General features: G+C 71.0%; 46 protein-coding genes and 2 pseudogenes (2 of these 48 running past the window's edge). 24 read left to right on the top strand and 24 right to left on the bottom strand.

Annotation, left to right across the window (positions count from 1 at the left end; all coding sequences use genetic code 11):
* The 3 genes in view from HHX37_RS25505 to HHX37_RS25495 are tightly spaced (at most 10 nt apart) and all read left to right on the top strand, a layout consistent with a single transcriptional unit that may run on beyond the window.
* A protein-coding gene (locus HHX37_RS25505) for a VWA domain-containing protein (protein WP_396776734.1) crosses the window boundary here: on the top strand, positions 1-189 show its 3' portion. 1,146 nt of this gene lie to the left of the window's left edge; only the last 189 of its 1,335 coding nucleotides appear in the window; its start codon lies off the left edge, out of view; its stop codon occupies positions 187-189.
* 10 nt (positions 190-199) lie between these two features.
* Positions 200-1,315 carry an ATP-binding protein gene (locus tag HHX37_RS25500; RefSeq protein WP_111697253.1) on the top strand — a complete coding sequence of 372 codons (1,116 nt, stop codon included), beginning with the start codon at positions 200-202 and terminating at the stop codon, positions 1,313-1,315.
* Positions 1,312-4,125 (top strand): DUF5682 family protein, encoded by a 2,814-nt coding sequence (locus HHX37_RS25495; protein ID WP_182887031.1) that lies wholly within the window; start codon positions 1,312-1,314, stop codon positions 4,123-4,125. The genes HHX37_RS25500 and HHX37_RS25495 overlap by 4 nt, the downstream gene beginning before the upstream one ends.
* Positions 4,126-4,240: 115 nt before the next feature.
* On the opposite strand, the gene HHX37_RS25490 is transcribed toward HHX37_RS25495, so the two are convergent.
* A complete protein-coding gene (locus tag HHX37_RS25490; protein ID WP_182887030.1) occupies positions 4,241-4,894 on the bottom strand; it encodes a hypothetical protein in 654 nt (217 codons plus the stop codon).
* A gap of 231 nt (positions 4,895-5,125) precedes the next feature.
* Between HHX37_RS25490 and HHX37_RS37130 the strand changes: the two genes are divergently transcribed.
* Positions 5,126-5,458: a BRCT domain-containing protein gene (locus HHX37_RS37130; RefSeq protein ID WP_182887029.1), complete on the top strand. Its 333-nt coding sequence runs from the start codon at positions 5,126-5,128 to the stop codon at positions 5,456-5,458.
* A 110-nt stretch (positions 5,459-5,568) separates the two neighbouring features.
* Here the strand turns inward: HHX37_RS37130 and HHX37_RS25480 are convergent, their stop codons facing one another.
* Positions 5,569-6,138 carry a TetR/AcrR family transcriptional regulator gene (locus HHX37_RS25480; protein ID WP_182887028.1) on the bottom strand — a complete coding sequence of 190 codons (570 nt, stop codon included), beginning with the start codon at positions 6,136-6,138 and terminating at the stop codon, positions 5,569-5,571.
* Positions 6,139-6,228: 90 nt separating this feature from the next.
* Here HHX37_RS25480 and HHX37_RS25475 point away from each other — a divergent pair, with 90 nt between their 5' ends.
* Positions 6,229-7,242 carry a ketopantoate reductase family protein gene (locus HHX37_RS25475; protein ID WP_182887027.1) on the top strand — a complete coding sequence of 338 codons (1,014 nt, stop codon included), beginning with the start codon at positions 6,229-6,231 and terminating at the stop codon, positions 7,240-7,242.
* On the opposite strand, the gene HHX37_RS25470 is transcribed toward HHX37_RS25475, so the two are convergent.
* Positions 7,193-8,356 (bottom strand): hypothetical protein, encoded by a 1,164-nt coding sequence (locus tag HHX37_RS25470; RefSeq protein WP_182887026.1) that lies wholly within the window; start codon positions 8,354-8,356, stop codon positions 7,193-7,195. The two genes, HHX37_RS25475 and HHX37_RS25470, sit on opposite strands and share 50 nt — an antisense overlap.
* A gap of 297 nt (positions 8,357-8,653) precedes the next feature.
* Here HHX37_RS25470 and HHX37_RS25465 point away from each other — a divergent pair, with 297 nt between their 5' ends.
* Together HHX37_RS25465 and HHX37_RS25460 are read left to right on the top strand one after the other, a co-directional pair.
* Positions 8,654-9,487, top strand: coding sequence for a hypothetical protein (locus HHX37_RS25465; RefSeq protein WP_310740525.1), 834 nt, complete (start codon positions 8,654-8,656; stop codon positions 9,485-9,487).
* Positions 9,484-9,861, top strand: a complete 378-nt coding sequence (locus HHX37_RS25460; RefSeq protein ID WP_111697243.1) for a GntR family transcriptional regulator — start codon at positions 9,484-9,486, stop codon at positions 9,859-9,861. Before HHX37_RS25465 ends, HHX37_RS25460 begins: the two co-directional genes overlap by 4 nt.
* Positions 9,862-10,107: 246 nt before the next feature.
* Here HHX37_RS25460 and eda read toward each other — a convergent pair whose 3' ends face one another.
* From eda to edd, 3 genes are read right to left on the bottom strand one after another with little or no spacing between them, the layout of a single operon-like run.
* The gene (gene eda / locus HHX37_RS25455) at positions 10,108-10,725 is read right to left on the bottom strand and encodes a bifunctional 4-hydroxy-2-oxoglutarate aldolase/2-dehydro-3-deoxy-phosphogluconate aldolase (protein ID WP_111697242.1); all 618 of its coding nucleotides are present in this window, start codon (positions 10,723-10,725) and stop codon (positions 10,108-10,110) included.
* Complete coding sequence (locus HHX37_RS25450; RefSeq protein WP_182887025.1) at positions 10,725-11,780, bottom strand: glucokinase; 1,056 nt, start codon at positions 11,778-11,780, stop codon at positions 10,725-10,727. Before HHX37_RS25450 ends, eda begins: the two co-directional genes overlap by 1 nt.
* A complete protein-coding gene (gene edd / locus HHX37_RS25445) occupies positions 11,777-13,618 on the bottom strand; it encodes a phosphogluconate dehydratase (RefSeq protein ID WP_310740524.1) in 1,842 nt (613 codons plus the stop codon). Before edd ends, HHX37_RS25450 begins: the two co-directional genes overlap by 4 nt.
* A gap of 244 nt (positions 13,619-13,862) precedes the next feature.
* On the opposite strand from edd, the gene HHX37_RS25440 reads away from it, so the two are divergent.
* The 4 genes from HHX37_RS25440 (at position 13,863) to HHX37_RS25425 (ending at position 18,530) form a co-directional block, all read left to right on the top strand.
* Positions 13,863-15,014 (top strand): ROK family transcriptional regulator, encoded by a 1,152-nt coding sequence (locus HHX37_RS25440; protein WP_182887024.1) that lies wholly within the window; start codon positions 13,863-13,865, stop codon positions 15,012-15,014.
* 328 nt (positions 15,015-15,342) lie between these two features.
* Positions 15,343-16,758, top strand: a complete 1,416-nt coding sequence (locus HHX37_RS25435; protein WP_220503115.1) for a PQQ-dependent sugar dehydrogenase — start codon at positions 15,343-15,345, stop codon at positions 16,756-16,758.
* Between the two features lie 341 nt (positions 16,759-17,099).
* Positions 17,100-17,888, top strand: a complete 789-nt coding sequence (locus HHX37_RS25430) for an ion transporter (protein WP_182880496.1) — start codon at positions 17,100-17,102, stop codon at positions 17,886-17,888.
* A gap of 45 nt (positions 17,889-17,933) precedes the next feature.
* Positions 17,934-18,530, top strand: a complete 597-nt coding sequence (locus HHX37_RS25425; RefSeq protein WP_182887023.1) for an HD domain-containing protein — start codon at positions 17,934-17,936, stop codon at positions 18,528-18,530.
* Positions 18,531-18,559: 29 nt separating this feature from the next.
* On the opposite strand, the gene HHX37_RS25420 is transcribed toward HHX37_RS25425, so the two are convergent.
* On the bottom strand, positions 18,560-19,525 hold the full coding sequence (locus HHX37_RS25420; RefSeq protein ID WP_182887067.1) for a zinc-binding dehydrogenase: 966 nt from the start codon (positions 19,523-19,525) through the stop codon (positions 18,560-18,562).
* Between the two features lie 126 nt (positions 19,526-19,651).
* Between HHX37_RS25420 and HHX37_RS25415 the strand changes: the two genes are divergently transcribed.
* A complete protein-coding gene (locus HHX37_RS25415) occupies positions 19,652-20,248 on the top strand; it encodes a helix-turn-helix domain-containing protein (RefSeq protein ID WP_310740523.1) in 597 nt (198 codons plus the stop codon).
* Between the two features lie 50 nt (positions 20,249-20,298).
* On the opposite strand, the gene HHX37_RS25410 is transcribed toward HHX37_RS25415, so the two are convergent.
* The 5 genes from HHX37_RS25410 to HHX37_RS37120 form a co-directional block, all read right to left on the bottom strand.
* Positions 20,299-20,865 carry an AAA family ATPase gene (locus tag HHX37_RS25410; protein WP_182887022.1) on the bottom strand — a complete coding sequence of 189 codons (567 nt, stop codon included), beginning with the start codon at positions 20,863-20,865 and terminating at the stop codon, positions 20,299-20,301.
* Complete coding sequence (locus tag HHX37_RS25405) at positions 20,862-21,134, bottom strand: hypothetical protein (protein WP_307801173.1); 273 nt, start codon at positions 21,132-21,134, stop codon at positions 20,862-20,864. Before HHX37_RS25405 ends, HHX37_RS25410 begins: the two co-directional genes overlap by 4 nt.
* Positions 21,135-21,190: 56 nt before the next feature.
* Complete coding sequence (locus HHX37_RS25400; RefSeq protein ID WP_182880492.1) at positions 21,191-22,552, bottom strand: S8 family peptidase; 1,362 nt, start codon at positions 22,550-22,552, stop codon at positions 21,191-21,193.
* A gap of 100 nt (positions 22,553-22,652) precedes the next feature.
* Complete coding sequence (locus tag HHX37_RS37920; RefSeq protein WP_310740521.1) at positions 22,653-24,284, bottom strand: LCP family protein; 1,632 nt, start codon at positions 24,282-24,284, stop codon at positions 22,653-22,655.
* A 473-nt stretch (positions 24,285-24,757) separates the two neighbouring features.
* Positions 24,758-25,705, bottom strand: coding sequence for a neutral zinc metallopeptidase (locus HHX37_RS37120; RefSeq protein ID WP_310740520.1), 948 nt, complete (start codon positions 25,703-25,705; stop codon positions 24,758-24,760).
* Between the two features lie 1,240 nt (positions 25,706-26,945).
* Between HHX37_RS37120 and HHX37_RS25385 the strand changes: the two genes are divergently transcribed.
* A complete protein-coding gene (locus HHX37_RS25385) occupies positions 26,946-27,815 on the top strand; it encodes a LysR family transcriptional regulator (protein ID WP_111697233.1) in 870 nt (289 codons plus the stop codon).
* Positions 27,816-27,935: 120 nt separating this feature from the next.
* Positions 27,936-28,817 (top strand): dihydropteroate synthase, encoded by an 882-nt coding sequence (folP, locus tag HHX37_RS25380; RefSeq protein ID WP_111697265.1) that lies wholly within the window; start codon positions 27,936-27,938, stop codon positions 28,815-28,817.
* A gap of 48 nt (positions 28,818-28,865) precedes the next feature.
* Here the strand turns inward: folP and HHX37_RS25375 are convergent, their stop codons facing one another.
* The 3 genes from HHX37_RS25375 to HHX37_RS25365 are packed head-to-tail and all read right to left on the bottom strand — an operon-like array spanning position 28,866 to position 32,556.
* Complete coding sequence (locus HHX37_RS25375; protein ID WP_182887019.1) at positions 28,866-30,335, bottom strand: pyridoxal phosphate-dependent decarboxylase family protein; 1,470 nt, start codon at positions 30,333-30,335, stop codon at positions 28,866-28,868.
* 20 nt (positions 30,336-30,355) lie between these two features.
* Positions 30,356-31,879 (bottom strand): ATP-binding protein, encoded by a 1,524-nt coding sequence (locus HHX37_RS25370; protein WP_182887018.1) that lies wholly within the window; start codon positions 31,877-31,879, stop codon positions 30,356-30,358.
* Positions 31,880-31,881: 2 nt separating this feature from the next.
* Positions 31,882-32,556: a response regulator transcription factor gene (locus tag HHX37_RS25365; protein ID WP_111697230.1), complete on the bottom strand. Its 675-nt coding sequence runs from the start codon at positions 32,554-32,556 to the stop codon at positions 31,882-31,884.
* A 156-nt stretch (positions 32,557-32,712) separates the two neighbouring features.
* On the opposite strand from HHX37_RS25365, the gene HHX37_RS25360 reads away from it, so the two are divergent.
* The 3 genes from HHX37_RS25360 to HHX37_RS25350 are packed head-to-tail and all read left to right on the top strand — an operon-like array spanning position 32,713 to position 35,886.
* Entirely contained in the window at positions 32,713-33,834 is a 1,122-nt protein-coding gene (locus HHX37_RS25360) for a DUF2092 domain-containing protein (RefSeq protein ID WP_310740519.1), read from the top strand.
* On the top strand, positions 33,831-34,835 hold the full coding sequence (locus HHX37_RS25355; RefSeq protein WP_182887016.1) for an ABC transporter ATP-binding protein: 1,005 nt from the start codon (positions 33,831-33,833) through the stop codon (positions 34,833-34,835). Before HHX37_RS25360 ends, HHX37_RS25355 begins: the two co-directional genes overlap by 4 nt.
* Positions 34,822-35,886, top strand: a complete 1,065-nt coding sequence (locus tag HHX37_RS25350) for an ABC transporter permease subunit (RefSeq protein ID WP_259406724.1) — start codon at positions 34,822-34,824, stop codon at positions 35,884-35,886. The genes HHX37_RS25355 and HHX37_RS25350 overlap by 14 nt, the downstream gene beginning before the upstream one ends.
* Here the strand turns inward: HHX37_RS25350 and HHX37_RS25345 are convergent.
* Positions 35,876-36,841, bottom strand: coding sequence for a helix-turn-helix domain-containing protein (locus HHX37_RS25345; RefSeq protein ID WP_182887015.1), 966 nt, complete (start codon positions 36,839-36,841; stop codon positions 35,876-35,878). The genes HHX37_RS25350 and HHX37_RS25345 overlap by 11 nt on opposite strands.
* 109 nt (positions 36,842-36,950) lie before the next feature.
* Between HHX37_RS25345 and HHX37_RS25340 the strand changes: the two genes are divergently transcribed.
* Together HHX37_RS25340 and HHX37_RS25335 are read left to right on the top strand one after the other, a co-directional pair.
* Complete coding sequence (locus HHX37_RS25340) at positions 36,951-37,979, top strand: saccharopine dehydrogenase family protein (RefSeq protein WP_182887014.1); 1,029 nt, start codon at positions 36,951-36,953, stop codon at positions 37,977-37,979.
* Between the two features lie 103 nt (positions 37,980-38,082).
* Positions 38,083-38,553 carry a hypothetical protein gene (locus tag HHX37_RS25335; protein WP_111701258.1) on the top strand — a complete coding sequence of 157 codons (471 nt, stop codon included), beginning with the start codon at positions 38,083-38,085 and terminating at the stop codon, positions 38,551-38,553.
* On the opposite strand, the gene HHX37_RS25330 is transcribed toward HHX37_RS25335, so the two are convergent.
* From HHX37_RS25330 to HHX37_RS25320, 3 genes are read right to left on the bottom strand one after another with little or no spacing between them, the layout of a single operon-like run.
* Entirely contained in the window at positions 38,483-39,283 is an 801-nt protein-coding gene (locus HHX37_RS25330) for an ABC transporter ATP-binding protein (protein WP_182875187.1), read from the bottom strand. The two genes, HHX37_RS25335 and HHX37_RS25330, sit on opposite strands and share 71 nt — an antisense overlap.
* 21 nt (positions 39,284-39,304) lie before the next feature.
* The gene (locus HHX37_RS25325) at positions 39,305-40,093 is read right to left on the bottom strand and encodes an ABC transporter permease (RefSeq protein WP_111701221.1); all 789 of its coding nucleotides are present in this window, start codon (positions 40,091-40,093) and stop codon (positions 39,305-39,307) included.
* Between the two features lie 6 nt (positions 40,094-40,099).
* Positions 40,100-40,906 (bottom strand): ABC transporter permease, encoded by an 807-nt coding sequence (locus tag HHX37_RS25320; RefSeq protein ID WP_310740518.1) that lies wholly within the window; start codon positions 40,904-40,906, stop codon positions 40,100-40,102.
* A gap of 211 nt (positions 40,907-41,117) precedes the next feature.
* On the opposite strand from HHX37_RS25320, the gene HHX37_RS25315 reads away from it, so the two are divergent.
* The gene (locus tag HHX37_RS25315; RefSeq protein ID WP_182887013.1) at positions 41,118-42,098 is read left to right on the top strand and encodes an alpha/beta hydrolase; all 981 of its coding nucleotides are present in this window, start codon (positions 41,118-41,120) and stop codon (positions 42,096-42,098) included.
* Positions 42,099-43,422: 1,324 nt separating this feature from the next.
* On the opposite strand, the gene HHX37_RS25310 is transcribed toward HHX37_RS25315, so the two are convergent.
* From HHX37_RS25310 to HHX37_RS25295, 4 genes are read right to left on the bottom strand one after another with little or no spacing between them, the layout of a single operon-like run.
* The gene (locus HHX37_RS25310) at positions 43,423-44,658 is read right to left on the bottom strand and encodes a DUF3322 and DUF2220 domain-containing protein (protein WP_182887012.1); all 1,236 of its coding nucleotides are present in this window, start codon (positions 44,656-44,658) and stop codon (positions 43,423-43,425) included.
* Complete coding sequence (locus tag HHX37_RS25305) at positions 44,655-47,993, bottom strand: ATP-binding protein (protein ID WP_259406770.1); 3,339 nt, start codon at positions 47,991-47,993, stop codon at positions 44,655-44,657. The genes HHX37_RS25310 and HHX37_RS25305 overlap by 4 nt, the downstream gene beginning before the upstream one ends.
* A gap of 2 nt (positions 47,994-47,995) precedes the next feature.
* Positions 47,996-48,667 carry a DUF4194 domain-containing protein gene (locus tag HHX37_RS25300; RefSeq protein WP_182887010.1) on the bottom strand — a complete coding sequence of 224 codons (672 nt, stop codon included), beginning with the start codon at positions 48,665-48,667 and terminating at the stop codon, positions 47,996-47,998.
* Entirely contained in the window at positions 48,660-50,180 is a 1,521-nt protein-coding gene (locus tag HHX37_RS25295; protein WP_182887009.1) for a DUF3375 domain-containing protein, read from the bottom strand. The genes HHX37_RS25300 and HHX37_RS25295 overlap by 8 nt, the downstream gene beginning before the upstream one ends.
* Before the next feature lie 232 nt (positions 50,181-50,412).
* Between HHX37_RS25295 and HHX37_RS25290 the strand changes: the two genes are divergently transcribed.
* The 3 genes and pseudogenes from HHX37_RS25290 (at position 50,413) to HHX37_RS25285 (ending at position 55,360) form a co-directional block, all read left to right on the top strand.
* Positions 50,413-51,774: an IS110 family transposase gene (locus HHX37_RS25290; RefSeq protein WP_220503114.1), complete on the top strand. Its 1,362-nt coding sequence runs from the start codon at positions 50,413-50,415 to the stop codon at positions 51,772-51,774.
* A gap of 264 nt (positions 51,775-52,038) precedes the next feature.
* A pseudogene (locus HHX37_RS37115) lies at positions 52,039-52,519 on the top strand (IS5/IS1182 family transposase); the annotation flags it as partial.
* A 747-nt stretch (positions 52,520-53,266) separates the two neighbouring features.
* The gene (locus HHX37_RS25285; protein WP_310740529.1) at positions 53,267-55,360 is read left to right on the top strand and encodes a tetratricopeptide repeat protein; all 2,094 of its coding nucleotides are present in this window, start codon (positions 53,267-53,269) and stop codon (positions 55,358-55,360) included.
* A gap of 330 nt (positions 55,361-55,690) precedes the next feature.
* On the opposite strand, the pseudogene HHX37_RS37110 reads toward HHX37_RS25285, so the two are convergent.
* Positions 55,691-56,312: pseudogene (locus HHX37_RS37110) on the bottom strand (transposase); the annotation flags it as partial.
* A gap of 693 nt (positions 56,313-57,005) precedes the next feature.
* Here HHX37_RS37110 and HHX37_RS25270 point away from each other — a divergent pair.
* Positions 57,006-57,671, top strand: partial view of a serine/threonine-protein kinase gene (locus tag HHX37_RS25270; RefSeq protein ID WP_182887006.1) — the 5' end (the start) only. Its footprint extends 921 nt past the window's final position; only the first 666 of its 1,587 coding nucleotides appear in the window; its start codon is at positions 57,006-57,008; its stop codon lies off the right edge, out of view.

The following is a 57,671-nucleotide window of genomic DNA, read 5'->3' as shown; positions in this document are numbered from 1 at the left end:
GGCGTCTACGCCGGAATGGAGGCGCTGCACCGATCCGGCGTACGGCTCATTCCGGTGGGCTCGGTGAGCAGTGGCGGCCAGCAGAGCGTGAACCCGTGGTTCCGGCAGAAGCTCAAGGACCTTGGCACGCCCGTCATCTCCGGCCACATCCGCAAACTCGTGCTCGAACTGAAGAACTTCCTCGCCTAAGGAGACTTTGATGACCAATGAGATGCTCCGTGCGCCTGCCGAGGTGAAGTACGCCGAGGAGCTCGACTGGCTGGAGTCGATCGACGACGGCCCCAAGCCGTTCTCCTGGCGGCTCAGCCCGCGGATGGTCCGGCTGTTCGTGCTCGGCTCCGAGCGTTCCGACGGCCTGGACAGGGAGATTCCGCAGAAGTGGTTCGGCGACCGCAGCTTCGTCGAGCGCAGCATCGTCACACTCGCCTCCGACCGCGGCCTGCTGCTGATCGGTGACCCCGGGACTGGCAAGAGCTGGCTGGCCGAGCTGCTCGCCGCCGCGATCTGCCGCAACTCCACCCTGGTCGTGCAGGGTACGGCGGGCACTACCGAGGACCACATCAAGTATTCGTGGAACGTCTCGATGGTGATCGCCAAGGGCCAGTCGCGGGAGTCGATGATCCCCTCGCCGATCATGACGGCGATGGAACAGGGCGTGATCGGCCGGTTCGAGGAGCTGACCCGCTCAACCAGCGACGTGCAGGACGCGCTGATCTCGATCCTGTCCGAGAAGTACGTCTCCATCCCCGAGCTGGACACCGACAACACCGTGTTCGCCAGGCCCGGGTTCTCGATCATCGCCACGGCCAACAGCCGGGACCGCGGGGTGAACGACCTTTCCTCGGCGCTGAAGCGGCGGTTCAACTTCGTCCGCATCCCGGTGGTGACCAGCAAGACCAGCGAGGCGGAGATCGTCCGCTTCCGTACGACGGAGCTGCTGCGCCGCCACCGGATCGAGCTGGACGTCCCGCCCACGCTGCTGGACATCCTGCTGCAGAGCTTCGCCGACCTGCGCGCAGCCGCCGCGTCGGCCACCAGTGAGGACGAGAAGCTGGAGTCGGCTCTGTCCACCGCCGAGCAGATCGGCGTGCTGGAGGACGCCATTCTGCACAGTCACTTCTTCGGTGACCGCACGCTGCGTGCCGAGACTCTGGGCGGCTCCCTGGTGGGCTCGCTGGCCCGGCGGGCACCGGAGGACCTGGCGATCCTCAACAAGTATTGGCACGGTGTGGTCGAACCACGCAGCAAGAAGGACGGCGGCGAGTGGACGAGCTTCCTCGAGGGCGGCCGTCAGACCATCTCCACGCTGTCATGAGTACGTTCGACGCCCTGCGCGGGCAACTCCTCGCCGCCGCCGAGACGTTCTCCGGCGGCGCGGGCGCCCTGTCGGGCATCCTGACCGGCATGGTCGACGACGTCGACCGGATGCTGCGGGAGGACCTCGAGATTTTCCCGGTGTGTCACCACTCGCCGGCCTCCGCGCTGGCGATGGCTCTGCGGCTGCGGGACAAGCGGCCCAAGGTCGTCTACCTGGAGCTGTGCGAGGACCTGCGCCCTCTGCTGGAGGAACTGCGCAACTGCCGGCTGCCCGTGGCGCTACAGGCGTTCGCCACTCAGCTCGACGGCTTCCCGGCCGGCTCTGGACCGCTCAGCGTCGTGGCGCCGGTCACCGAGGCGTCCGCCGAATACCAGGCGATCGCGTACGCGCTCGACACTCCGGACGTGGAGCTGGTGCTGGTCGATCGCTCGGTGGACCACGTATTCCAGTGGGAGCCCGGCGCCTCGGACGGCCAGGCCAAGTCCGGGAACGACGCCGGGAGCGAACCGGAGGACCTCGACGAGCACGGTGAAGAAGCGGCGCTGCACGGGGACTCCGTCGGCGTCGAGATCGGCGACCTGCGCCCCCGCTTCGCCGAGTTGGAGGCCCACCTGCTGCATCACGGCAAGGTCCGGCACTGGTCGGAATGGTGGGACCAGTACGTCGAGCAGCCGCTGACCGGTGCGGACTACGACACCTACCGGCAGGCTATGGCGTTGATCGGCAGCCTGTTCCGGCGGCTGCGCCCCGCGCAGGACGACCGGCTGGCGATCGACGAGGAACGCGAGCGCTACATGTGGACGCGGATCCGCGAGCATCTCGCCATCTCCGGAGCCGACCCGGCCGACTGCCTGTACGTATGCGGAGCCTTCCACGCCGTCAGCGAAATCACCGAGTTCGGTCTGACGTCCGACGCGGCCCCCTACACGATCACGCCGCGCACCGGCACCCGCTGGCTGTACGGGCTCATCCCCTCCAGCCACTCGGCGATCGAGGCCCAGTTCGGCCTGGCCCAGGGATCGGTGTCGATCGCCGCCGCCACCTGGGCCAAGGCGATCCGGCGGGCCGGTGCCACGCCGTACCGGCTGAAGGGGCAGCAGGACAGGCGCGCCCGCGCCAAGGCGGTCAAGGCCGCGCCGCCCGCCGTCGCCGGGCCGGCCCGCGACCGGCTCGCCGGGTTCCTGGCCACCCCGCCCGTGCTGGACGACCTGGACGAGGACGAGCTGCGTGGGTGGTGCGTCGACATCGTGCGGCTGGCCCGACGCAACGGCTACCTGGCCAGCACGGCCGACGCCATCGCCGTGTTCGAGACGTCGATCTTGCTCGCCGGTCTGCGTGGCCGGGCCAGGCCCGCGCCGTACGACTTCGCGGACGCGGCGGTGACCTGCATCGAGAAGGACGCCGTGCCGGGCCGCCGGGACGTCCGCCGCCTATGCGAGATCCTGCTGGGCGGTGACCGGATCGGCGTGGTCGGCTACGAGGCGCTGCCTCCGCTCGCCCGCGACGTGTACGACCGGCTGGAGCCGCTAGGGCTGGACCTGAGCCGGCGCACCCAGCAGCGGGTGCTGCTCGACCTGAAGGCGGACCCGGAGCTGGAGCCGTGCTCGGACGTGCTGTGGAAGCTGCGCTACCTGCTGCCCGACGACGCGGTACGGCCGATCATGGGGGCCAGGCGGCTCGGCGAGCGGCCGATTCAGGAAAGCTGGGATCTGGCGATCGGCCGGCACCAGCGGTCAATCATCGAGCTGGGCTACGAGGGCGTCACTGTCGAGCAGGTGCTGGAGCAGCGGCTACGCCGCAGGGTCTGGGAGCCCCGTGCCACCGCCGGAGACGCACTCGCGGCCGTGGAGGACGCCATCCTCTACCTCGGCAGCCGCCGGTTCGCCGACGAGCTCGGCAACCGCGCGGTCGAGTTGCTGGCCGCAGAGCGCACGGTCGACGACGCGCCCGAGGTGCTGCGCCGGATCCGGCGGCTGCTGGCCCACTTCCGGGCCACGCAACCGGAACTGCCGACTTGGTGCGAGGCGTTCGTCACGGCCGGATACGCGCACTACTGCACGCTGCTGCCCACCGCCTTCGCGGACGACGACACCGGCCTGCGGCAGGTCGGTGCCATGCTCGGCTTCCTGTTCACGCTGGAGAGCCTCGCGCTGGCGCTGGGCTGCGACCGGGCCCAGCTCGAACTCGCCGTACGGCAGTCACACCCGGAGGCCCCCGCCAAAGTGGCCCTGCTCTGGGCGGCCAAGACTCAGCTGGGCCTGCTGCCGCGGGACGAGTTGCGCGCCAGGTGTGATGAACTGCTGGCCAACCCGCTCGTCGTTCCCGCCTTCCCGCTCTACCTGAGCGGGTTCGTCCAGGCGCTCGAACCGGTCCCGGCCCTCGCGCCGTTCGTGGTGGAGGCGCTGTCCAAGGCGTTCGCGCGGCTACCCGACTCCGTTCTGCTGCCGTGGCTGCCGACGCTGATCACGACGCTGCGCAGGCACGCGCAGGAGCTGGTGCCGGTGCTCGTCCGGGAGGCGGGCCGCACCTTCCCCGGTAACCTCGCCGAGCTGGACGGGTGGACGCCGCCGTGGGAACGGCCGGCCGTACCGGCCGGGCGGGCCCGCCCGGCCGCCGTACTGAGCGGGCCGGTCGCCGCGCTGCTGGCCCGGCACCCGCAGGCGTGCGACGCCGTGGCGGCCCTGCTCGCTTGCCCAGCCGAATGGCCCGACGTCGACGGCCCGGAGCTGGGAGGCGCCGAGGTGCGGGAGCTGCTCGCCCGTCACCCCGCCACGACCGACGCGATCGCCGCCCTGCTTTGCGACTGAGTCCCCCTGTGCCAAGCCGCCGCCTGGCGGTAGCGACCTGCGGCGGACCACCCGCACGTCACCCGCATCCTCCCGACGCCTATCGAGGTCTGGTTCCCGACAACCCGGACAGGCGTCAGTGCGCGCCGTCCGGGATCAGCGACGGCCTGGCCTCGACGAACCGGAGCGGGGCCGAGCCGTACCGCCGCCGCAGCTGCGCCGAGGCGCGGGCCACGGAAGTGGTGCCGACCTCCACGGCGGTGCCGTCGTGACGCGCGGTCACCGACGTGATGGGCACCCCGCGCCGGCCCCAGTAGGCGATGTCGCGGCGCACCCGCGCGGCCAGGGCGTCCAGCTCCCGCGCCGCATGGGGCGCGTAGCGCGTCTTGATCGGCGCTTTCGGGAAACGGGCGCGCAGCGCCGCGTCGAGGGCGGGCGACGGGCGCCGGTAGACGATCAGGCCGCCTCCCGTGGGCGCCAGGGCGACCCCGGCGTACTGACGGGGGAAGTCGCGCCGCAGGGCCGCGTCGATGCGGTCGGCCAGCCTCGCGAGCGCCACCTGACCGGGGTGCGGCGCACCGGAGGCGGACGGGACGTCACCCGCGGCGGCGGGGCCCGTCGACGCGCAGGCCACCGCCGTGACAGCACCGAGGGCCAGGGCCCCGAGCAGGGCGACTGCGATCCTGCGGGCTGCCTTCGCGCCGCGCCGCGCGGCCCGCGGCGCTTCACCGGCCCGGGAAAGCGCCGCGGCTTCGTCCGGCAGGCGGCCTCGCCGCTCATACAGGTCCATGTCCCCGCGCTCCTCCCCGGGCGGGCCGTCCTGCCCGCCTGTCGTCGTCAGCGTACGAGTGCGCCGGCCCCGCCCCGCGCGAGCCCCGTGCCGGGCCCGGAGGTGCGTACGGTCAGCCGACTTTGATCGCGATGCCCGGGAACGCGGTGGTCGCGTTGGCCCACGGCGCGTAGTAGAACCGCCAGGAGCCTGAGCGACCTCATCGACAAGCTCGTCCGGGCCGGGGTGAACATGGCCGAGCCCGATGCGGCGGCGCCCGCCGGTGACCAGGTCGGCACGACCACCCCGGCGTCGGGTGAGGACGAGCCGGGTGCTCTGCCGCTGACCGGGATGACGGTCGTGGTCACAGGCGCGATGAGCGGGCAGCTGGCGGCACTGTCCCGCAACCAGATGAACGAGCTCATCGAGCGGGCCGGAGGCCGGGCGTCCTCCAGCGTCTCGGCGAAGACCTCGCTGGTCGTCGCAGGAGACAACGCGGGGTCCAAGCGGGCGAAGGCCGAGTCCCTCGGTGTGCGGATCGCTTCCCCCGAGGAGTTCGCCGAGATGGTCGCGCACCTGTTGTAGGCGACCCTGCTCGTACGCCGGCGCCCCAGGGCGCGAGCGTCGCATGCCGGCGCCGCCGTACCACTGACCGGGCCCTTCGCTCGCGGCATGCGACCTCGTGTCGCACCTTGTCACAGCGGGCGGCGGAGCCCGTCCAGCACGAGGGTGATGACATCGTCGGCCTCGGCCCGCCAAGCGGGGCGGTCATGGGCCGCACCGATGCCGTGCAGCGCCATCATCACGGCACCGGCATCCACGTCGTCGCGAACGGCGCCGTCCCGCACGGCGGCGGCCACCAGGTCGGTGACAGCCTGCTCCAGCGCCAGGCTGCCCTCGGCGAGGGCACCTGAGCGATCGGCCATGAGCGTGGCCAGCGTCCGGGCCAGGCCCTTGTGGGCACCTATGTGGTCGACCATGCCGCGCAGGAAGGTCGCCAGAGCCTCCGCCGCGGGCAGCGTGTCCTGTAGTCGGCGGGCGCGGTCGCACAGCGCGGCGACTTCCCCGTGGTAGACCGCCTCGGCCAGCGCCTCCCGGGTGGGGAAGTGGCGGTACAACGTGCCGGTGCCCACCCCGGCCAGGTGTGCGAAGTCGTCGAAGCGCAGGTCGAAGAACTCGCCGGCGTCGAAGATCTCGCGTGCCTTGGCGATCAGGGCATCGCGGTTGCGTTGGGCGTCGGCCCGCAGTGGCTTGCCGGCGGTCATGAGCTACCTCGCGTTGACAAGTGGAGATGGTCTCCATATTTTGCAAAGTGGAGATTGCCTCCGAATCGATCGTACCCCACGAGGTGCAGCTTGAAGATCCTGATGTTCGGCCGAGGCGTGATCGCCACCGTCTATGGCTGGGCCCTGCAACAGGCGGGACATGACGTCGAGTTCTACGTCCGGCCGGGCCGCGCGGCGACGTACGGAGACGCGGTGGACCTCGACCTGATCGATATGCGGCGCCGGGTGTGGGGGCGGCGCGTCGTCGAGAGGTGGCCGGTGCGCTGCCGCGAGGCGCTGGAGCCGGACCACGACTTCGACCTGATCGTGCTCAGCGTGCCGCACCACCGCCTCCCGGAGGCGACGGCCTTCCTGTCCCCGCGTGTCGGCCAGGCCACGGTGCTGGTCTTCGGCAACCTCTGGACCGAGCCGCCGGCCGCGATCGGCGCTCTCCCCGTCGACCGGATCGCCTGGGGCTTTCCGCAGGCCGGTGGCGGTTTCGGCGCGGACGGCGTGCTCCGTGGGGCGCTGCTGCCGTCGGTCGTCTTCGGCACTCTCGGCCGGCCCCCGACCGACCGTGAGCGGGCCGTGCGCCAGGCGTTTCGCGAGGCCGGGCTCCGGCTCAAGGAGCGGCCTGACTTCCGCGGCTGGCTGTGGGTCCATTTCGCGTCGGACGCCGGCTTGTTCTCGCAGGGCCTGCGGCTGGGTTCCCTGTCAAAGCTGGCCGGGGCGACGGGCGACCTGCGCGAGGCGCTGCTGGCCGGCCGCGAGCTTCTGCCGCTCCTCGAGGCGCGAGGCGTCGACCTGCGCCGTCACCGGGGCGGTGTGCTGCTGTTCCGTGCGCCCACCTGGCTGACGGCCCCCGCGCTCGCCTGGCTGACCGCTCATGTCGCGCTCTTGCGCGTGAGTTTCGCGGCGCACTCCGATCCCGAGGCCGAGGAGCCGCGTGAGGTCTGCCGGGACACCCTGGCCGAAGCACGACGGCTGGGCATCTCGGTGCCGCGCCTGGAAGCGGCGGAACCGAACTTCGCCCGTGAGGGGACGAGCCGAGGCTCTAGCCGTCGTAGCGGAAGACGACGTGGCCCTGGGGAGGTCGCCGGTTGAAACCCGCGGCCAGCGCCGAACCGGTACCCGGGACGGCGACGAGGTCCGACCACTCGAAGCCGCTCGACACGGGAGTCACGGTCTGGCGGGTCAGCTTCCGGCCGGTGTGGCGCAAGGAGTCGACGGCCAAAGTGGTGTAGGCATAGGGATCCTGCCCGTCAGGCGTCGCGGTGATCGACTGCCGGTACGAGGCCGCGAGCACACCGCCCCGACCGTCGGGGGCGAGGTCTCGGATGACGTCGCCGGGCAGGCGGATCTGGTGCCATTTCGCGCCGTCTCGGCTACCAGTGTGCCAGTGGAGCAGGACGGCTCCGGGCTGGGACCAGTCACCCTGCTGGAACCCCGCGGCGACCCAGACGTCCTTCGCTCCCGAGGTGACCAGCGCGTCGAGCCGGAGCTTCACGGGCCCGTACGCCGGGGTGGGGGCGGCGGGCACGGCTGTTACGGGCAGTCGCACTGTGCTCCAGGCCAGGCCGTTCCAGCGCATTACGGACGAGGGCCCGAAGCCCCAGATGTCGCCCGGCGACCGGACGCTGATGCCCTTCAGAGTGGCGGGGAAGGGCAGGCTCGTCCAGCGGCCGCTGTGGAAGCGCTTGAAGAACCCCTTCCCTGTGCGGTCGTCACGGCCCAGGATCCACGTGTGCGTCGCGTCGAGGACCTCCAGGTCGGTGATCGAAGTGCGGCCCGAGCCCATGAGCCGCCATCGGCTGCCGTCCCAGCGCGACAGCACCGACCGGGTGGCGGCTGAGACGTCGCCTGTCCCCGGGGCGACGGCCGTGCCGGCGGCCCACACGTTGACCGGGGATGAGGCCTCGACCAGCGTGACCTCTCGGAGCGGGAACCCCGTGGGCCCCGCGGGGTTCGCGGCCGTCGCCCACCTGCGCCCGTTCCAGTGCTTGATCAGGGGAGCCGTGAAGTAGGAGCCGTTCCTCGGGTCCAGCGTCCCGGTCCTGCGCGCGCCCACGGCCCACGCGTCGGCGGGGCCGGTGGCGGCGAGGTCGTCGACGATCGAGCCGGCCCCGCCGCGCAGGCTCACCTGCCACCCCGGCGCCGGATCGGCGGCGGCCGAAGAGACCGGAGCGAGGCCGACGCCGGCCGCCAGCACGAGGGCCAAGAGGATGCGATAACCGTCCACACCAAGGAGACGGCGATCACGGGCCCCCGGTTGCGCCTCCGAAGGTGAACAGTAGGCGTCGAGCGCCCTCGGATACGAGCCAGGCCCCCCTCGACAGGAGACGCACCGGCCGGTGCCCTCGTGAGTGAACACGGTGAGCACGCGCGTAGGCGGCGTGGAACGCTCGCCGCACGGGACCTCAAGCCGGCGACGTCCCGGCGAGGGTCACGGGGCGTTGACTTTGTCTCAAGGCATGTCTCATGATATTGCTACAAACCTTGCGACAAAGGAGGAGTCGTGGCCCATGAACCGTTATCGGACACCAGCCCGTCGGCGCCTGCGACCGACCTGCGATTGGCGGACGCATGGCTGGCCCGGCACGGCCTGTCCGGTGCCCGCCCGACCCCGCTGCTGGCCAGCCGGCTGGCGGTCCGGAGCCGCGCCCGCCTCGCAGCTCACCTCATCCTGGCCGTGCTGATCATCGCGAGCGCGCTCGCCGCGGCCTACGACCGGCTCGCCAGTTCCGCCTTCGGCGGCTTCCAGCCGTATCGACCGCTGCCGCTGCTGGTCCTGACCGCGCTGGTGGCCGTGCTGCTGCTCGCACAGTCGCTGCTCGACTGGTGGGTGCGACGCGTCGATCAGCGGGCGGGCGCGACGCTGTCCCGCAGGGCCGCCCATCCGATCCAGCCCAGCTGGCGGGCCGTGCTCGGCCTGCCGTACGCCGTCTTCGCGGTCGCCACGTTCGCCGGTGCGATGGCGCTGGCCTGGAGCGCCCTGGCCGTTCCCGACCCCACCGTGCGGCAGCTGGCCGTCGTCCTGCTGATCGGCCTGCTCGGCGTGACAGCCATCACCGCCGTGCAACTGCGCCACCTGCTGCGGCGCCCGGTCGTGGCGGAGGACGAGGAGTCGCTGACCGCCGACGTCATCATGCGCGTCGAGGACGCCCGCGATCTCACCACGCCGAGCGTGCAGTGGTCGCTGCCCATGGTGCTGCTGTTCGGCACCGCGCCCGGCTGGTGGAGCGCCGCTGCGGTCGCCAACGTGATCGTGGGCATGGTCGTGTGCGTCGCGCTCCGTGTCAGGACGCCGTCGAGCGCGACGGTGGCCCGGCGGGTGACGAGCGTCCGATGATCGTCATCGATGCGGCCTCGCCGGTGCCGCCGTTCGAGCAGCTGCGGGCCCAGCTCGCCCGGCAGATTCAGGATCGCACGCTTGCCGTGGGCACCCGCCTTCCGACCATCCGCCAGCTCGCGGCCAACCTTGGCCTGGCCGTGAACACGGTCGGCCGGGCGTACCGGGAGCTGGAGGAGGCAGGACTGATCGAAACGCGCGGGCGGGCGGGTTCGTTCGTGTCGGCCGCCGGCGAGGACGGCCTGGAGCGGGCCCGCCGGGCCGCCGCCGACTACGCGGCCGTGATCGCCAGCGTGGGCATCGACACGGGCGAGGCGATCCGCATCGTGCAGGCGGCGCTGACCTCTGGGACGGTGACACCGGCCTCGTCATGACCGCGACCCGGCCTTGAACGGAGAGGGCCCGCACGCCGCGGGTGAGCGGCGCACGGGCCCGGAGTCCATGAACGTGTGGCCGGGTCACGGTCCACGAGCATGGCCACCGGCGTCACCGAGGGAGGGTGGCTCGGCCGGCGAGCTTGTGCGGTCGGGCGCGGGGAGGCCCCGGGCCCCGCGGGCCCGCTCGGGGTCCCGGTGCGGCCCGGAGGGCCGGTCGGGGGATTCCGCGCGGGCGAAAGGGGGTCAGGGACGCAGCGCCGCGGCCTCGGCGGCGAGCTTCTCGATCCTCGCGAAGTCGCCTGCGGACACCAGGCTACGCGGTGTCAGCCAGCTTCCGCCCACGCACCCCACGTTGGACAGGGCCAGATAGGACAGCGCGCTCGCGGGGGTGATCCCGCCGGTGGGGCAGAACCGGACGTCGGGCAGCGGGCCGCTCAGCGCCTTGAGGTAGGAGACGCCGCCCGCCGGCTCCGCCGGGAAGAACTTCAGCTCACGCACGCCGCGCTCGGCCAGCGTCATCGCCTCGGTGGCCGTGGCCACGCCCGGCAGGAACGGCACGCCCGAGGCGAGCATGGCCGCGAGCAGCCCGGGGGTGGTGCCGGGGGAGACGAGGAACCGGGAACCCGCCGCGACCGCGGACTCCACGTCCTCCGGCGACCGTACGGTGCCCGCACCGATCACGGCCTCCGGCACCTCGGCGGCGATCCGCCGGATCGCGTCGAGGGCGGCCGGGGTGCGCAGCGTCACCTCGATCACCGGCAGGCCGCCCGCCACCAGCGCCCGGGCGAGGGGGACGGCGCTCTCCGCGTCGTCGAGGACGACCACCGGGACGACCGGCGCGAGGTCGAGAAGGTTGCTCATCACAGCTCCACTTCGGGGAATCGTTGGGCGAGCCAGGCGGCCGCACCCGTCAGCGCCGGCTGCTCGGCGACGATCAGCGAGGTCGGGATCGCGGCGGCGTAGTCCTTCAGCGCCGGAGCGGTCGTCTCGAACCGGGCCCGGAACGCGCTGCCCGGGATGCGTGCGGCCAGCCGGGGCAGCACGCCGCCGCCCAGGTAGACCCCGCCCCGCGCGCCGAACGTCAGGGCCACGCCGCCGGCGAACCCGCCGAGCAGCGCGAGGAAGACCTCCACGGTCTCGACGCACAGCGGGTCGTCCGACGAGGTGATCTGCGCCGCCGTCAACCCGGGCGCCGCGGCCCCGGCCGCCGTCGCCCGGGCTCCCGTCGTCAGGGTGCCCGCCGTCCGGGGCGTCTCCCGGGCCGTCTCCTGGGGAGCCGTCCGCGCGTCCGGCGCGACGCCGCGTACGAGCGCGAGGCCGCGGTGCAGGCGCGGCAGCCCGGTGCCCGACAGCAGGTGCTCGGCGTCCACGTACGGCAGGCCGTCGGCGCGCAGCGCCCGCACGATCTCCATCTCCAGGTCCGTCACTACCGGGACCGCGACGTGCCCGCCCTCGCCGCCCACGGGCAGCCAGCCCTCCCGTACGGGGACCAGCCCCGCCACCCCGAGACCGGTGCCCGGGCCCAGCACGGCCTTCGTCAGGCCGGGCGACGGCGGGGGGCCGCCGAGCGACACGAGATCATCGCCCGCGAGGTGGGGCAGCGAGATCGCGAGGGCCTCGAAGTCGTTGAGGAGCACCGTACGCGGGATGCCCAGGTCGTTCACGGAACCCGACCATCCCGCGTTCGTCAGCCGGTACCGGTCCCTGTCGACCGGCCCGGCGATCGCCAGGCACGCGGCCCCCGGCCGAACTCCGCCCGCATGGTCTGCGAGATAGGCGGCTACGGCATCGGCAAGGCCGAGATGCTGGGAAACGTCGAGTACGGTTACCGCCTCCGGCTGCCCTCCGCGCCGGGTCACCAAACCGAACCGGGCGTTGGTGCCGCCCACGTCGGCGACCAGCCAGGGCAGGCTCACGCGGTGCCCCCGAAGACACTCGCGCCGCGCTCGGCGGGGCCGACCGTACGGCGGAAGGAGGCGAACAGGTCGCGGCCGGTGCCGGTCCACTGCTCGTCGGTCAGGGGCGCGCCCTCGGGCGTGCGTCCGGTGAGGTCGGCGAGCACGGTGAGCGTCCCGGCGGCGGAGTCGAGGCGGATCACGTCGCCGTCGCGCAGCAGCGCGATCGGCCCGCCGTCGGCGGCCTCGGGGGAGAGGTGGATCGCCGCGGGGACCTTCCCCGAGGCGCCGGACATGCGGCCGTCGGTCACGATCGCGACCTTCTGGCCGCGGTCGAGCAGCACGGCCAGCGGCGGCGTGAGCTTGTGCAGCTCCGGCATGCCGTTGGCGCGGGGACCCTGGTAGCGGACGACCGCGACGAAGTCCCGCCCGTTCAGCTCGCCCCGGTCGAACGCGGCGAGCAGGTCGAGCTGGTCGTCGAACACCAGGGCCGGGGCCTCGATGACCAGGTGCTCGGGCTTGACGGCGGAGACCTTGCTCACCGCGCGGCCCAGGTTGCCCGACAGCATGTGGATGCCCCCGTCGGGGGAGAACGGCTCGGCGACCGGCCGCAGGACGTCGGGGTCGGTGCTGGGCTCGGTCCGCTCCTCCCACACCAGCACGCCCTCCTTCAGGGTGGGAGCCGTGCGGTAGTGGCCGAGGCCGCGCCCGGCCACGGTCAGCACGTCGGCGTGGAGGAGCCCGGCGTCCAGCAGGTCGCCGATGAACACCGCCATGCCGCCCGCGGCGTGGAAGTGGTTCACGTCCGCCTGGCCGTTGGGGTACATCCGGGTGATCAGCGGCACGACCTTGGACAGGGCGGCCATGTCATCCCAGGTCAGAGTGATCCCGGCGGCGGCCGCCATCGTGACCAGGTGCATCGTGTGGTTGGTGGAGCCGCCCGAGGCGAGCAGCGCGACGACCGCGTTGACGATCGCCTTCTCGTCCACGACCTCGCCGAGCGGGGTGTACTCCGCGCCGTGCGGGGTGATCTCCACGGCCCGCCGCGCCGCCGCCCGGGTCAGCGCCTGCCGCAGCTCGGTGTGCGGGTTGACGAACGTCGCGCCCGGCAGGTGGAGCCCCATGACCTCCATCAGGAGCTGGTTGGAGTTGGCGGTGCCGTAGAAGGTGCAGGTGCCGGGGGAGTGGTAGGAGGCGGCCTCGGCGTCGAGCATCTCGCCACGGCCGATCTTGCCCTCGGCGAAGGCCTGCCGGGCCCGGGCCTTGACCTTGTTGGGCAGGCCGGAGGTCATCGGCCCGGCGGGCACGAACACCGCGGGCAGATGGCCGAAGCGTAACGCGCCGACGAGCAGACCCGGGACGATCTTGTCGCAGACCCCGAGCAGCAGGGCCGCGTCGAACATGTCGTGCGACAGCGCGATCGCGGTCGCCATGGCGATCAGGTCGCGGCTGTAGAGGGACAGCTCCATGCCGGCGCGGCCCTGGGTCACGCCGTCGCACATCGCGGGCACGCCACCCGCCACCTGCGCCACGCCGCCCGCCTCGCGGACCGCCCGCTTGAGCTCCGGCGGGTACGTCTCGTACGGCTGGTGCGCCGACAGCATGTCGTTGTACGACGTCACGATGGCCACGCCGGGCTTGGCCGCGCCCCGCAGGTCGAGCTTGTCCTCGGCCGGGGCGGCGGCGAAGCCGTGGGCCAGGTTGGCGCAGGCGAGCCGCCCCCGGGCCGGCCCCCGCTCGCGCAGTTCGGCCCCGGCGCGACGCACCCGCTCCAGGTAGGCCCGGCGGGTGTCGCGGCTGCGCGTGACGACGCGGTCGGTGACCTCGGAAACCACGGGGGAAACCACGGGGTCAGTCACGGAAGGTCCTCCTCGTGCCGGGCGCGGCCGCTGCGGCGGGTCCTGCTTCCGCCGGAGCCCCCTGGCGCCGGCGAGGTCGATCTCGTGCCCGGCCCGACGCCACGTCCGCTGACCGGGCGAAGGCGTCGATCCGGCACAGGAGGGACAGTATCGGGTAGTTATGCCAGTTATCAAGCCTAGTTTTGTAACTCGAAATGAATAAGTCATTGAACTTCGGTGAGCGCGTGTGCTTCACTTCTGCTTGATGTCACGTTTAGCCACTCCTGGTGAAGTCCTCCAGCTCATCCGCAGCGGGGAGGCGGTGACGCGCGCCGACATCGGCCGCGTGACCGGCCTGTCCCGGCCGGCCGTCGCGCACCGCGTCTCCGACCTGCTCCAGCGCGGGCTGATCGTGGAGGACGCCGAGGGGCCGTCCACCGGCGGCCGCCCGCCCATGCGGCTGCGGTTCCACGCCGGTGGGGGAGTCGTCCCGGTGGCCTCGCTCGGCGCCCGCCGCACCCAGATCGCGATCTGCGACCTCGCGGGGGAGGTGCAGCACCGCACCGACATCGACATCGACGTCGAGGAGGGCCCCGGCGTCGTGCTTCCCCTGCTCATGGACACCTGGGAGAAGCTGCTGGACGGCCGCGGCGACGTGGCCGGCATCGGCCTCGGCGTCCCGGCCACCGTGGAGTTCGCGGCGGGACGGGTCGAAAGCGCCCGCGTCATGGCGAGCTGGACCGGCGTGGTGATCCCGCCCGTCATCGCCGAGCGGTTCGGCGTGCCCGTGCTCGTCGACAACGACGTGAACGTCATCGCGATGGGCGAGCACCGGAGCGTCTACGCCGCCGAGCTCGACGACCTGTTGTTCGTCAAGGTCTCCACCCGGATCGGCGCGGGAGTGATCTCCGGCGGCGGCATCCTGCGCGGCGCGCTCGGCGCGGCCGGAGAGATCGGGCACATCCCGGTGCGGGACGGCGGCGGCGTGCTGTGCCGCTGCGGCAACCTCGACTGTGTCGACTCGGTGGCCAGCGGCACCGCGATCCTGCGCGACCTGCGCGCCAAGGGCCGCGACGTCGCGTCCCTCGCCGACGTGACCGCCCTGGTGCGGGCCGGCGACGCCGAGACCATGGCCGTCGTACGGCAGGCGGGCCGCTGGCTGGGCGAGGTCATCTCCGGTGCGGTCAACCTGCTCAACCCCGCCGTCGTGGTCCTCGGCGGCGACGTCGCCGAGATGTTCCAGCCGCTGGTGTCGGGCGTACGCGAGATCGTCTACCGGCGTTCCACCCAGCTCGCCACCCGCAGCCTGCGCATCGAGCGCGGCCGCCTCGGGCCGGGCGCCGGGATCACCGGCTGCGCCCTCATGGTCCTCGACCACGTGCTGTCCGCCCAGGCCGTCGACGCCGCCGCCCGCTGACTCCGCCACCCGCTGAGCCCCGGCGCGCGCCGATCTCGGACGCTTCCGCCGGCATGCCGGGCCCGGCTCCTCCGAACGGCCGGTACGACTCCGCCAGGTGGCCCGTCCGGCTGACCCAGCAGGCGAGACCGGCCGGGCCGGGCGGTCACCATGACGCACCCATGGACGGAGTCCGCGCACCCCCCTGATCCACCACGGTGGGAGTCGTCGTGAGACCGCCGTCGAAAGGTCATGCCGTGGAACACGCGGATCCTCCGGGTCAGCCACTTCGCCGGCCGCCGGGCCGTACGTCCTCGCCGATCTCCCCGCCGTCGCCGGGAGGTGCGAGATGTCCCCGGAGGTGAGGCGCCGCCGGTCGGCGCGGATCGCGGTCCGCGCCCTCCTCGCGCTGGTCCTGCTCGCCGTCCTCGCGATGGTGGGGGTCTTCGCCGCCGTCCGACGGGGCGGCCCGCCTCAGACGGAGGCGCGCCTCGGGGCGGATCCCCGGTTCGAGGAGCCGGACACGTTCCCCATCCCGAAGGTCGAGGCGCCCGACGTCGTGGGCTGGCCCGCCGGCGTGACGCCCACCGCGCCCGAAGGTTTCACCGTCACCCGGTTCGCGGGCGGGCTGGATCACCCTCGCTGGCTCTACCTGCTTCCCGGCGGCGACGTGCTCGTCGCCGAATCCGCCACCTCGCCGAAGCCCGCCGAGTCGATCGTGATGGGCGTGCTGTCCTGGTTGCGCCGCAACGACGGCGCGACGCGGGAACGGAGCGCGAACCGGATCACCTTGCTGCGGGACACCGACGGCGACGGCGTCGCCGACTTCCGCGGCACGTTCCTCGACCACCTCAACCAGCCGTTCGGCATGGCCCTGCTGAGGGCGGCGCCGCCGTACGCGGTCGAACCTGACGCTCCCCCGGGCACCGAGGCCGTGTTCTACGTCGCCAACACCGACGGCGTGTGGCGCTTCCCGTACAGGCTCGGCGACACCCGGATCACCGCTCCGGGAGAGAAGATCCTCGATCTGCCGGCCGGCGGATACAACAACCACTGGACCCGCAACCTGTTCGCCGCCGCAGACGGCTCCAAGCTCTACGTCACGGTCGGGTCGGGGAGCAACGCGGGCGAACACGGCCTGGAGGCCGAGCGCGGCCGCGCCGCCGTGCTCCAGGTCGATCCCGGCGGAGGCGGCGCACGCGTCTACGCGTCCGGGATCAGGAACCCCAACGGTCTCGGCCTCGAACCGGCCACCGGGACACTCTGGGCGGTCGTCAACGAACGCGACGTCCTCGGCGACGACGTGTCCCCGGACTACCTGACGAGAGTCCGCGACGGCGACTTCTACGGCTGGCCGTGGAGCTACTGGGGGCACCACGTCGACGACCGGGTCACGCCCGTACGCCCGGACCTGGTCGCCAGGGCGTCGCGACCGGACTACTCACTGGGTGCCCATACCGCCCCCCTGGGGCTCGCCTTCTCCACGGGGACCGCGTTTCCCCCGGCCTACCGGGGCGGCGCGTTCATCGGTGAGCACGGGTCCTGGAACCGCGGCGACCCCGTCGGATACAAGGTCGTCTACGTGCCGTTCGCCCATGGCATGCCCAGCGGCAGGCCGCAGGACTTCCTCACCGGCTTCAAGCCCGACCCCGGCGACAGCACGACGTATGGACGCCCCGTCGGAGTCGTCCTCGACAAGGCCGGAGGCCTCCTGGTCGCCGACGACGCCGGCGACACCGTCTGGCGTGTCGCCCCGCGCAGGTGACGAGATCCAATGAGCCGTCGCCTGGTTCCACGGCCGCCTGTGCCGCACGGGCGGCGGGTCTGTGCGGGACCGCGTCGATCGCCGGGGCGGCGCACGCGCCGAGGGGCAGCACGGCGGCCAGGATCAGGGCTCCGCGACGGGTCATCCGTCTCCGTCCTTTCCGCCGTCCACGATGCGTGGACGTGACCTTCATCGTGGCCGTCGAGCCCTTCCGTACGCCGCGCACCGGCACCGGGACGTGACCACGAAAGCGTCCCGGCCCGGGCGTGCCGCGCGGAGACGGAGATGTCGGCCGGTGGCACTAGGCTCTGTGGCGATCTTCCCTCCCCCAGGAGTCCTTCGTGCGTGAACGTGTCCGCCGGGTGATCGAGTCGCCGCGGTTCCAGCAGGCGATCACCGTGGTGATCCTGATCAACGCGGCCACGCTGGGCGTCGAGACCTCTGCCGAGGCGGTCGCCCGCTACGGCACGGCCCTGCACGTCGCCGACCACGCCGCGCTCTACGTCTTCGTCGCGGAGATCCTCGCCAAGGCCTACGTCTACCGGTGGCGCTTCCTCCGCGACCCCTGGAACGTCTTCGACACGCTGATCATCGGCGTCTCGTTCCTTCCCACCGCGGGCGGGCTGTCGGTGCTCCGGGCCCTGCGCGTGCTGCGGGCGCTGCGGCTGATCTCGGTGGTGCCGTCGCTGCGGCGGGTGGTCTCCGCGCTGCTCACCGCCATCCCCGGGATGACCTCGATCGTGGTCCTGCTCGGCCTCGTGCTGTACGTCGCCGCGGTCATGGGCACCAAGCTGTACGGCGCCTCCGCACCCGAATACTTCGGCGATCTGCCGACCTCGCTGTTCACCCTGTTCCAGGTCATGACCGGGGACGGCTGGTCGGACATCAACCGCGAGGTCATGGACACTCACCCCTCGGCCTGGGTCTACTTCGTGGTGTTCGTGCTGGTCTGCACCTTCGTCGTGCTCAACCTCTTCATCGCGGTCGTGGTCAGCGCGATGGAGGAGGAGAGCCAGGAGGAACGTAGGGCCGAGCGCCGGGAGGACGTCGAGGTGCTGGCCGAGATGGCCGCCCTGCGCGCGGAGATCCAGGGCCTGCGTCAGGCCATCACCGACCGCGTCCCCTCCTGAGGAGGGGTTTCAGGGCTCATGATCGTCGGTTGCTAGACTCCGCGCATGCGGCTTCCGACGGACGCTGAGATCCGTGCGCTGCACGAGAGACACGCGCCCTCGGAGGAGGCGTTCGACCTCGTCCACACGCACTGCGAGATCGTCTGCGCGATCGCCCTGCGACTGGCCGGCCGCGCCGGGCTCGACGTCGACGCCGAGCTGGTGCGGGCCGGAAGCCTCCTGCACGACATCGGCGTCTACCGGCTCTACGACGGGGACGGACGGCTCGACCACGCGGGTTACGTGCGCCACGGGATCCTCGGTCACGAACTGCTCCGCGCGGAGGGCCTGCCCGAGAGCCTGTGCCGGTTCTGCTCCCATCACACCGGTGTGGGGATCAGCCGGGAGGACGTGCTGCGACAGGGGCTGCCGCTGCCGCCCCGCGACTACCTCGCGGAGTCGGCCGAGGAAGAGCTCGTGATGTTCGCGGACAAGTTCCACAGCAAGACCGTCCCGCCGAGATTCGTCACCGCCGACGCCTACGCGGCCCATGTCCGCCGGTACGGCGAGGACAAGGCCGAGGTGTTCGCGTCGATGCGCGCGGTCTTCGGCGTCCCCGACCTGGGGCCCCTCGCCGTCGCGTACGGCCACGAGATCGTGTGACCTGCGACGCGAGGACTTCACGGTGAGGACTACGGGGTGAGGACGATCCTGCCGAACACCTCGCCGGCGTCCATCTTGTAGTGCGCCGAAACGGCCTGTTCGAGCGGCAGCACCTCGTGCACCACCGTGCGCAGCTCGCCGCGGCTCGCGGCGGCGAACTGCCCGGTCCGCACGGCCCGCCGCTCGGGTGCGGCCACGGTGTCGGCGCTGAAGGTGGCGAAGGACGTCGACTTCCGGAACGCCGCCATCATCGTCGTGCCGAAGTCCGCGGGCGGCTGCCCTCCGACGGCGCCGACGACGACCATGCGGCCGTTCGGGTTGAGCATGGCGAGGAAGGAGGGCAGGTCCGGGCCGGCCACGACGTCGACGACGACGTCGTAGCCGGCGGGAGCAGCGTGTCTGCCGCCGTCGCCGGAGCGGTCCAGCACGTGGGTCGCGCCGAGCGCGCGCAGGCGCTCGCCGCGCTGGAGCGACGAGGTCGTGACCGCCACCGCGCCGGCGCCGCCGCGCGCCGCGAGCTGGACCGTCGCGATCCCGATGCTGCCGGCCGCGCCGCGCACCAGCACCGACTCGCCGGGCGCGAAGCGGGCATGGGAGAGGCCGAAGTGGGCCACCACTCCGGAGCTGCCGAGCGTCACCGCGTCGACGGCGGACAGGCCGGCGGGGAGGGGGACGATCTCCTCGACCGAGGCGATCGCCTGTTCGGCGTAGCCGCCGCCCAGCCCGGTGAACGCCCACACCCGCCGGCCGATCCACGAGGCGTCGACGTCGTCGCCCACGGCGATCACGGCGCCCGCCACCTCACTGCCGGGGATGTGGCCCTTCTCGAAGCCGTAGGCGGCCAGGGCGCCACTCCGGATCAGGGCGTCGACGCCGCCGACGCCGATCGCCTCCGTGGCGATCAGCACCTGCCCGGCGGCGGGAGCCGGGGCCGTCTGGTCGATGAGCGCCAGGCCTTCTGGACTTCCGAACTCCCGGATCGCGACTGCCAACACTGTCGTCTCCACCTTCTGGGATGGGCCGGTACCGGCCGGATGCTGGGAATGCTCCACGACGCGCGGCGGCGTCCGTGCTCTCGGACCGTAACGGACGCCACCGTCCACTTGACTAAAGTGAGAGCGGTGACCGACCCTCCGCCTCACATCCTGCGTTCCGACGCCCTGGACAACCGTGAGCGCATCCTCGGCGCGGCTCGCGCGCTGTTCGCCGCCGAAGGCCTGGACGTCCCGATGCGGGCAATCGCCCGGCGCGCCGGAGTCGGCCCCGCCACCCTGTATCGCCGTTTCCCGACGAAGCAGACGCTGGTCACCGAGGCATTCGAGGACGAGATGCGCGCCTGCCACGCCATCGTCGACGAGGGGAGCGCCGACCCGGACGCGTGGCGCGGCTTCCGCCTCGTCGTCGAGAAGATCTGTGACCTGCACGCACGCAACCGAGGCTTCACGGACGCCTTCATGGCGGCCTATCCCGGTCAGGTGGATCTCGCGGCGGGCCGTGAACGCACGCTGAACGCGATCGCCGGACTCGCCCGCCGCGCCAAGGAGACCGGTCACCTGCGCGCCGACTTCGTCCTGGACGACCTGATCCTCATGCTCTCCGCCCACCGGGGCATCCACGCGACGTCGGCGGCCGTCCGGATCGCGGCGTCCAGGCGCTTCGCCGCGCTCGTGATCCAGGCGTTCCAAGCCGTCCCCGGAACGATCACCGCTGACACGTGACGCACCGCCGGCACCCGGGAGCGTCGCTCGGGAACGGGTGAGGACGCCGCTTACCTGCTCACCAGGAGCCGGTCGATCTGGGCCTCCAGCGGGGGCGCGCCGAGGCGGTTGTCGATCTCGTCGTACGGCACGGCGGGCGGTTCGTCGACCCGGATGGCACGCAGGTAGTCGGCGAACCTCTCCAGCTTCTGCCCGTCCCTGGCGAGGCCCCGGCGCACCAGCCGCTCGCGCAGCGTGGGGCCGTCGGAGCGGATCCAGAGAAGGCGCACCTCCGGGCCGCCCAGGGCCCCCACCCACGCGTGCCAGCGCGCCGCGTCGTGCACCTGGGAGGTGAACGGACCGCCCAGCATGACCGGGCAGCCGTGGGACCGGATCTCCCGGGCGGTCGCCGTCATGCCGTCGTACTCGAACCGCTTGACGTGCTCGTCGTACCACGGTCCTTCGCGCTCGCCCGGCGGCCTGCCGTACGCGGCGAGGGTCGCCCCGACGAAGCCGCCGTACATCGTGTCCTTGTCGAGCAGGGCGGGGACCGGGTCGAGGCGGGCCAGCAGCAGATCGCAGACCGTCGACTTGCCCGCCCCCGGCGGCCCCGACACGATCCAGACGGTGCCGGTCATCGCGGCGGGCCGTACGGCTCGATCGGCGGATCGGAGTACGGCCCGCCGTCCGCACGCGGACGGTCCCCGCCGCGCGGTCCGGCGCCGGTGTCGCCCACGCGCCGTCCCGCGCTCTCCGTCACCCGCAGGACGTACAGGTTCCTGCGGGGGTCGACCGGCACCAGCCCGTACGCGGTGTCGACCTCGTCCTCGGCGAGGTCGAGATGCCGCATGGCCGACTCCAGGGTCGCGGGTGCGGGCAGTCGCACGGTGATCAGCACATCGGCCACGGGTCCGCCTTCCCCTGTCGTGTACGACGCCGCCCGGCCGGGCCACGCGGCGGCTCTCAGGCGGCCTTGGCCGCCCGGCGGCGCAGCGCGGCGATGACGCCGGCGGCGTCGACCACGCCGTACCCGTAGTCGTGGTCATACCCTACGGCACTGCGGTCGTCGGCCGTCCGCCGCAGCAGGGTCCTGAGCTGGGCCGGTGAGAGCGTGGACGACGGCCACCGGGTGCGGACGGCGGCGACCAGCCCCGCCGCGACAGGGCAGGCCGCCGAGGTACCGGAGTCGGGCTCGGTGTCGCCGAGCGCGCGGGAACCGGTGAAGTGGGTGTAGGCGCACAGATCCGGCTTGCGCGCGGCCAGCCGCCCGGGGCCCTGGGAGGAGTAGCCGACGCGCGTCCCGCCCGTGTCGATCCCGCCGATGGACAGGGCGCGCGGGTGGGAGTTGGCCCCGACGATGGGCCGGTCCGGGTAGGCGCACCTGCTGTCGCGGCACTGGGTGCCGCAGTTGCCCGCGGCGAACAGGATGTCCGCCCCCGCCTCGGCCAGGCTGCCCACGATCAGGTTGAACGGATGGGCGGGGTTGTCGGAGTAGTTGCCGGGATGGCCGGGCGGGAAGTCCCAGCGCGGCGAGAACGACCCCCAGCTGTTGGTCACGACGAGCGCCCGGGACTCGGCCGGCTGGGCGTCGAGGACCTCGCGCAGGTGCGCGTACGCGGCGATCGCGTCGGACAGCAGGCCGTCGAGCGTCGAACCGCCCTGCCGCCGCGACAGCAGCACGGGCACGTCGACGAGAGACGCCTTCGGCGCGGCGATGAGCGCGTCGAAGGCGCACATCGAACCGTGGTCGACCGCGAAGTCCCCCGGCGTTCCGGAGACGCTCTTGGGGTTCCAGCTGCGTTCGTGATCGACGGTGACCTCCCGGCCGCGCGCCGCGGAGACGTACGCCGCGTTGATGCCCGTGTCGATGACCGCGAGGGGGACGCCGGAGCCGTCCAGGCCCTCGGCCGCGAGATCGGGCAGGCACAGCAGCCGCTCGACGTCATGCCAGTCGCCCACGGGAGGGTCGCCGGCGCAGGTGAGCGTGGTCTCGATGGCCGGGTCGGCGTACACCGCGACCACGTCGCGGCGGGTCGCGGGCAGCAGTGCGATCCTGCTGGTCAGCTCGTCGTCGGCGATCTCCCCGCGGACCACGACGGAGGCGTCCTGCGGCGCCATGGAGAAGATCAGCGGCTGGTTGAGCGACAGCGGGTCCCCGCCGGGGACCGCGGGCATCGGATGGGGCACGGCCACCGGGGCGTACGAGTGGTCGATGACGATCCCGGGCAGATCGTCGGCCACGTCGGAGGCCGAGGACGGGACCGACGGGTCGGCGACGGCGGCGACCACATCGGGGGACGGACGCAACTGGATGAGTACGCGCACGACGGTTCCACTTCGTGACGGGGTGGATACGTTACGTGACAACCCTGCTGTATACCGTCGGCGCCGTCCACGGCTTCGCGGGAAATCCTCAGCGGCGCGGTCAGAAGCCGCACAGCTCCGCGAGGGTCTTGGCGGCCTTGTCGTTCGGGGTGGGGGTCTTCCTGCCGCCCGCGTCGGCCACGATCGGCGTACGGGACGGCGACGGGGTGGACGAGACGGCGGACGAGGGGGACGCGCCGGGCGAACCGGAGGCGGACGCGGAGGCCGTGCCGGAGGTGCCGGCGGTGACCATGGGGGAGGCCGTCGCCGCGATGGGAACCTGGTCGGCCATGGACTCGCGGATCGCCTTCTTCGTGAGCTCCCTGATCTTGTCCCAGTCCGGGTTGCCGGTGTGAATGAGCGGCGGCACGAACTGGAGGCTGGTGATCTTGGCGCTGCGCACCTTCATGCCGAGCGGCACGAGGTGCTCCAGCAGGTCGCGGGGGATGTCGGTGCGGAACATGTGGCGGGCCGCGGCGGCGATCCTGGTGAAGTTCGCGAGGACCTTGGACGGGGTCGCCTGCTGGGCGAGCGCGCCGATGACGCACCGCTGGCGGGACATCCGGGCGAAGTCGTCGCTGTCGACCCGGGAACGGCCGTACCAGAGCACCTCCTCGCCGCTCAGCCTCCGGTAGCCGGCCCTGATGGTCCCGGCCGTGCCGAAGTGGCCGCCCCACTTGATGTCCCGCTCGACCCGGATGTCGAGGCCGCCCAGGGCGTCGATCATGGCCGCGAAGCCGAACATGTCGACCATCGCGTAGTAGTCGATGTGCAGGCCGAGCGTGTAGCCGATGGCGTCCTTCAGCGCCTGCGCGCCCCGGTTCTTGCCCCCCATGACCTGCGGGTTGTTGTCGGCGTAGTACCAGACCGAGTTGAGCAGGCCCTCTCCTTCGATGTTGAAGCCGTCGGGGAACACCTTGTGCAGGGGACTGCTCGCGGGGAAGCGGACGTACTGCAGGTTGCGCGGCAGGCTGAACAGGACGGTGTTGCCGGTCGCGACGTTCACGCTCGCCACGGTCATCGAGTCGGTGCGCACCCCGACCCGGTTGCCCGCGGCGTCCCCGCCGACCAGCAGGAAGTTGACGCGCTTGCGGCCGTCCCAGGGGTCCTCGGCCCGGATGGGGGAGGGGGTCGTGCCCTCGACCGGGGCCATCACCGCGTCGAGGGTCTGGCTCGCGGTCCTGATGTAGCCCGCGGTGACCGCGAACGGCGCCATCACCGACACGCACAGCACGCCGGCGACGATCCCCGCCACCACCTGCCCGGTCTGCGACAGCCGCTGCGGGCGGAGCGCCACGAAGGACAGGACCACCAGCGCGAACCAGGCGAGCGCGCAGACGGCCGCGCCCACCATGATGGCGGTGAGCGTGCTGGGGCGCACCACCGCGCCCGCGTTCCCCACCAGCCGCCAGGCCACGACCGCCAGGGCGGCCAGGGCGGCGCCGAACGTCACGAGCAGGGCGATCCCGGTCCGGCGCTTGCCCGCCCGCAGGTGGGCCGCGCCGGGTACGAGGGCCGAGAGCGCGGTCCAGCCGATGAGGGAGGCGGGGGTCAGCGGCGGCCCGAAGCGCGGCGCTCCGCCGCGCGGCCTCGGGGCCGGGTGGGAACCTCCGGGGGCTCCGTAGGCTCTGGGAGCTCTGGGCTCTGCCGGGGCCTGTGGGCTTCCGGACGACTCGTCCCGGGTCCCTGGCACCGTGTCGTCCCGGGACTCCGCCCGAGCCGCCTGGGAGCCTGACGGAGGGCCCGGCGGGGAGCCTGGGAAGGCCTCGTTCCGGAGTCTTCTCGGGATGGTCGCGTCGTGAAGATCCTCGTGCGCTGCCCCGGGGGAGCCGTGAGGGGCTTCGCCGGGTGCCGGCGAGGGGCCGGGGGTGGCAGAGGAGCCGGAGGCCTCGGCACGCGCTCGCGAGGGGCCGGGGGAGTCCTCGCGCCGTCGCGACGAGCCGGTGGCCTCGTCGCGTGAAGGCGGCGGGCCGGGGGTTTTGCCGCGCTCCCCGTTCCCGCCACGCTGACCTTCGCGCCGACGCTTCCGGGAACCCCCGGCCGCGTCAGCGGGACCCCCGCCGCGCATGGCTCACCGCTCTTTCCTCCGTGGCTTGGCTAGGGATTCTAACCACCATATCCGGACAAGGTAGACGTAAACCTGGAGATAGGAGTCGGGGTCGACCGTCAGGAGACGGACGCGGAGCCGACTACCCAGGTGTTGCACTGGTAGGCCATCGGCCGGGTGTAGCCCTGGCGGAACCAGGCGGCGTTGCTGCGCGTGTTCCCGTGGTCGCGCGGCCCTCCCGGCGGGTCGCCCAGATGGCTGTAGGCCCACAGGAGCGTGTTGCGCCGGGTGCCGTCGATGGGATAGGTCGCGGCGACCGAGCGCATGAACATGCCGCCGAAACAGGTCGCCTGCAGTTCGTGCCGCCGGCTGAGGGCCATCCTGCCGCTGCGGGAGCTCGAGTTGACCGTCTGCTGCCACCAGGAGTCGGAGATGCCCGACACGTTCTGGAGGTGATGTCCGTACTCGTGGGCCATCATGCTGATGATGATCCCGTTCCAGGAGCCGAGCGGGCCGTACTCCCGGGCCATCGCCGAGGTGGACGCGTAGATCGTGCTGTTGCTCGGGCAGTAGTAGGGCACGTTGCTGCCCGGAGAGGGGTAGTCGCCGCAGGCGCCCCTGCCCTTCCGGGCCGCGATCATGTAATGCGGGGGAGTCCAGGGGATGCCCGCCCGGGTGAGCGCCGGCGCCCAGGCGTTGCCCATGCACCTTCCCGTCTTCAGGATCAGGGCCTTGAACTGGGCGTGGTTGTAGATGCTGGCGTTGCCGGCCGGGCAGTTCGTCCTGGCCGGCGAACCGGCGCGGTAGAGACTGTTGCTCTTGGCCGTACGGTTCAGCGTGGGCGTCGTCGGACGCCTCGTGGCCTGGGACGTCGGCCTGGCGGACGGCCTGGCCGGCGCCGCGGTGTCGTCCTCCCGGGGCCCCCGCGAAGGGAGCGGGGGAAGGCTGTAGGTGGGCAGCGCGATCGGGGAGACCGGGTCCTCGGCGCGGGAGACGCGCGCCATCGCGCTCGCGACCACGACCAGCACGAACACGAGCGCGAGCATGCCCATCAGCGCGACGATCACCGCTCCCCCGGACGACCGGCGACGGGGCGGCCGCCACGCGGGCGGCGGGTAGGGGGCGGCGGGCCCGCGCGGAGGCGGCGGAGGTTGCGGCGCCCATTGCGGTCCCGGCGGAGGCGGGGGTGCCTGCTGAGGCGGAGCCGCCGGGAACGGCGCGTGCTGCGGCGCCCCCTGAAAGGGTGCTCCTTGGGGTGATGCCGCCTGGAAGGGCGCTCCTTGGGGCGGCGGCGCCCCCTGGAAGGGTGCTTGTTGCGGCGGCGCCCCGTGGAACGGTTGTCCCTGCGGCGGTGCGGCCGGGAACGCCGCTGCCTGCGGTGCTCCCTGGAACGGCGCGCCCTCAGGTGCTGGGTAGGGCGCGCCCTGAGGCGCCGGGTAGTAGGGCTGTCCCTGGGACTGCGCTCCATGGGGCTGCGTTCCCTGGGGCAGGCCCTCTAAATGGTGGCCCGCGCTCTGCGGCGGTGACGGCGGCGGTGCTGCCGGGGATTGCGGGTACGACGGCATGGGGGGCGGGTTCCCATAGGGCTGCCGACCCTGACCGTAAGCGTGCGCGGCCGGGTCCTGCCGATCCTGGCCGTAAGGGTGCGCGGCCGGGTCCTGTGGGTTCCGCCCGGGGGCGTACGCGGCCGGGTTCCGCGGAGGCGCCGGGAAAGAACCGTTCTGAGGAAACCCGCCGGAGGCCGGGGGCTGCGGAACGGGTGGATAGGGGGCGCCCTGGGGCGGGCCGCCGTATGGGGCGGCCTGCGGGTGGCCGCCGTACGGGCCGGGCGGAGGATGGGCACCCGGCGGATAGGCGACGCCCTGATGCCGTCCGCCTTCCGGATAGGGAATGCCGTTGCCCTGTCCGCCTTCCGGATGCCGTCCGCTTTCCGGAAAGGGAATGCCGTAGGGCTGCGGGCCGTCCCAATCGCCCGTTCCGGTTGGCCCGGTCCAACCCCCGTTCGGGTAAGCCGCGCCGATTTGTGCCCCGGATTCCGGTCCGGGGGTCCAACCGGCCGATTCCTCCGGTTGCGACCCTGATGGCGGGCCCGAAGGCGGCCCTGAATAGGGAGAAGACCCCCCGGGCGGCTGCTGGGGAGGGTACTGCTGCGCCACGACTTTGCCCCCTTCGTGGATTTGGGGCAGAAGGATACTCGTTTCTCATCCATCACGGATGTAGCAGATACCGGGCACAATCCGTAATCGGCCGACGTGATCTCTGCGATGTTCCGGAATCGCCGGGCTCGTCTGCCCTAGCGTTTTTGGCATGAATCTGCAGCAGCTCCGTTACGTGGTCGCCACTGCGGAGCACCGCACCATGACCGATGCCGCCCGATCGCTCTATATCGCGCAGCCCGCTCTGTCGCGCGCGATTCGCGACCTGGAACGTGAACTCGGAATGACGCTTTTCGCGCGTTCCGGCCGTGGGGTCGTCGTGACGGCCCAGGGCCGCCGGGTCGTGAAGCTGGCTCGCGAGGCCCTCGACGCGGTGGCCGAGATCGAGGCGTTCGCGACCCAGGGCCACTCCTCCGGGGCCGAGTTACGGATCGCGTCCACTCCGAGCCTGGAGCCCGGCCTCGCCGGGCGCCTATTGCCCGCGTACGCCGCCGAGCACCCCGGGATACGAGTGCAGATCGTGCGGTGCGAGGGCCGGGAGGCGGTGGTCAGCGCGGTCCGCGAACAGCGTGCCGACCTCGGCCTGACCGACCTTCCGGTGCCCACCGACCTGGTGAGCCATCCCCTGGAACGCCAGGAGATCGTGCTGATCTCCCCGCCCGGCCTCGACCTGCCCGATCCCCTCCCCGTGACGCGGCTGAACGGCATGCGGCTGGTGCTGCCCGCTCCCGGCAGCCCGCGCCGCAGGGAGTTCGACCAGATCTTCGCCACACACGGGGTGCGCCCGATCCCGGCCGTCGAGTCCGACGAACGCCGCGGCTGGCTCCGCGCCGTACGGGAGGGCCGGGCCTCGCTGCTGTGGTACCGGGGCATGGCCGAGCAGGCGGTCAGGGCCGGGCTGGTGGTCCGCTCACTCGACCCGTCGCTGCGTAAGATCATCGCCGTGGTGCACGCGCGGCGGCGGCTGCCCGCGATGGCGCAGGACTTCCTCGCCCTGGCCGAGGGCGGCTCGGCGGCGTGACCGCGCCTCTTCCTTTGTTTGGATCGTTCCACTCTTTCCGAACAGAGGGCGCGTGGACCGCGCCTCCGCCGCCCGGCGCCGGAGCGGAACCCGGGGAGCCGGTTTAGTAGGGTGACGGCGATGCCGAACTCGCCGAAACCCGCCGCGGTGCCCGGCCCGCCATCCGTACTGCGCCTGCGCGGCCGTGCCTTCGGTCCCGGCGACTTCGCGGTGATGGCCGTGGTCAACAGGACTCCCGACTCGTTCTACGACAGGGGGTCGACCTACGCCTTCTCCGCCGCCGTGGACGCCGCCTCCCGCCTCATCGCGGACGGGGCGGACATCGTGGACATCGGCGGCGTCAAGGCGGGTCCCGGCACGGACGTCGACCCGGCCGAGGAGATCCGCCGGGTGGCCGACGTCGTCGCGGCGGTACGCGAGCGGCACCCCGAAGTGATCATCAGCGTCGACACCTGGCGGTCGGAGGTCGCCAAGGTCGTCGCGGAGGCGGGGGCCGACCTGCTCAACGACACCTGGGGCGGCGTGGACCCCGGCCTCGCGGAGGTCGCGGCGGCGTACGGCGTCGGCCTGGTGTGCGCGCACGCCGGGCGGGTGGAGCCGCGCACCCGGCCGCACCGCATCGCGTACGGCGACGTGGTGGCCGACGTGATCGCATACACGACGGCTCTCGCGGAGCGGGCGGTCGCGGCGGGGGTCCGCCGCGACGCGATCCTCATCGACCCCGCCCACGACTTCGGCAAGAACACCTGGCACTCGCTGGAGGTCAGCAGGAGGCTCGGCGAGATGACCGCCACGGGCTGGCCGGTGCTCGTCGCCGTCTCCAACAAGGACTTCGTGGGCGAGGCGCTGGGCGGGCTCCCGGTCGAAGAACGGCACGCCGGCACCCTGGCCACGCTCGCGGTCTCCGCGCTGCAGGGCGCGCGGGTCTTCCGGGTCCACGACGCCGCGAGCGCGCGTACGGCTCTCGCCGTGGTCCGCCGCCTCGCCGCCGCCCGCTCCTGAGCCGCCCGTTCCGCGTCGCTTAGCCCTGAAGGGGCCCGGCGACTCCGGTCACGCGGGCGGGGAGTAGGTCACGGACAGGAAGCGGAGGAGGATCGCCTCACGGGTCGCCGCCGGCAAGGCGTCGAGAATCGCGTTCACCACCGCCATCTCGGGCGCCATCTCGGGCGCCGTCCCGGGCTGCGCCGCCGGGCCGTTCCCGGCCGGCAGGCCGAGGGCGATCCCCGCCGACGCGGCCAGCTCGGCGAACGTGGCGTCGTCCAGCGCGTCGAGATCGAGGGACGCGATGAGCTCGGGCAGGCCCTCGGGCACCTCGGCGGGCCCGCGCCGCCGGGCCGCCTCGGCCGCCTCCTCGATCACTTCCAGCATCGCGTCCACCCCCGCCAGCGTCACGCCGGTGACCGTGATGTGGATGTTGGCCGGGATCCCGGCGTACGACAGCTGCGGCTGGAGGAACCAGCCCCGCCTGCGCGCCTCGTCGGCGAGCACGAACACGTCCACCTCCGGCGACCCGGCGATCGCGACCAGCGCGGCCTCCGGCTCGCCCAGCACCCGCAGGCCGGGGATCTTCCGCACGCCCTCGGCCAGCCGCCTCGTCGCCTCCAGCGTCCGGCGGCCCAGCTCCCGGTAGCCCTCCCGGCCGAGGGCCTCCAGGGTGGCCCAGGCCCCGCCGAGCGGCCCCGCGGAGCGCGAGCTCTGCACGGTCGCGTTGACGATCGTGTATCCGGGCCAGGCCGCCGAGGCGAAGTAGGCCCGGCGGCGTAGCTCCGCGTCGCGGAAGAGCAGCACCGACGCCCCCTTCGGCGCGTACCCGAACTTGTGCAGGTCGCAGGAGATCGAGGTGACGCCGGGCACGGCCAGGTCGAACGGCGGGATCGCGGCCCCCGCCTCGCGCAGCCACGGCAGCAGCCACCCGCCCACGCAGGCGTCCACGTGGCACAGCACGCCGCGCGAGGCGGCCAGCGCGGCGATCTCGCCGACGGGATCGACCACGCCCTGGGGGTAGGACGGCGCCGAGACCACGGCCAGCGCCGTGCGCTCGTCCAGCGCGTCCCCGAACGCCGGGACGGAGGCGCGGTAGGTGACCGGATCCACCGGCACCGGCACGATCTCCATGCCAAGGTAGTGCGCGGCCTTGTGGAACGCGGGGTGGGCGGTCACGGGCAGCACGACCCGGGTGGCGCCGGGGCGGGCGTCCCGGGCCGCCTTCACCGCCAGCATGATCGACTCGGTGCCGCCGCTGGTGAAGATCCCGGGCGCGCCGGGCCGTCCGAGCGTCTCGGCGACCGCCCCCACCACCTGCCGCTCCAGCGCGACCATGCTGGGGAAGGCCGTCGGGTCGAGCATGTTGACCTCGAGCATCTCCGCGTACGCCCGGTGCGCCGCCTCGTGCACCTCCGGCAGGCCGGTGTCGTAGACGTAGGCCGTCACCTTGCCGCCGCGGACCGGCAGGTCGGCGGCCCTGAGCGAGCTGAGTTCGGCGAGCAGTTCGGCGGCGGGCCTGCCGTGGTCGGGAAGCATCGGTCTCCTATCGGGCGGTCTCAACGTGCCAGGGGGAGCCGCACGACGGCACGCAGTCCGGGGGAGGCGTCCTCCAGGTGGACCGTACCGCCGTGGGCCTCGACCGTGGTGCGCACGATCGCGAGACCGAGCCCCGCGCCGCCGTCGTCGCGGCTGCGCGCGTCGTCGAGCCGGGTGAACCGGTCGAACACCCGCTCCCGGTCCTCGGGCGGGATGCCCGGCCCGTCGTCGGCGACGGTCAGTTCGGCGACGCCGGCTCCCGCGGCTCCTCCGGTTCGCACGCCGAGCCGGACCGCCGAGGCCGCATGGCGCAGCGCGTTGTCGACCAGGTTGGTGAGCACCCGCCGCAGGTCCAGCTCGTCGCCGAGCACCACGGGCGCCGGGCCGGGCGCGGCGTCGGAGCCGAGGTCGAGATCGAGGCCGAGGTCGTACCGCTCGGCGGTGCGGCGGGCCAGGACGCCGAGGTCGACCGGCTCCCGCCGGCTCAGCCGGCCCTCGTCGAGCCGCGCCAGGGCGAGCAGGTCCTCGGCGAGACGGGACAGCCGGAGGGTGTCCTCCAGCACGCCCTCCGCCGTCTCGGTCCAGTCCTGCCCCTCCGGATGGCTGAGCGCCACCTCCAGCTGGAGCCGGATGCTCGCGAGCGGGCTGCGCAGCTCGTGCGCGGCGTCGGAGACCAGCGCCCGCTGGCGGGCCTCGGCCTCCTCCAGCCTTCCGAGCATGTCGTTGAGGGTCGTGGCGAGCGCGTGCACCTCGTCACGCGCCTCGGGCACCGGCAGCCGCCGGGATCGCGCCGTGCCGCCCACGGCGGCGGCGCCCCGCCGCAGCAGCGTGATCGGCCGCAGCGTGCGCCCGATGACCAGCCACGAGGCCGCCGCGAGCAGCGCGAGCAGGAGCGGCATCCCGACCAGCAGCACGTGCCCGGTGGTCACCAGACTGCTCTCCACCTCGGTGAACGACCGCGCCACGATCACCGTGACGCCGTGGTCCGCGCTGAGCACCCGCACCCGCAGCGGCCCTGGCAGCGCGTACGGCCGGCCGTTCACGAACTGGGGGGCGCCGGTGCGCGCGGCCGACTCCCGCGCCCGCGCCGGCAGCAGCGGGACCAGGCGGTCGGTGTCGGACGTGGCGTCGACGATCCGCCCGTCCGGGCCGAGCACCTGGACGATCGTGTTGTTCACCGAGGTCACCGGGTCGGGCAGCCGGCCGGCGTCGGACAACGCGACGATCTCGCGGCCTCGCTGGTAGACCTGGTCGTCGATGTTCCGGATCAGGGACTCGCCGAGCACCACGACGAACACGTACGCCGACACGGCGAGGGCGAGCGCCAGCACGGCGGTCGCGGTGGCGGTGAGCCGGAACCGCAGGCTCCGCCGCCGCCACCACACGACCGGGCCGCCCGTCCGCCCCGGTTCCCCGGGCCGAGCGGGCTCCGATGCGCCGGGCCGCGCGGGCTCTGATTCCCGGCGCCGCGCGGGCCTGGTGGTGGCCGGCGTCGCCGCGGCGGACGGGCCGGGTGCGAGCGGGTGCGCGGATGGATCGGGCACGGTCAGCCTCCGTCGCCGGAGAGCCGGTATCCGGCCCCCCGCACCGTCCGCAGGGCGGCGCGGCCGAAGGGCGCGTCGATCTTCCGGCGGAGATAGCCGACGTACACCTCGACCACGTTCGGATCGGTGTCGTAGGTGTCCCACACGTGCTCCAGGATCTCCGGCTTCGACACCACCTCGCCCGGCCGCCGCATCAGGTACTCCAGCAGGGCGAACTCCCGGGGCGTCAGTTCGATCGGGGTGTCGCCCCGGGTGACCAGCCGGACCGCGGGGTCGAGCGACAGGTCGCCCGCGCGCAGCACCGCGGGCCTGCGTCCGCCGCCGCGGCGCAGCAGCGCCCGGATGCGGGCGACCAGCACCACGTAGGAGAACGGCTTGGTGAGGTAGTCGTCGGCGCCGAGGTCGAGCCCGTCGGCCATGTCGTACTCGCCGTCCTTGGCCGACAGCATGAGGATCGGCACCCAGTTCTCCTCCGCGCGCAACTGCTTGCACACGTTGTAGCCGGACAGGCCCGGCAGCATGATGTCGAGTACGACCGCGTCGTAGTCGCCGGCGCGGGCGAGGTGAAGGCCCTCGTTCCCGTCGTGCGCCAGGTCGACGGCGAACCCCTCCGCCTGCAGCCCGCGGCGCAGCGCCTCCGCCATCCGCCGCTCGTCCTCCACCACCAGAACCCGCATTGCCCCATAGTGGACCATTTCGCCGATGGCGCGGAGCGGCGCCTGAGAGGGCTCTCAGCCGGTCTCAGCGTCGGCTCAGGAGTGGTCCGGCAGTCTCGGGCTGTCAGGTTTTCCGCCCATAGTTGGAGATGTGAGATGGCGAAGAAAGCTCGTGTCGTGAGGTGGGGGATTCCGGTGGCGGCGGCGGCCGTGGTGGCCGCGGCCGTGGGGGCCGGCCCGGTGATCGCGTCGGTGGGCGGCGAGCCGTCCCTGCCGGACAGGACGGCGGAGCAGCTGCTGGCCGATGTGGCGCGCACCTGGCAGCACGGCCCGATGCCGCAGATGTCCGGCACGATCGTCGAGACCGCGTCGCTCGGCCTGCCCTCGCTGCCCGGCCTGTCCGGGCCGGGGCCGTCCGGGGCCTCGCCGGTGTCCCTGCTGTCCGGGTCGCACCAGCTCAAGATCTGGTACGCGGGGGAGAATCGGTTCCGCATCATGCTGCCGGGGGAGATGAGCGAGACCGACCTCATCGCCGACGGCGACAAGGTGTGGCTGTGGGACAGCGCGGCGAACAAGGCGACCCGCCTGACCGCCCCGGCCGCCCCCGGCGGGACGGCCACCCCCTTCCCGCTGCCGTCCCGCCCCGCGTCGCTGCCGGCGACGCCGGAGCAGGTCGCGCGGGAGGTGCTGAAGGCGGCCGGGACCGACACCGCGATCAGCGTCGGCGACGACGTCACGGTCGCCGGACGGGGGGCCTACCAGCTCGTGCTGACCCCTAGGTCGTCCGACTCGCTGGTCAGGGACGTCCGGGTGGCCCTCGACGGTGAGACGCTGATGCCGCTGCGCGTCCAGCTGTACGCCAAGGGGGCCGCCGAGCCCGCGTTCGAGGTCGGTTTCGAGACGCTGTCCTTCACCAGCCCCGCCCCGGAGAACTTCGCCTTCACGCCCCCGCCGGGGGCGAAGGTCGAGCAGGGGGTGGACGTCCCCGCGGCGGGCCGCCGCCCCGAGACGGCCCCCGGCGCGCACGACGGGACCCGCGTCGTCGGCTCGGGCTGGGACGCGGTGCTCGTCGCGCCGCTGCCCGCCGCCACCGACGAGAAGCGGGACGAGCGGAAGGGCGGCGGACCCGACGTGGCGGCGCTGCTCGGCGGCGTCCGCTCCGTGGCCACGCCGGTGAGTGGAGAGTGGGGCAGCGGCCGGCTGCTGCGCACCAAGGTCGTGTCGATCCTGCTCACCGACGACGGCCGGCTGCTGGCCGGCGCCGTGACGCCGGACGCCCTCTACCGGGCCGCCCGGTGACGGTGGGCACGCGCGCGGGGGCGCCGCGGAAGGACGCGGCGGCGCCCCCGCCCTCTTCGGAGGGCGGCGCGCACGCCGTCGTCACCACCGGTCTCACCAAACGCTTCCGGGGTGGTCAGCTCGCCGTCGACGGCGTCGGCCTGGCCGTGCCGCGGGGATCGGTCTACGGCTTCCTCGGCCCCAACGGCTCGGGCAAGACGACGACGATCCGCATGCTGCTCGGCCTGGTGACCCCGACGTCCGGCGCCTGGTCGTTGCTCGGGGCGCCCATGCCCGGCGGGCTGGCCCGCGCGCTGCCGAGGGTCGGCGCGCTGGTCGAGGGACCGGCCTTCTATCCGTACCTGTCCGGTGAGGCGAACCTGCGCCGCTTCGACGCGGCCGACCCCGGCGCCGACCCCCGCACAGCACGGGCCAGGATCGGCGCCGCGCTGGAGCGGGTCGGGCTGACGGCGGCGGCCGGCAAGCGCTACCGCGCCTACTCCCTCGGGATGCGCCAGCGCCTGGCCATCGCGGCGGCGTTGCTGGGGCCGCGCGAGCTGCTGGTGCTCGACGAGCCGACCAACGGCCTCGACCCGCAGGGCACCCGCGAGGTCCGCACGCTGATCAGGGAGATCGCGGAGGACGGCACGACGGTCTTCGTCTCCTCCCACCTGCTGGGCGAGGTTGAGCAGATGTGCGGCCACGTGGGCGTCATGCGGGCCGGCCGGCTCGTCGCGCAGGGCCCGGTCGCCGCCCTGCGTGAGGCGGGCGCGGCCCCGCGCCTGCGCGTGGAGACCCCGGACGTCGCCGTGGCGGCGGCCGCGCTGTCCCGGGCCGGGCTGGACGCTGTGCGCGCCGGGGACGGCGAGGTCACGGCGCACGCCGGGGAGGAGCCGCCCGAGCGGATCTGCGCGCTGCTCGTCGGCGAGGGCGTGGCGGTGCGGGGGTTCGGGGTGGTCCGTCCCACGCTGGAGGAGGTCTTCGTCGGGCTGACGGGGGAGGGGTTCGATGTCGAGGCATGAGACCGGGACAGCCGCGCCGGAGGCACGGCCGGTGGCGCGGCCGGTGGTGGAGGAGCGGGCGCCGCTCGACGAGGCCGCGCCCGGCACCCCGGGCGGCGCGTCGGACGGCGGGCCGGGCATGGCGTTGGACGACGGGCTGGGCACCGAGCCGGGCACGGCGTTGGACGGCGGGCCAGGCGATGGGTTGAGCGGTGGGTTGGGCGGCGCGTCCGAAACGGGGGCCGCGCCGCGCCCGTCGTCCGTGCGGCACGTGGCGCGGCTGCTCGCCTCCGAGGCCGGGCTGACGTTCCGCCGGCCGCGCAACCTCGCGATGCTCGGTGTGCTCGCGGTCGTGCCGGTGCTGATCGGCGTGGCGGTGCGCCTCGCGTCGGACGACACGGGCGGTTCGATCGTCGGCCAGATCGCGGGCAACGGGCTGATGTTGACGTTCGCCGCCTTCGCGATCATGCTGCCGATCGTGCTGCCGCTCACGGTGGCGGTCGTGGCGGGCGACGCTGTGGCGGGCGAGGCCGCCCAGGGCACGCTGCGTTACCTGCTCGTCGCCCCCGTGGGACGGGCCAGGCTGCTCGCGCTCAAGTACGCCAACGTGGTGGTCTTCTGTCTCGCCGCGTGCGCGCTGGTGGCGCTGTCGGCGCTGGCGGCGGGGCTGGTGCTGTTCCCGGCGGGGCCGGTGACGCTGCTGTCGGGCACGACGGTTTCGGCGTCCGCCGCCCTGCTGCGCATCGGGGTGGTCGTGCTGTACGCCGCCGCCGGGATGGCGGCCCTCGGCGCCGTCGCGCTCGCGGTCTCCACGCTGACCGAGGCGCCGATCGGGGCGGTGGCGGCCAGCGTCGTGACGGTGGTGGTCAGCCAGGTCCTGAGCGCGGTCCCGCAGCTCGCCGCCGTACGGCCGTTCCTGCTCACGACCTGGTGGGGCGCGTTCGACGGCGCCCTGCGGGCGCCGATGGACGTCGACCGGATGGGGCAGGGGCTGCTGGCGTTCGCCGCCTACGTCCTGGTGTTCGGCTCGGTCGCCTGGGCGCGCTTCACGAGCAAGGACGTCACCGCCTGACCGGTGCCCCGCGAGCGGTCGTAGGTGATCGGAAGGTGCGGCGGTAGGCGTCCGGAGGCACGCCCACCGTGCGGTTGAAGTGCCGGCGCAGGGTCGTCGCGGTGCCCATGCCGGTGGCCGCCGCGATGGCGTCGACGGTCTCGTCCGTGGTCTCGAGCAACTCCTGGGCGTGGCGGATCCGCTGGGTCAGCAGCCAGCGCAGCGGGCTGGTGCCGGTCACCGACCTGAAGTGGCGGGCCAGATTGCGCGAGCTCATCCGCGCCTGGCGGGCCAGGTCCTCCACAGTGAGCGGCTGGTCCAGCCGTTCGATCACCCAGGGGAACAGCGCGGCGAGCGGGTGGTTGCCCGGGGCGGGCACCGGGGTGGTGACGAACTGGGCCTGGCCGCCGTCCCGGTGCGGGGGCACGACCAGGCGGCGGGCGACCGCGTTGGCGATCGACGAGCCGTGGTCGAGGCGGACGATGTGCAGGCACAGGTCCATGGCCGCGGCCTTGCCGGCGGAGGTGAGCACGCTGCCGTCGTCCACGTACAGGACGTCCGGGTCCACCCGCACCTTCGGGTAGCGGGCGGCCAGGTCGCCGGTGTGCGCCCAGTGCGTGGTCGCGCGCTTCCCGTCCAGCAGGCCGGCGGCGGCCAGCACGAACGCGCCCGTGCACAGGGAGGCCACGCGCGCGCCCGCCTCGTGGGCCGCGCGCACCGCGTCGACCAGAACGGCGGGCGGCTCGACGTCGACGTCCGCCCACCCCGGGACGATCACGATGCCGGCGTGCCGGAGCCGATCGAGCCCGTGGTCGGGTTCCAGCAGGAACCGCCCGGCCCGTACGGCGCCGGGCCCGCAGACGACGAGGCCGTACCAGGGATCGGCCAGGCCGGGGTCCGTTCCGAAGACCTCGTACGCCAGGGACAGCTCGAAGTGCAGCATCCCGTCGGTGACGGCCAGCGCGACAGTGACCACGTCCGAAATTGTACGGATAACGGCGTTCCGGACACTCACGGTGGCATGCCCGCGATCGTCAGGATGTTCCCGACGGATCGCAGCGGATCATGAAATAGAGGGAGAAGCCGTGGAGTCGGGACTCAGGGTGGCGGTGTTCGGCGCGTACGGGCACACCGGACGGTTCGTGGTGGCACACCTGCTCGAGCGCGGGTTCGTGCCGGTTCCGTCCGGGCGCGACGCCGGCAAGCTGACGAAGCTGGCATCCGAGTCCGGGCTGGAGACCCGTCAGGCGTCCGTCGACGACCCCGCCTCGCTCGACCGCGCGCTGGCCGGCGTGGCGGCGGTGATCAACTGTGCCGGCCCCTTCGCCACGACGGCCGCCCCCGTGATCGAGGCCGCGCTGCGCGGCGGGATCCCGTACGTGGACGTGGCCGCCGAGATCGAGGCCAACGCCGACACCTTCCGGAACTTCGCGGACCGCGCCCGCGCCGCGGGAGCGTTGATCGTCCCCGCGATGGCCTTCTACGGCGGCCTCGGCGACCTGCTGGTGACGGCCGCGATGGGCGACTGGAGCTCGGCCGACGAGGCGCACGTCGCGTACGGGCTGAGCGGCTGGCACCCGACCGCCGGGACACGTGCCGCGGGTGCGGTCTCCGAGCAGCGGCGGGCCGGCCGGCGCGTCCGTTACCGGAACGGCCGGCTGGAGTACCACGACGACGACCTGCCGACCCTGGAGTGGCCCTTCCCCGGCCCGATGGGACCTCGAGCCGTCATCGGGGAGTTCACGATGGCCGACGTCGTCACCATCCCCAGCCACCTGTCCATCCCCGATGTGCGCACCTACATGACGGTGGAGGCGGCCAGGGACCTGTCGGCCCCGGAGACACCGGCGCCGGTTCCGGTGGACGAGCGCGGGCGGTCCGCGCAGACCTTCCTCGTCGACGTCGTCGTACGCTCCGGCGGGGCCGAACGGCGCGCCGTGGCGAGCGGCCGGGACATCTACGCCGTGACCGCGCCGCTCGCGGTCGAGGCGGTCGGCCGCGTACTCGCCGGACAGACCCGGGCCGTCGGCGTCGTCTCCGCCGGCGAGGTCTTCGACGCCCCCGATTTCCTGCGCGCGCTGTCCCCGCACATATCCCTGGAACCGCGTCCGTAGCGAGCAAATCGTCCGTGTCGGCATCATCGCCGTTCACAAGTGATGACCTTGACCGCTCTTTGTCGCTAGTGTTGCCGCGGACCTCTCACCCAAGGTGGTGTTCATGCGGCACTTCTTCGGGCTGCTCCTGGGCGTTGTCGTCGCGGCGGCTCTTCTCGTCGGTGGTGGATGGGCGTCTCAGGAGGCGGTGCGAGGGGCCGTGCAGAACGTGGACCCCGTCAGGGACACGCGGATGCTGATCGCCCTGGGTGTCATGGTCGTCGTCGGCCTGCTGCTCGGGCTGGTGCTGGTCACCCGTGTGTCGCCGCTGTCGACGTTCGTCCCGTCGATGGCGCTGCTGGCGTGGACCGTGGTCTACCTCCTCGACGTGTCGCGCGCCGCGAGCCTGGTACCCACCGGGCCCTCGGTGCACGCGGAGCTGCTGCAGGCCGGCCGGGGCGCGCTCACGCTGCTGTCGACCGGCGTGTACGCCCTGCTCGGCATCGCGTTGTTCCTCCCGGTGCTCATGCCGTCCCGCTGGTCCCGCCCGGAACGGGAGGAAGAGGAGGAGTACGAGGAGACCCTCGGCTACTGAGGTAGAGGTCGGTCACCACTTCCTCGATGGACGTCCGGCCGGGGACCAGCGCCCGCAGGTCGTCGAGTGTGCCGTCGAAGGCCAGGCTGCCGTGGTCGATCAGCAGTACCCGCCGGCACAGCCGCTCCACGTCGCCGAGGTCGTGCGTGGTCAGCAGCACCGTCGTCCCGTGCTCCGCGTTGCGGCGCCGCAGGAAGTCGCGCACCTCCGCCTTGCTGACGACGTCGAGCCCGATCGTCGGCTCGTCGAGCACCAGCACGGCGGGGTCGTGCAGCAGGGCGGCGGCGATGTCGCCGCGCATCCGCTGCCCGAGGCTCAGCTGACGCACCGGCGTCGTGAGGAAGCCGCCGAGATCCAGCAGGACGCAGAGCTCGTCCAGCCGGTCGCGGAACACCTTGCGATCTACTTTGTAAAGGAGCCGGTTCAGCTCCAGGCTGTCCCTCAGCGGCAGATCCCACCACAGCGTGGTCCGCTGGCCGAAGACGACCCCGATCCGGCGGGCGAGGGCCGTACGGCGCCGGGCCGGGTCGAGGCCGTCCACCCTGATCCGGCCCGAGGTGGGGGCGAGGATCCCGGTCAGCATCTTGATCGTGGTGGACTTGCCCGCGCCGTTCGGGCCGAGGCAGGCGACGAACTCCCCGGGCGCGACGTGGAAGGACAGGTCCCGTACGGCGTGCACGACCCGGCGGCGCACCCGGAAGACCCGGCCGAGCTCCGCCGCGTCGATCACTGGTCCACCTCGGTCATCTGGTCAGCTCCCCGTTGATCGGTATCGGCGGATTCCCGCCCGCCAGGCGAGCGCGGCCACGGCGGCCAGCGCGAGCGCGGCGGCGGGGGACAGCAGGCCCGTCCAGGACGGCAGGCCGAGGGGGTCGGGCCGGTCGAGCACGTAGAGCCCCGGCCGCCAGTTGACGAACGCCAGCGGCAGCACGTACGTGAGGCCCTGCACGATGCGCGGGTCGTAGACGCTCAGCGGGTACTGGTTGAGCATCGCCCCGCCGTAGGTGAACGCGTTGGCCACCTCGGGCGCGTCGGTGAGCAGGAACTGCAGCGCGCCGCCGAGGGTGAACATCGACGTGAAGATCACGATGCCTGAGACGACCATGACGGGCACCATCCAGGCCCTGCCGAGCGGTATGTCCAGCCGGGCCAGGGCGACGCCGAGCACCGCCGCCGCCATGACGACCCGGCCGATCCGGTGCGGCCCGAAACGGTCGGCGGCCACCTGCGCCCAGGTGGCGACCGGCCTGACCAGCATCACGTCGAGCGTCCCGGCCTTGATGTGCTGACTGATCCGGTCGACGTTGCCGAACAGCATGTCGGAGGTCGCGAAGGCCAGTTCCGACGTGCCGTACAGGAACATGACCTCGGCCGGTCCGAACCCGGCCAGGGAGTCGGTGTTCGCGAAGATCACCCAGATCACGGCGATGTCGAGCCCGCCGATCACGAAGGCGCCCGCGGCCATGAGCGCGAACGAGACGCGGTACTGCGCGGCGGCGCGCGTCCAGGCCCAGACGAGCAGCGCGTACGTCCTGATCACCGGCGCTCACCCACCCTGGATCACGACCTTCCTGCGGGCGGCCCGCGTCAGCAGCGCCCCCAGTGCCAGCAGGACCGTCGCCCACAGCGCCTGGAAGGCCAGGGCGTGCACCGGCTCGGCCGTGCCGAGGTAGACGTCGGAGGGCGCCTGCGCCATCGCCGCCCACGGCAGGGCGCGGGTGAGCGAGCCGAACCATCCGGGAAAGATCGTCAGGGGCAGCATGAGCCCGCTGAAGAACGTCGTGAGCACCAGCGAGAGCGTGGCGAGACCACGGTCGTCCATGACCCAGCAGGACGCCAGCGCGACCAGGTAGCGCCACCCGAAGCTCACCACCACCCCGAGCGTGACGCTCGCCAGGAAGGCGGCCGGGGCGCGCGGGGCGACGATGCCGAACAGCGCCGCGCCCGCGAGGGCGGGCGGGACGCTCCGGGCGAGGAAGAGGAACGCCGCCCGGCCCAGGTCCTCCGACAGGCACCACAGTTGCAGGGGCGCCGGCCGGACCAGGTCGAGCGCGACGTCGCCGCTGCGGATCCGCTGCGGCAGGTCGAGCCCGACGCCGAACAGCTGCATCGGGCCGATGCACGCCTGGGTGAGAAAGCAGAAGGTCACGGCGTCCGCGACGGAGTACCCCCCGAGGCCCGGCCGGGCCTGCCACAGCGCGATCAGCACGTACGCGCGCAGCACCCCGAAGACGGTGTTGGTGAACGCCCCGGCCAGGGCCGCCGGCCAGTAGGCGGCATGCCTGCGGAAGCCGTACCAGGCCAGCCGGGGATAGAGGGGAAGCGCCGCGCCGCTCGTCAAACTCGCCTCCACGCCGCGCGTTTTGCGAAAACTTTACCGGGAGTCCGCGATTCCCGTGGACTGAGGGCGTGGGCGTGGGGCAGCGGGGCCTTTTCGGGTCTCCGCGTGGGGAACCCATGACCTGCGGATGTTACCTTGTCGTAACATTGTCGCAATGGGGATGAAACCTACCTAGCGGTAGAACAGATTGCCTAACTGGGAATATCCCTTTTAGGAGGCTTGCATGGTAGATGAGCTTAATGTTGATATTCGTCCGGAATATCCGGTCAGCTGGCAGGCGGCCGCGATCAACGGCGTGCTCCGCGGCACCATGAAGCCGATCTCGACCCTACTGGTCCGCAACACCACGGGGATGGCGGTGGCCAGCCGGCTGATGTGCCTCGGCGAGCGCGTTCCCGGCATCCTGCCCGGCCACGTGTCCGTCGTCCCCGACGGCTTCGGCTCGTGCACGGGCGAGTGGGTGCACGGCGGGCCGTACCTGGACGAGCGGAAGGTGGTGCTCTACTTCCACGGCGGGGCCTACTTCGTCTGCTCCCCGGCCACCCACCGGCCGATCACCTGGCGGCTGTCGGCCGCCGCGGGCAGCCCGGTCTTCTCCCTCGACTACCGCCAGGGGCCTGTCCACACCCTCGCCGAGTCACTGGCCGACGCGCTCCAGGCGTACGAGTGCCTGCTGGACCTCGGGTACGCCGCCAAGGACATCCTGCTGGCCGGGGACTCCGCCGGGGGCCACCTCACCCTGGCCACTCTGCTGGCCCTCCGCGACCGGGGCATGCCCCTGCCCGCCGCCGGCGTCTGCCTCTCCCCCTGGACCGACCTCAGCGAGAGCCGCCGCCGCGTCAACGTCTGGTCCGACCCCATGCTCCCCGCGGGCCGCGTCGACTGGCTGGCCCGCCGCTGGACCGACGGCCTCGACTGCCGCGACCCCCTCGTGTCCCCCGTGTACGGCGACTACACCGGGATTCCCCCGCTGATGATCGTCACGGGCTCCACCGAGGTCCTGCGCGACGAGGCCCGCCGCGTCGCCCTCAGCGCCCGGGAGAACGGCGTGCAGGTCACCTACGAGGAGTGGACCCGCATGCCGCACATCTTCCCCCTCCTCGCCGACGTCCTCCCCGAGGGCCGCCTGTTCTTCGAGCACGTCTCCCGCTTCCTCGACGCCGTCCGCGACCACCACGCCACCGCCGCCCCCGAGGCCGCCTGACCAGGGGCCAGGGACTCCAGCGATTGGCGGCCTGACGTCCGGAAGGCCGCCGTGGTCATTCCCGGTTGTCCGAGCCGTGCCCGTTCCCCGATGATCCGTACATCGGGTGAGGCGCGCCGAAGGGCAACGATGAAGGCATTGCTGATTTTCCGAGGACCCGCGGCTGCTCACCCACGACGGCCTGACGATCCGTACGACGATCGACCAGCGGCTCCAGCGGGCGGCCCAGCAGGCCGTCGACGCCTATGTCGATCGCGACGACCCGCAGCTCGCCACGCAGGTGATGATCGTGCCGGGCGAAGGCGCCATCAGGGCCATGGCCGTCAGCCATGACGCCGGCGACGGGCCTGCCTTCCAGCAGGGCACAACCTCGATGCCCTACACCCTGGCCGCGGCGCTCGCCGCCGGCATGCGGTACGGCGACGGCTTCGCCGTCTCCGACGAGTACCAGGCCCAGGGCTACGCGACGGTCAAGAACTGCGCGGGCCAGGGCGCCGCCGAACCGACTGTCGTCATCCACAATCGGGAGAAGGGCGGGAAACGGTTCGTCACCCTGCGGTCGGGCACACGAGGCGCGGTCAACACCTTCAACATGCGCGTGCAGGAGAAGGTCGGCCTGTGCGAGACCGTCAGGATGGCCGAGGGGCTCGGACTCAGGAGCGCCGACGGAAAACCGCTCCGGGAGACAGAGACGTTCACGCTGGGTCTCACCGAGGCCGATCCCGTCTCGGTGGCCAACTCCTACGCCACCCTCGCCGCCCGTGGCCGCTTCTGCGAGCCTGTGGTGATCACGGAGATCCGTGACGGCTCGGGCACCACGCGCTCCTTCCCGCCGCAGTGCCGGCAGGTCCTGGACCCGGCGGTCGCCGACGCGGTCACCGGGGTGCTGTCGGATGTCCTGGCGAAGAGCAGGCTCAAGGGCATCGGCCGCGAGGCGGCGGGCATGCCCGGCGAGGGCGACGAGCACCGCTCCGCCTGGTACGCCGGTTACACCCCTGATCTGGCCGCGGCCGTCAGCCTCGGCGACCCTCGCGGTGCTTACCGGTACCCCCTGGTCGACGTCACCATGGCCGGCCGCCACTATCGACAGGTGGGCGGTACGTCGGTTCCCGGCCTGATCTGGAAGCAGGCGATGACCGAGGCGGCGCGGGGGACACGGGAGACCCGCTTCGCTCGCCCCGGACATGCGGCGCTTCGGCGGCTGCCAAGACGCCTGCCCGAACTGACCGCCGCCCGGGCCGCGCTACGGAACAGCGGCAAAGCCGGAGGACTTCGTGTCGCCCAGGCACTCGCGGTCACGGATGAGTGGCGCGGGTCGCAGTTCTCAACGTCCCTGGCTTTTCACTATCTGCAGCAGCCGGCTCACGGCATGGGTGAGAGGGATGGCTTCCTGTTCGATCCGGCGGAACGGGGTGGAGCCTGCGGTCGCGATGGTGTCGTACGCGATGCTCTCGGCTTCGGTGAGGTGCGGGAGGTCCGCCGGTGACGGCTTGATGGGGCGGCCTGCCCTGTCGTGGTTGACGCCGTGCTCGGAGTAGTGGTGCAGGTCGGTGGCGTCCATGAGGATGGAGGCGACGGGCTTCGGCGGTGCGCCGTCGGGGGTGGGCTCGGCCAGTGCGGCGCGGAACCGGTCGAGGATCGTGTAGCCGTCCGCGTCGATGTCGCCCCAGTAGACGACATGGTCCGCCGCGCGGATCCACGGCACGTTCGCGAGCAGGGGAGCTGCGGCCTTGCCGCCGCCCTCGACCACGATCGTGTCCTTGACCGGCGGGAACCAGAGGCGGGAGTCGCGGTTCTCGACCACGAGGACCACGCGTGGGCGGTAGGCGATGTCGTGCACGTCACCGGTGGTCCAGGCGTCGTGCCTGCGGCGGCCGGACGCAGCGTGGTCAGGGTCGACGTAGGTCAGGTGCATGACGGTCGGCCGGGGCCGGACCTCCCCTCGTACATCGCGTCCGGCGACGTCGCGCAGTAACGCGCCGTGGGTGTCGAGCCATTTGGTGTGCATGCCGGGGACCGGGAGTTGCCGCAGGGTCCACGTGCCGGCGTCGGGGTGCCGGCGTAGCCAGGTGACGGCACTGACCAGAACCTCCATGTCGACGGCCGCAAGACGGCAGACGGCCCGGAGCGTGGCCGGGGTGAGGATCGCCCCGGCGGACCGCAGCGCGGACGCGAGCGCACGGGCATGGTCGATGTCCACGGCCAGAGGTTCGGCACAGGTACGGGTGTCGGCCACGAGCGAGACGGCGCCGTCCAGGTCCGCGGTGAGCGTGGCGGGGAAGTCGCCGGCGACTCCTCGGATGGTCACCGCCCTAAGGACGAGTTCCACACCGGTGGGGAGCCGGCCGGCGAACTCGCGCCACTGCATGTGCCACTCGTGCCAGGCGGCGTGCCCGAGCCGCTCGACGGCCTTGCCCGTCGACACGCCGGGGCGGAGCGGAACGGAGAACACGACCTGGTCGCCGACACCGAGGCCCGCGCACACGGCTTCCGCCCACTTCTGGTCGATCTTGCGGCGGACGGCCTCGACGGCGTCCTTCGGGGTGACGAGTACGCTCATGCGTCCGGAACACCGACCAGGGGTTTCGCCCAGGACCGGCCCTGGGAGTTCTTGAGAATCAGGTACTCCGCGTCCACATGCGGCTCGATCGCGCTGTGCTTGTCGTTGGGAGCGCCGATGACGAGCTGGAAGCCGAGACCACGCCACGCGCCGATGGCCCGGCCGGTGAAGTGCGCGTCCGCCTTGATCAGCGCCTCGTCGAGGAAGACGGGGGCGTAGCGGGGGCGGTCGGCACCCGCGTCGCCCAGTTGGTACCGCAACGCGGCCCCGACGATGAACGCGACCAGCTCCTGCGATTCGCCGCCGGACTTCTCGCCGATGTGGTCGTACACGGCGACGTGCCCACCCTCGAGATCGCGTTTCTCGGCACTGATCCGAACGTGGTTGCGCACGTCGACGAGGTCGGCGAAGTCGGGCGCGGTGCGTCGGATGCGGTCGATCACCTTGGCCATCCGGTGATAGGCGCGCTCCCGGTCCTCGTCCGTCGCCGCCTGGTCGATGAAGGCGCGTACTTCGCGCAGTTCCTTGCGGAACCGGGCACGCACCGTGGAGTGGCTCTCCTGCGGGTCGATGCGCAGCCGGTGCCTGTCGTCAGCGAACGGCAGTTCGGCGAGGATGCGGTTGACCGGGTCGATCCGGTCGCGGATCTCCCGGACAGCGGCGGCGAGCTCGCTGTCCAGGCCGGTCAGGTCGTTGCCGGACAGTTTGAGCAGGCTATCCCGCCACTCGATCTCCAGTTCGTGCAGCCCGCTGGTCTCCAGGTCGGTGAGCAAGCGATCGAAGTCGCGGTACGAGTCGTCCGCGTCGATGCCGAGGTTCGGGTTCGGCCAGCGCTCGACGAACGTCGAGAACGTGTCGAGCAGCGCCTTCTTCGACCTGCCGATCGCCTCCGCCGCGGCCTGCCGGTCGGCGCGGAGCCGCTCGGTGGCCCGTTTCACCGCCGCGTCGAACTCCGCGAGCGCCCCCGCCGGGGCGGTGCCGTCCAGGTCGCTGTCGAACAGCGCATCCAGGTACGCCCGATGCTCCTGACCGACATCGGCGCCTGTCTCCCCGGCCGTGTCGAGGGCCTGCTGTGCGCGGTCCACCTCGTCGACGGTCGCCTGCCAGGACTCACCGAGTATCCGCACGTTCTCCTTCTGCCGGCCGACGCGTTCGGTCAGTTCCCTGGCCTGCTCCTTGAGTTCGTCCACTTGGCGCTGCATCTGGTCGATGCGCGGATCGCCTGCGCGGATTTCGTCGACGATGCGGTTCCAGCGGTCCCGTTCCGCCGTGACGGACTCGACGTCCACCTGGTCCCAGGACAACTCGGTCAGGATCTGGTAGGCCATGCGTCTGGTTTCGACCGAGTCGAGGTCCTCCTCCGCCTTCGTCGCCCGGGCGACAGCCTCGTCACGGCGTTCCCGCGCAAGGCTCATCCGGTTCTCAAGGTCGGCGAGCAACCTGGTGTTGGTGAAACCGAGCAGGTTGGCGCGGCCGTGGCCGCCGTGCGCGCCCCGACCGCTTTCCGACGTCTGGCCAGTGATCGTGAGTGCCTTGGGGTACTGCCCCAGCAGCCTGGGTGTCTCGACGCAGACGAAGTCGAACCGACGGGCCAACTCGCTCTTGAGCCAGGAGGTGAACGGCGACGGCCGGTAGTCGAGCCGGCCGGGGAGCGTCTTGTCGTTCAGCCCGACCTCGTCCCGCAGACCGGTACGCACGCCCTCGAACTGGATACGCCGGGCGGTCGGCACCGCGTTGATCGCTTCGCGGAACGAGTTCAGCCGGCCGATGTCGATCAGCATCCGCGTCGCGAATCCGCCGAGTGCAAGGTTGAACGCCTCGCGCCACGGCTCGAACTCCGTCCGCACCTCGATCAGCTCGCCGACGAACGGCAGGTCGTCCGGGCTGAGCCCGGCGGCCTCGGCCAACGCCGCGCGAGCCACGTGCAGCTCGGTCGGGATGTTGCCCCGCCGGTTCTTGACCGCCTTGTGCTCGGCGAGCAACCCGGCCAGCTCGCGGTCGGCGTCCTTCTTCTCCGACCTCGCGTCGGCGAACCGCTCATGGACGGCCCTCCTGGCGTCGGCGTCGGCCAGCGACCGATGCGCCGTCTCGACCACTGAGGCGAAGTCATCACCGTTCGACACACCGGCGCCGATCGTGGCGAGCGCCCGGTCCAGCCGCTCCCGCGAGCGTTCGACATCGGCCAGTCGCTGCTCCACGCCGCGGATCTCCCGGAGTGCGGTGTCCAGGCGATCACCACCGGACGCGCGAAGCGTGTCGGCCACCCCGTCACGCTGTACTTCGGTCGCCTTGACCAGGGCGGTGGTCTCCGACAGTTCGTCCTCGGCTCGGCGGTGCCGCTCAGCCAGGTCCTTCTCGGCGGCGCGCAGCAGGTCGAGCCGGCGTTCATGACGCCACAACGCGGCAGGGGACGACGTGTCGGTGAACGATCCGACCTCGTCGATGAGGCGTGACCGGTCCACTGCCTCGTCGATGGTGCGCCGGTGTTCGCGGATCGGGGTCAACGCCTTCACCTGCTGGCGGGCGGTGATCATTCTGGTCCGGGTGCCGGACAGTTCGTCGAACTGCTGCACCACCGCGTCCGCCGTGGCCAGTGTGGACGGCTCCTCAAGGACCATCGTCTTGTAGAGAGCGTCGACGGTGGTGATCTGCTGACCGGCCTGGATCCGGCCCAGCAGCGCGACCGCCTTGTGCCCGTCGCCCGCGGCGCCGATGCCGAGGGTGGTGTGGAGACGCGCGGTGAAATCGCGGTCGGTGTCGAAGCACTTCAAGCCGGTCGCCTCGACCTCGGCACGCGCGAGCTTCCTGTTCGCCGGGCCTTCCAACGTGCGCAGATCGTACGAGCGGTCACAGGTGGCGCGCACCGCCACGACTTCGTCGAGGCTGCGGGCGGACGACGGGACGTACCAGGCCCGGAGCGCGGTGAACTCGGCGCCGGTGTGGTCGGCCCATGTCATCGCGATGGCGGACCAGGTGTCGCGGCCGTCCCCGCGCAGCACCCGCGACCTCGTCTCGCCGTCGGTCCGGGACTCGTCGAGCTTGCCGCGCGCGTAGGAGAGGATGTTGCGCTGGTCCTTGCCCCGGGGCCTGCCGACCACCCCGCCGTTGGAGGCCCCGTTGAAGGGAGTCGTGTGCGGCATGAGCAGCGCGATGTAGGAGTCCATCAGCGTCGACTTGCCGGATCCGGAACCTCCGCTGAACAGGGTGGCGCCGGGTGCGAGTCGCAGGTGGTGATATCCGTCGTAGCCGCCCCAGTTGACCAGTTGCAGGGCCCGCGCCACCCACTGCTGGCCCCGTGACGCCGCCGGGATCAGCCCGAACAGTGTGTCGATCATGCTCACGCCGTGGCCTCGTTCTGTCCGCGCAACCACTGCTCCAGTTCGGCGAGCCTCGCGGTACTCAGCACGACCTCCACCATCGGGGTGATCCGATAACGGCCTGCGGACTCCTCCGTGAGCAGACCTTCGGTGACCAGCCGCTGCACCGCGTTGCGGACCTCCTGCTGGCCGCGGGCCAGATTGTGGTCGTTCGGATCGAAGTAGGTCAGCACGGTCTGCTCCAGCTCCTCGATGTCCACCCTTGCGGACACCTCGCCCGTGCCGCGCTCCCGTTGGAAGACGGTCCGCAGGTGCACCAGCACCAGGGTCTCGGCCCGGGTGTAGGGGTCGTCCTTGAGCAGGATCGGCACGTCCAGTTCCGCCGAGCGCACCTGCTGCTTGTAGGCGACGCCTCGGTCGTGGTCGACCACGAGCCGGACGAACAGGTCGTGCATCCGCGATTCGATGATCTGCTGGTTCTCCAGCAACGTGCGCCACTGCGCGGGGTTCTTCTCGGCCAGCAGGAACCTGCGCCGCAACAACTGGACCAGCACCCGCCGCACGTCCGCGTCCAGCGTGCCCGCGTCGCCGGCGTACAACTCGGCCGGATCGTCCTCCATCGAGATCGGGTCGATGAACCCGGTCCGCGTGTCCGCTGACCAGCCGTCGTCGGCGCCGTCCGGCTCACTCATCGCCACCGCTCCTGTCCGCGCTCGCCGCGCTCGCCGGGTTCGCCGGGTTCGCCGCCACCACGCCGCCGAGAGCGAACCGTCGCCGGGTCCGGTCGGGCCGGACCGTGTCGACCACCGCGACCTCGGCCGTCTCGGTCATCCCTGCGTCGTGGGCGATTTCCAGCAGGCCGAGCAGGTCGACCGGCCGCCGGATGTCCTCGCCCGCCGCGCGGAACGCGGCTACGACGTCCACGCTGTCCGCGTCACCCGCGAACGACGCCAGGTGCGCGCGCAACTCGGCGTACCGAGGGCCGCCCCATGCCCGGGTGTCCGCGGCCGGCATGTCCTCTGCCTCGTCCCATTCCGCCAACGGCGGGGGCGGCTGTGGTGGCCGCAGGTCGCTCGTCCGCTGCCGCAGGTGTCCGACGTCGGCAACCGGCAGGCGACGGAGCGGCTCGACGGCCTCACCGCGGCGTGAACCGGGAACCCACTTGTGGAGACCGGACATCACGTCCCTCAGGAGCTCGTCCACCTGGCGATCCCGCATCGGATCGTGGTTGCGTACCTGAGTGGTGATCACATGGGATGCCTGCCGCTGCGCGGTCAGCACCTCCTTGACGCCCTGCTCGATCCGGCGCGAGATCTCGGTGAGCTCCCGCCGCTGCTGCTCCGGCAGCAGACCGGTGAACCGGTGCCGCAGCACCGTGCGCAGCTGGTTCCACAGGTCCTCGATCTGCGCCGGGTCGCCGATCAGACGCAACGCCCCCGCGAACGCACGGCCCTCCGGCGTCGCGTCCAGGATGCGCCGGCCGCGGGCCAGGTACTCGCGGAGCACCTCACCGGTCGGCCGCGCGTCGTGCCGCAACTCCGCGACGACGTCGCGCTGGATGGCTTTGATCGACTCCGCCACACGGGCGAAGTCCGCAGGCAGTTCCCGCGCCAGGTGCAGCACGTTCTCGGCCGCCTCAAGCAGCTGCTCGTCCTCGACGGTCTCGACGACGCCACCCTGCTCAAGCCGGGTGAGCTCCTTCTGACGGTGCTGGATCTCCTCGTGGAGGCGCGATATCCGGGCCATCACGTCCGGATCGGCGTCCTGCGCGAGTCGCTCGATCGCCTCCAGCAGGGTCCTGACCCGGGACTCCGACACCCTGGTCCGCGCTCCGCCGACCCGCCCGGCGACCTCGAGCGCACCGACGCCGTACGCGGACAGCCGGTACACCTCGACGTCGTCGTCGGACACCTGCCGTACCAACCAGCCGGCCTGCACCCACTGCCTGCACAGGTCGCGTGCGTTCCCGGTGGGCAGCGGCTGGTTGTCCTCGTCGCCGTAGCCCGCGGCCCGCAACTGGTCGAGAGCGTCGTTGATCTCCGCGTGCGAGTCCGCCACCGCCACCCTCGGCCGCTCCGCGGTGAAGACCATCGCCAGCACCGTCACGACGAACGGCGCGTGCGTCTGGTGGAGCAGGGCGAGCATCGGATTCTGGAACGCCCGGAGCGCGCCCTGGTAAGCGCCTTCTACACCTCGTGTACCCATCGCCATGTAGCGTACGACCGGGGTACGACAAGGGGCGCCTGCGCCGAGATTCGGTACGTGCCCCCGGCAGGATTCGAACCTACGGCACCCGCTTTAGTCCCCGATATCCCTGCGGGGATGCCCGTTCCGGGCTGAAAATCGGGGGTGGTTGCCCACCGACGTCGCTTCTCCTTGGCCCGGTTGAGGTCGTGCTTTAGTCGGACGCCGGGAGCCGCGCCATGGGCCCTTCAATGTGCTTCGAGCACAAGGATTAGCTTCGCCACTTCCCTTGCGGCTCTTGCGGGCAACCGTGCAGGGCGCTCGCAAGAGACGGCGGGAGATGACGATGCTGGAAGAAACGCGGGACAGCGAGGAGATCATCGAGCGGATCGCGGCACTGGACATCGGCAAGGCAACCTTGGTGTGCTGCGTGCGCATCCCCAACGACGGCAAGGCCGGCAGGCGACTGCAGGAGGTCCAGACCTACACCACGATGACCCGCGCGCTCCTCACGATGGCGGACCGTCTGCGCTGCCTGGGGGTGAGCAGGGTGGTGATGGAGGCGACCTCCGACTACTGGAAGCCGGTCTTCTACATCCTGGAAGCGGCCGGGTTCGAGACCTGGCTGGTCAACGCGCGTGACGTCAAGCATCTGCCCGGCCGTCCCAAGACCGATCGGCTGGATGCGGTCTGGCTGTGCAAGGTCGCCGAACGGCAGATGATCCGCCCCAGCTTCGTCCCTCCACCCGAGATCCGGGAGTTGCGGGACTTAACCCGCTACCGGGTGGATCTGGTCGCGGCCCGTACCGCGGAAAAGCAGCGGGTGGAGAAGCTGCTGGAGGACGCCCAGATCAAGGTCTCGGTCGTGGCCTCGGACATCTTCGGCGTCTCCGGCCGGGACATGCTGGCCGCTTTGCTGGCCGGCGAACGTGACCCCAAGGTACTGGCGCAACTGGCCCGCTCCAGCATGCGCGCCAAGATCAGCGCGCTGGAGGAGGCGTTCACCGGCCGCTTCACCGACCACCACGCCTTCCTGCTGCGCACGATGCTCGCCCGGGTCGACCAGATCAGCGCCGACATCGCCGCGCTCGACACCAAGATTGAGGAGCTGATTGCCCCTTTCGCCTCGGCGGTGGAGCGGCTGGATGAGATCCCCGGCATCGGCCGCACCGCCGCCTCGGTGATCCTGTCGGAGATCGGCCTGGACATGAGCCGCTTTCCGACCCCCGGTCATCTGGCCTCCTGGGCACGCTTCGCCCCCGGCATAAAGGAGTCCGCGGGCAAGAAGAAGGGCCGAGAGGCCACCGGCCACGGCAACCCCTACCTGGCCCGGGTCCTGGGAGAGGCGGCCCTCAACGCCGGCCGGACCGATACCTTCCTCGGCGAACGCTACCGCCGCATCGCCCGGCGACGCGGCAAGAAGCGAGCCATCGTCGCCGTCGGCCGCTCCATCCTCACCATCGTCTGGCACCTGCTGTCCGACCCCGAGACCCGTTTCGTCGACCTGGGCGCCGACTTCTACGACACCCACATCGGCCCTGAACGCAAGAAACGCAACCACATCCGCCAGCTCGAGGCGCTCGGGTACCGCGTCACGCTGGAACCGACAGCCTGACCGGCTGAGCGGATCACCACCCCTGACGCACGCTCCACGTGCAGGGGTTCGCTGCCGCCTGCCCGGTTACTGTCCGATTTTCGGATTAGGAGAGAGCGGGCAGGCCTATCTAAAAGTGCCTCCTGACCTGCTGGAACACGTTAACGGCTCATCTGAAGAACTTGATCATCCCGCGTATGTCCCGCTGACTACATCATCCGATGGTGAGCCGACCTGGAGCCTACAACCGCCACTCCAGAGGTGCAGCGTCCCGCTGAGAGCTTGTTGCTGTCGTACCCTGCTGCGATTCTGCTGTCCAATCACACCCTTATCCGCCTGACCGAGCTCATCCGTATCCGGCGTGCCGAGCGCCGCTGCCGGTGCGACGCCTAGATGCATCTCGACCCCTGCGCAACGGTGACACGCGCGTCTGGCGGCCAGCTTCGCCACCGGCATCAGGACCGCCTGCCGCTACGTCCGCGAGGCGGTTAGCCTGCTCTCCGCTTTCACCGACGATGTTCGCGCTGCCGCCGTACGTGCCGGTCGGCTGGCCGACGTCATCCAGGACGGCACCCTGATCCCGATCGACTGTCAGGCCTTGGCCGATGCGGCCGGCTCGTCTGGGCCTCACCTGCTCTGCCCGGTGCCACGCATGACCTGACCAGCGGCATGCACCACCCATCTGATCAACGCGCTGCCCGCCGCAGGGGTGAAGACCTTCGCCGACAAGGGCCATCAAGGCGTGGGCGGCAGCATCCGCATGCCGCGAGAGGCAAACAGCAACGAAGCTTCCCTGCTGTGGCCTCAGATCTTGGTCCGCTGCCTTCCCCTGGGCCTCGCATTACCCCGCCTCCGGCTCTCCTAGCCTTCACCATAGCAAGGACGATCCCGATGGGGACGCCCCCAGCGTTGTGGTCTGCCCAGATATGCCGTCTACATATGTAACCGTGCAGGCACATTGCGTGATCTCTTGGTGTCATCGATGATGGTGAATATGCGCAGGTGCAGGTTTATATGGATCGGCATTGCCACTACGTCGACCGCCGTGGCGGGGCTCGCAGTTTATCTTTCTCAAGTGGGACTGGATAACGCCGACAAGCTGGCAAGCGTAATCGGACTATTTATTGCAATCGCTGGACTGCTACTGGCGGCTCGCGAAATGCTCGTACATAGTAGAGCTGCCAGTCGAGCTATTCAAGGCGACGGCCACACGGATGGCGAAATGAGGTGTCGACCCCCAGAACAACCAGGCTTGCCCAGGAGGACCGAGGCGACTTCGTTCGAAAAGTACGGCGATGAGGCCGCCATGCCCGAGATCAAGCGGAGCGTGCGCATGCGCGCCTCGGCCTCCGGGCAGGCTCGCGTCTATCAAGCTGGAGGCGACCAGCACATTATTGATCAATAACCCCGGCAATCGTCATCGATAGATGCTGCAATCTATCTTGGCCTGGGCCTCTTTGCATTCTTCAAGGTAATAGCCATAGAAGCGAACTAAGTTTGGAGTTTGAATCTGGTGCATATGGATGCGCACGCCGACGGTGACGGGCGAATATATCAGGTGGCAGAAGGGTCCCAAGTTGTAATAAATAATGACTTCATTCTTCCTGTCGATCCTGTTGTCGTGCGTTGCACACTCCCCAAAGATCTGAGCATTTTCACGGGTCGTATTCGTGAGTTGAATCAGCTACGTCAACTTCTTCAAGGCGGGATTACGGATGGTAGAGCCGTGGCGATATCTGCAATCGGAGGAATGGGAGGTGTCGGCAAAACAACATTAGCTATCCATATTGCCCATCAACTGGTCACAGCCTACGCCGATCACCAACTACACGTCGATTTGCGTGGCTTTGATCCTGCAGATCGAACGCCAGCAGATCCAAAAGTTGTTCTGCAGGACTTTCTGCTGATGCTTGGAGTGGCTCGAGCTCAGATCCCAGACTCCTTAGAGGGCAGAAGTGCTCTTTTCAGGGATAGAATGTCCAGGACGCAGAGTGTCATAATTCTGGACAATGCCATTAATGAAGCCCAGATACGCCCTTTACTTCCCATGGATGCGAGAACTGCGGTAATCATTACGAGCAGAAGAAGAATGGGAGGGCTGGATGAGGTCCATCAATTGGACCTCGACGTCTTTTCTGAGAATGAAGCTTTGGAATTACTCGCTAAGATAGTTGGCCGGTCGCGTGTTTTTGCCGAGGAAGCCGCTGCTAGGAGAATCTGCCGACTTTGTGGATATCTGGGTATTGCTATCTCGATTGCGGGATATCGACTCAAATCGAAGGCTCAACGGAGCCTCAGGGCGTATGCTGCGAGACTTGAGGATGAGAGGAGTCGCTTGGACGAACTTGCAGCAGGGGACCGAGCGGTTGCTGCAGTACTTTCTTTGTCGTATAACCCTATGTCAGTGGCAGAAAAGAGGGTATTCCGTCTAATTGCCCTTCATCCGGGTTCTCATTTCACGGCTTCATCCATTGCTGCGCTGGCGAGTTTAGAAACCGGTGAAACAGAACGTATTCTGGAGACACTATCCGATCAGTATATGATTCAGGGAAACGAAGACGCTTATACGATGCATGACCTGCTGCGCGCATATGCCCATAAGAAGCTAAGAGAGGTGGAATCGCTTGAGGAGCAAAATAGCACTTTGTCCGAACTGCTCGCCTGGTACTCGGATGTCGCCTTCCTCGCCCATCAGTGTATAGCGAGATCTCCTTCCGCATCTTGCGATCCAGACAAACAACCTGGAATAGCCTTTGGCGATTACGATACCGCATTTGCCTGGCTTTCCCGGGAGCGAGTAAATTTGACTTCTGCAGCAAGGGCCGCCGCCGCTACTGGCCAATATGAAATTGCTCTACGTCTCGCCGAGTCATTGACCCACTTCTTTCATCTTTCGAAGAGTTGGGATGAATGGATAGCTGTCCAAAGGATCGCGGTTGAGTCATCAAAGAAATCACAAAACTGGCCCAAATACGGTGGCGCGATGAATAGCTTGGGATTAGCATACAAAGACTTAGGGAAATATGATGAAGCATTGCTTTGCCTGAATCACTGTCTTGAGATTCGTCGCACAATCCACGATCGCTGGGGTGTCGCCCAGAGCCTGAACAACATAGGAATAACATACCGGAACCTTGGCATGCATGCGGAATCGCTCCCTATATTTATCGAAGCGCTAGAGATTTTCGACAGTCTAAAGGATGTGTACGGCTCGGCTAATACTATCAATAATATGGGGATCTCCTATGAATATTTGGGCAACTACGAGCTCAGTCTAGAGTATCACAAGAAATCATTGTCTCTGAGGGAATCGATAGGAGATAGATACGGAGTGGGCGCTAGTCTAAATAATATTGGTGACATTTATCGGGTCTCTGGGCAGCCTGAACTTGCTCTCCCATATCTGTTGCGTGCGTTAGGGACGCGCAGAGCGGTTGGCCATGCCTGGGGGATAGCCCGCACCCTAAATAATCTTGGTCATGTATATCTCTCCCTTGAGAGGCATGAAGAAGCAAAGGCGGCCTGGAGCGAAGCTCTGCAAATATTCGGCGATCTAGCAGATGCTCAATACTCAGAGGTGCGTACTCAGCTCGAGCGACTCAAGTAACCTCGACGCAGTTGGGTGTTCGCTTGGCTTGGTCTGCTGGAGGGCCAGATCGGTCAGATCATGGTGTCATTTATGCGTGGTCGTCAGCTACGGTGGTTCGCTCCCTTGGTTGCTATCTTGAGCCGGTCGTACCAATTGAAGTGCTGCATGATTTGCCGGATGGTACTAGCCTTGATTTTTCGCGCCCATCCGGTGGCTGACTGAGCGGTTCGGCTGGAGTTTGAATCGCGGTCGTGGTCAGGGTGGTGGCCGGGCTGTCGCGCCGGGTGGGCGGGGTTCCACGGCCCCGCGGGGGTGTCCTTCCTGATCGTCGGAGCGGGTTGGTGCTGGTCAGGTCGGTGCCGGGAGCGCCTGGAGTCGGGTGATGGCGGTGACCAGCTGTCCGGCCCAGGGCCAGGATGCGGCGATGCGCAAGCGCAGGCGTCGTCCGCTGCGGACCAGGCGAGCAGCGACGGTGAACAGGTGAAGCCGCAGCCGTTTGGGCTCATACCGGCGAGCGGGGCCGTCCAGGGCGAGCATCTGCATCCAGACCAGGAGTTCGCAGGCCAGGGCGACGATCTCCACCGAGATCTGGTTCTGGGCGAAGTCGTGCAGCGGCATGGTGGCGGTGCCGCAGTTCCAGGTCGGCGAGCTTCCCGCGACGGGTGTTGGTGACGAAGCAGGTGAAGCGGTGCCCGTCGATGTCGGTGAAGCGTAGCTGCGCGCCCGGGTGGGGGCGCTCTTTGCGCACGATCAGGCGCATCCCCTTCGGCCAGCCTTCCAGCTTCACCATGCCGGTCAGCTCGGCAACCCAGGCCGGGCCGTACTCGCCCGTCGGCGTTGTAGCGGGTGTCCACGCCTGCTCGGGTAAGGCAAGGATCGCGGTCTGGGCTTCTTCGGTGGGGGTGAACCCGATCGAGTAGGACAGCCGCCGCCCGGGCTGCGACAGCCAGGACGGGAACTCGCGGGTGCCGTCGCCGGAAGCGGGATTGGCACGACGCCCAGGCGGCGGATCTCGCAGGCGATGAACCGAAGAGGCGGAGTATCACCCTGGGGTTTGCGGAGTGCCCCCCTGTGTGGTTGGCCGGACCGCCGGCAGCGGAGCGAAGGTGGGCCTGCTCGGCTGGAGAGTGCAGATCGGCCTGTCCAGCGGCGGTGCGGACATCCCGAACTGAGAGGACGGCGGCGGCCGCCTACCTCCGGTCCTGGGCAAGGGGGCAGAATCCGGTCGATCATGGCTCGGCCAGGCAGGGCTGGGCCGCGAAGACGCGCTCGGCGGGATATGCGCAGCCGCGTGGCGGGCCTCATCGGCGATCCGCTGCCGGGGACAGGTGCTCACTGTCACCTGTGCGGCTGGTGTGCGCGACGGGCTGCGCACGTTGGTCTCCTGTGGCCGCCCAGGATCACACCCGAGTAGGTGACGCCACGGTGGCCTCCGAGAAGCCTTGACTGGCCGCTTCTGTGGCGAATGGGACCTGTGTGACCTGGGGCTTTGCCCGCGCCTTACTTTGGGGTGCCATTGGGCTTACCTCTCATGCCGCTTGTGGTCAGTTGACCGCATGGCGCGTTCCAAACGGCCACAGTTGCTGTGCGGCACTTCCGCGAGAGAGGGAGCTTCCGTATGGCACGTGGCGGAACGGGCCCCCGGAACGGTATGCCACCCGGGGTGCGCCCGCTGACCGTGGGCGACCCGGTGATCATCGGGGCCTACCTGCTCCTCGGCCGGCTCGGCGCCGGTGGCATGGGCGTGGTCTACCTCGCGGAACATCCCGGCGGCGGATACGTCGCCCTGAAGACACCGCACCCGGTCCACCTGTCGGACCCGACGCTGCGGGCCCGATTCGCCGAGGAAGCCGAGTTCTCCCGGCGGGTGGCGCCGTTCTGCACCGCCGCCTTCGTCGAGGACGGCCTTGACGGCGACCGCCCCTACATCGTCACCGAGTACGTCCCCGGCCCCGCGCTCTCCCAGGTCGTCTCGGCGTACGGCCCGCTCACCCCCGACCTCGCGTACGGCGTGGCACTCGGCGCGGCCGCCGCCCTGGCGGCGACCCACGAGGCGGGGCTGGTCCACCGCGACCTCAAGCCCGGCAACGTGCTGCTGTCCCCGCGCGGGCCGTTCGTCATCGACTTCGGGATCGCCCGCGACCTCGACGTCGCGATGTCGCACACGCAGGCCGGGCAGATCATGGGCAGCCCGGGGTGGGTGGCGCCGGAACGGCTGCGGGGCCGTCCCGCGATCCCCGCCTCGGACGTCTTCTCCTGGGGGTGCCTGGTCGCCTTCGCGGCGACCGGGCTGCATCCGTTCGGCGCGGGCGACCCCGAGACGCTGACC

Origin of the sequence: Microbispora sp. H10885, from assembly GCF_014161415.1 — a bacterium.
Classification (GTDB): Bacteria; Actinomycetota; Actinomycetes; order Streptosporangiales; family Streptosporangiaceae; genus Microbispora; species Microbispora triticiradicis.
This window is presented reverse-complemented; position numbering and strand designations above follow the sequence as displayed.

Excerpts from the sequence above, each read along its gene's own strand:
- HHX37_RS25460 (WP_111697243.1), top strand. The coding sequence starts at position 9,484 with ATGATCGTCATCGATGCGGCCTCGCCGGTGCCGCCGTTCGAGCAGCTG.
- folP (WP_111697265.1), top strand. The coding sequence starts at position 27,936 with ATGCCGAACTCGCCGAAACCCGCCGCGGTGCCCGGCCCGCCATCCGTA.
- HHX37_RS25410 (WP_182887022.1), bottom strand. The coding sequence starts at position 20,865 with ATGACCGGCACCGTCTGGATCGTGTCGGGGCCGCCGGGGGCGGGCAAG.
- HHX37_RS25480 (WP_182887028.1), bottom strand. The coding sequence starts at position 6,138 with ATGACCGCCGGCAAGCCACTGCGGGCCGACGCCCAACGCAACCGCGAT.
- HHX37_RS25365 (WP_111697230.1), bottom strand. The coding sequence starts at position 32,556 with ATGCGGGTTCTGGTGGTGGAGGACGAGCGGCGGATGGCGGAGGCGCTG.
- HHX37_RS25315 (WP_182887013.1), top strand. The coding sequence starts at position 41,118 with ATGGTAGATGAGCTTAATGTTGATATTCGTCCGGAATATCCGGTCAGC.
- HHX37_RS25425 (WP_182887023.1), top strand. The coding sequence starts at position 17,934 with ATGCGGCTTCCGACGGACGCTGAGATCCGTGCGCTGCACGAGAGACAC.
- HHX37_RS25295 (WP_182887009.1), bottom strand. The coding sequence starts at position 50,180 with ATGGGTACACGAGGTGTAGAAGGCGCTTACCAGGGCGCGCTCCGGGCG.
- HHX37_RS25440 (WP_182887024.1), top strand. The coding sequence starts at position 13,863 with ATGTCACGTTTAGCCACTCCTGGTGAAGTCCTCCAGCTCATCCGCAGC.
- HHX37_RS25300 (WP_182887010.1), bottom strand. The coding sequence starts at position 48,667 with ATGAGTGAGCCGGACGGCGCCGACGACGGCTGGTCAGCGGACACGCGG.
- HHX37_RS25435 (WP_220503115.1), top strand. The coding sequence starts at position 15,343 with ATGTCCCCGGAGGTGAGGCGCCGCCGGTCGGCGCGGATCGCGGTCCGC.
- HHX37_RS25490 (WP_182887030.1), bottom strand. The coding sequence starts at position 4,894 with ATGGACCTGTATGAGCGGCGAGGCCGCCTGCCGGACGAAGCCGCGGCG.
- HHX37_RS25335 (WP_111701258.1), top strand. The coding sequence starts at position 38,083 with ATGCGGCACTTCTTCGGGCTGCTCCTGGGCGTTGTCGTCGCGGCGGCT.
- HHX37_RS25310 (WP_182887012.1), bottom strand. The coding sequence starts at position 44,658 with ATGAGCGTACTCGTCACCCCGAAGGACGCCGTCGAGGCCGTCCGCCGC.
- HHX37_RS25305 (WP_259406770.1), bottom strand. The coding sequence starts at position 47,993 with ATGATCGACACACTGTTCGGGCTGATCCCGGCGGCGTCACGGGGCCAG.
- HHX37_RS37130 (WP_182887029.1), top strand. The coding sequence starts at position 5,126 with ATGGCCGAGCCCGATGCGGCGGCGCCCGCCGGTGACCAGGTCGGCACG.
- HHX37_RS25385 (WP_111697233.1), top strand. The coding sequence starts at position 26,946 with ATGAATCTGCAGCAGCTCCGTTACGTGGTCGCCACTGCGGAGCACCGC.
- HHX37_RS25350 (WP_259406724.1), top strand. The coding sequence starts at position 34,822 with ATGTCGAGGCATGAGACCGGGACAGCCGCGCCGGAGGCACGGCCGGTG.
- HHX37_RS25375 (WP_182887019.1), bottom strand. The coding sequence starts at position 30,335 with ATGCTTCCCGACCACGGCAGGCCCGCCGCCGAACTGCTCGCCGAACTC.
- eda (WP_111697242.1), bottom strand. The coding sequence starts at position 10,725 with ATGAGCAACCTTCTCGACCTCGCGCCGGTCGTCCCGGTGGTCGTCCTC.
- HHX37_RS25500 (WP_111697253.1), top strand. The coding sequence starts at position 200 with ATGACCAATGAGATGCTCCGTGCGCCTGCCGAGGTGAAGTACGCCGAG.
- HHX37_RS25495 (WP_182887031.1), top strand. The coding sequence starts at position 1,312 with ATGAGTACGTTCGACGCCCTGCGCGGGCAACTCCTCGCCGCCGCCGAG.